This is a genomic window from Alteribacillus bidgolensis, assembly GCF_002886255.1.
In the GTDB taxonomy this organism is placed as follows: Bacteria; Bacillota; Bacilli; order Bacillales; family Marinococcaceae; genus Alteribacillus; species Alteribacillus bidgolensis.
In genome coordinates, this window is record NZ_KZ614149.1 from 2,590,593 (window position 1) to 2,648,263 (window position 57,671).

Consider the following 57,671-nt stretch of genomic DNA (forward strand, 5'->3'; position numbering starts at 1 on the left):
TGGGTTAACAAATTCTTTATATGTGGATGGAACCTGTAAAACGCCACCGCCAGCAAGTTCACGTACGATATGCAGCACATCAGTATATAAGGTACTCTGCAATCCCATAATTCCATATAAAAATCTTGGATTAGGAACAGCTACTCCTTGTTCATTGATATAGCATTCATATTCAGACGAAAGTAAAAATCCTTCAACGGTTCCAGCAAGGGATGCCAAGTCTCCAAGCCTCCCTTGTACAGGAGGGATTTTATCTGTTCCATTCATTTCTGTTATTTTCTTGGCTAGCCCAATAGCGAACTTCACTTTCGTTACAAAGCGTGTTTGAGACTGGTTATTCCCTAAAACGTGAGCCGGAGTTTCAAAGAATTGTGCTTTTGTCAGTTCGATATTCTTGTATACAAATACATGCTCCCAAGGAATAAACACATCATCAAATACGACTAAAGCGTCTGTTTCATCAAAATTAGTAGATAATGGATAATCAAACGTGCTCGGTTTTCCCATCGCATACCCAGGACGCGCATAAAGCTTAAGACCCTGAGCTCTCATTGGAACAACGAAGGATAGTGCATATTTCTCGTCTCCTTCTTTCAATGGGGTAATGCAGCTTACAAACATGTAGTCTGAAACGGCTGCACTTGTTCCAAGCATCTGAGAACCGCGAATAATAATACCGTCTTCTCTTTCTTCATAAACCCCTGTTGCAAGAAACTCATTGTCTAGTTCTGAAGCTGTTTTACTTCTATCGATTTGAGGTGGAATAATAACATAAGATAAGAACTTATCATTATCTCGAGCATATTTATAAAAATTTAGAAGATTTTCTTTATACTGTTCTCCGCCGCGAGCAAAAACATCAGGGTTGCTGGCAAATCCTGCAAAAAAACCTGCTACGTGGTCCGGGCTTCTTCCAACTAGACCATATGTTTCTTCTGTCCACCTTGTGATCGCTTTTCTTCGGCTTTCTAAATCTTCACGACTTCGTGGAATCATGTAAATCTTATTTGCCCGGGTGCCGTCTTCTGTCTCATATGTCATCAATTCAGGTTCATCATTTACGACGTCATACATTCTAGCAACTGTTTGGCTAATCCCTTTGAAAGCTGAATGAGTTGTAACATTATCAACTCTTTCACCATCAATATAAACATTCCTATTGTCTTGCAAAGATTCTAAATATTGTTGACCAGTTCTTGGCATTAATGAGTCACCCCTTCTTTTTTAGTAAAATATAGAATTTTAAAGCTTATTGTATTATGTATACACAATACAAAACACATAATTTTATATACACTATAGACCATTTAAAATTTTCTGTCAATATTCCAATCAATAACATTATTGAAAATAAGCCTGTCATTTCAGGGGAAGGACAAGTTTACAATTCCTTTTTTGGTGCGAATACGTCCAAAATGCTAACGTTTATTATTTGGTCATTGATTCCTCTTTCCAATAAGAGCTTAGCTTGTTTTTAGCTTCCCATTGTATATCTGCCTCAAAAAACTGCTTGAAAATGCGTTGCGACACACCATTCTACTTGTTCACTATCAAATATATCAATCTCTTCATCTACTACGATCACTTGTTTCACATCATAATGTCCTGCAAATGCAGCAAAAAATAACGTGCTTTGCTTCGCCTTCATTTCTCTTTTTCATCGATACTACTAAGTAAAAACGATTTCCGCCTTTTGGTAAGATGAACCTCTTTTACCATAGGAGCTGTATTGCGAAGAGCACGAAGTAAACCAGCTTCCCTCAATAAAAGATTCTCGTCTGACCCAGCCAAGCAAGTCTGAAAAATGGGACGGCTTCTGTGCGTCATTGCATCCACAGTTATGACGTGCTTATCACTATCGGGGTCATAATAACTTGGAAATTCTCCAAAAGGTCCTTCAGATTCACGAACTTTTGGTAATATTTAAGAATCACTTGCCATAAGTACTCCCCTCTTGATTTGTAAGGTTGCTTTATCTATTGAATAAGGTTGGAATGCTAAGACTGGTCCAAGGCATATAGGTTATGATTAAAAGGATGACAAAAGATATAATCAAAAATGGAGCTATACTGCGAATTAAAGTTTCTACCTTAACTTTTGCAGTTGATGAAGCAATAAATAGCACCGTACCTACTGGAGGAGTCATAAGCCCTAATGTTAAGTTAATAACCATAATGACACCGAAATGAATCGGATCTACTCCAAATTGAACGGCAATTGGGAGCAGAATAGGAGTTAGTAATATTAAAGCTGCCAGCCCGTCTATGACCATTCCAATGATTAAGAGAAGAATATTAATCAATAATAAGAAAATAAGTGGATTTTCCGTAAGCCCTAGAAAAACTTCGGCCACCATTTGTGGAACTCTCTGTACACTTAAAACCCAGCCAAAAATATTAGATGTTGCTAACAGAAAAGTTACAGCTGAAGATGTAATGACCGTTTGAAAAAATAGTTTTGGCAAATCCTTTAACTTTAACTGTTTGTAAAAGAAAAAACCGACAAGGAAAGCAATAAATACAGCAACTGCAGCTGATTCTGTTGCAGTAAACGCTCCTGTGGTAATACCTACTAATATGAAAACTGGTATAATTAAGGCTGGAAGAACATTTAATGTAGATTTTAATATATGTGTCCACTCTGATTTTTCAGAGGTTGGTAGATTTTGTTTTTTTGCTATAAAATAAATAGCAATGGAAAAACCTAGCCCAAAGAAAATCCCAGGCACGATTCCCGCTAGAAACAAGCTTCCAATAGATACACCAGCTGTTACACCATAAACAATAAATGGCATGCTTGGCGGAATTAAAGGACCTATGATCGAAGATGACGCCGTTAGAGCCGTACTAAATTCTCTTTTATAGCCTTCCTTCTCCATAGAAGGAACCATAGTTTTACTCATAATGGCTGTTTGAGCATTGGCAGATCCAACAATAGAAGCTAGAGCCATATTAGCTAAAACATTGACGTAAGCTAAACCTCCGCGTAAATGTGCTAGAATCGTTTGGCAGAACTCGATAAGACGTTCTGTTATCCCCCCTCTGTTCATGACTTCTCCTAATAAAATGAACATCGGGATTGCAACAAGACCAAAAGTTTGCAAGCCATTGTACATGCGAGAAGGCATGGACTCAAAAACGGCAATATTCCCTGTAGAAATAACAAAGATTAATGTAGTTAAACCTAATACAAATGCTATGGGAACCCCTAACAGCAGCAATAAGAAAAATGCTATAGCAGCGATCATAATGGAAAGCCTCCCTCCTCATTGAGCTGGGTAGTAAATATTTTGCGGATATTGTCCATCGCGAATACAATAATACAAACCATGCTGATGGGGACAATCAAGTAAATAACCCACATGCTCACTGGAAGGGTAGAAGACATCATATTTACTACACTAGGACTTTTGATCCACAAATAAGAGTAATACCCTAATACCACAGAGAAAATAATTATAAGGATTTGAATCAAACTTGAGAAAATTCTATATGTTCTGTCAGGCAGGCGGCTCAGAAAAAGAGTAACCGCTGCCATCTCAGAACGTTTTACAGCAAGACTCCCACCTAAAAAAGTAAGCCAAGCGAACAAAACGAGAGATAATTCATCAGCCCAAAAAATGGAATCACTTAATATATAACGAAAGAAGACAGCCATAATCATGTTAATGGTTAACAATACAATGAAGATAATACTAACCCATTCGAGAACGCGTTCCAATCCGTTAGCAATTGCTGCAATTATACTTTTCTTTTGAACGTCCTCTTTCATTGTCTCACCTACTTGTTACTCGGATTTTATTTCATCGGCTTTTTCTAAAATTGGCTTAATCTCAGGGCTTTTTTCCATCCAGGCCTCACGGACTTCCTCGGTTACTGGGTCAAATTCAGAATAGTCAAATTCAACAATTGAAACGCCTTGTTCTTCTTCTCCGTTTTCTAATAAGTTATCCTCAAATTCTATTAACGTTTCAGCATTTTCTTTGGTTACTTCATCTACTACTTCTTGTATCAATTGCTGGTCTTCTTCCGAAAAACTGTCCCAGCGGTCTTGATTCATCATGATTCCTGCAGCCCAGTACATGTGCTTAGAAGGTGTCATGTTGGTTGCAATTTCTGTTAAGTTTTCACTTACAAGAGATTGCGTATCAATATCTACACCATCTATCACGTTTGTTTGAAGAGAAGTATAAACTTCAGTAAGAGGCATCGCTGTGGGGCTTGCTCCTAGACCATTCCAAAAATCCATGATGGTTGGGCTTGGTGTAGTCCGAAGTTTGAACCCGTCTAGATCCGATACCGAATCAATGGGATCGACTGATAACATGTATCGAAATCCAGAAGTGGAATATCCCAACCCTTTGACGTTTTGGTTCTCTAATGTATCAAAAAGTGCCATTGACTCCTCACTTGTCCACAATTCATAGGCTTGTTCATGTGTTTCTACAACAAATGGTGTTAACCATACTCCAAAAGCAGGTGAAGAATTACTTAACTGAGCTGTTGTAATATTAGCAATATCAATTGTTCCAGAGTTTAACTGCTGCATCATGTCTTCTTCATTTCCTAATTGACCGCCAGGATGATGTTCTGCAGTAATTCTTCCATCCGTCCGCTCTTCTAATTCATCTCCTATGTTTTGTAATACAACACTTAACGAGTTGTCAGCTTGTGTAATGTTCGCAGTAGAAAGAACAATAGACTCTTCTGAAGCTCCTTCTTCTGTTGATTCAGCAGAACTGTCTTGGCTTCCGCTTTCTTCTCCACAAGCTGCAAGAAACCCCATCGTACTTAACAAAAGAGAACTCAATATTGTTTTTGTCTTTTTCATATTTATCCTCCTAATTTACAAACTTTAATCTACTATGCTAATCCCTCTATTTAATGAAAAACCCTTTCTTAACATAGCTGATAAATGTGCAGTACCCTTGGCCAAAAATTAGCAGCAAGTATAACCTTTAATCACTTTCTTATTTTCTACCAGTATTTTAATCGGTCATATTTTTTTAATGAATGTAATTTCCTCTTACTCATACCCCTTCAATCTTTGTTCATATTTGCTATGTTTTTATTAATTTACTTGAATTATCATTCCTTTCTGAAATTTCCAAATTAATCATTTTTGTTTACCACCCTTTGTACTGTAATCATTAACTATTGATTCTTTAATTTGAAGTACAAATAATATGTTATACTGAGTTCTGTATACATAGAATATCAAAATTTGCAGACTTTTGTCAATACTATGTAAAATCATCTTCCATACTTTTATGAACATAATGATCTGTGCTTATAAAGGCCGGAAATTTACTTACCTTGAGGAATTAACACGCACAGAATCCCAGAAGTATTTGATTTTTTCCAAAAATTTTTATTAGAGTCTCTAAAAGTTTTTGATAGACTTCCAGAAATCTTAAAAGGCACAAATTCTTTATTACTAGCTTAAGCATTTCCTGATTTCTTTTTAAATTTCCATTGCAGCCTCTCCCTCTGCTTTCGTTCTATTTGTTGTTTTCCTTCTATTTTTTAGATCCTAATTTGCTTTAGTTAGACTGCACTTTTTGATCTCTGAACTTGTTTCATCTGAAGCGTCTCATTCACGATGATCACTAAAGGAAATCGATTCTATTATCTAAAAAGAAAGTATAAAAAATTCGAGAATGGTGGATACTAATATAAAAGTTTACTAGAAGGAGGATTAAAAATATGAAATACTCTATTTATCAGCACGTTCTATTCTCAGAAAAAAGGGAAAATTTCGCTAACTCGTTTCAAATATTAGCTGACAAACTTAATGAGCATGGCATTGATATTACGCTCTTAGATGAAGTAGTAGATGCTGTCAAAGAAGTAGAGGAACTTACAGCAGACGCTGCGTTTGAAAAAGGCTACAAAAAAGGCTGGGAAAATGGCAAATTAAGCGTGAACTATGAGCTCCTTCGCGAAGAATTGAAAAAAGATGCAATTGCTTTATAATGATAAACAGGCTGCCCCAAAAGTTACAAACCGTCTTTGAGGGCAGCCCCTTCTTTAAATTACCTCCACTAAATTCTAATGACAAGCCTTCCCTATATTGCTTTTAAAGAAGCTACTCCTTCTTTCTTTGCTCTTATCCACTGAAAAAAGAGAACAATAGCAATGATTGCAAAGCCAATGATATCCTGGAATATATTTGGATTCATAAACATTAAGGCTCCGCCGAATAATAGCAAACGTAAAACAGGGTGCAAAGTGGTCATGAAATAACCTTCCGCGGCTGCACCAAGCATAAGAACACCAAGCACCGAAGTAAAGACAACGATAATCCCTTCTCCAAAGCTATTGTTGGTTAATAACAGAGCGTCATTGTATACGAACAAGTAAGGAACAATAAACCCGGCTATAGCCAATTTCATCGATATAAAACCTGTCTGCATCGCCCGACCGCCTGCTATCCCTGCTGCAGCGAAGGATGCTAAAGCCACTGGTGGAGTGATGTTTGCAAAAATTCCAAAATAGAAAACAAATAAGTGAGAAACCAATGGTTCAATACCAAGCTGAACAAGGGCTGGGGCAGCCATTGTTGCTGTAATAATATACGTTGGAATGCTCGGAAGACCCATACCAAGAACAATACAAGCCACCATCGTAAACATTAAGGTCAGAAGCAAGCTTTCTCCCCCCAGTGTAACAATGGCATTGGCCAGCTTTATGCCAAAACCAGTAAGAGTTGCCACTCCAACAATAATACCGACTGCCGCACAAGCAATCGCTACCCCAAGTGCCGTACGAGCACCATTTTCAAGCGCTTGCAAAATATCTCTGCCAGACATCCTCGTAGTTTTTCGAAGCATCGCCACCACTATCGTAACCAGTATGGTTAGAAACGCTGAAAAAATAATGGTACGCCCGCTTAAAAAAAGCATGTACATAAGAAACAACAACGGAATTAGCAAGTGGCCTCGCTCTTTCATAACTTGTTTTACAGCTGGTAAGTTGTCTTTAGAAATCCCTTTCAGCCCTTCTTTTGAAGCTCTTAAATGGATTTGAACAATCACGCCAATATAAAATAAAAGCGCCGGTAACAGAGCAGCTAATGCAATATCGCTGTAAGGTATACCAAGCATCTCTGCCATGATAAATGCAGAAGCCCCCATAATAGGAGGTAAAATTTGTCCGCCGACAGAGGCAGAAGATTCAACCGCACCTGCAAAATTCTTCTTGTACCCTATTTTCTTCATTAGTGGAATAGTAAAAGAACCGGTCGTTACCACGTTTGCAACCGCCGCTCCGTTTATACTGCCCAAAAACCCGGAAGCAATAACGGATACTTTGGCCGGTCCCCCTTTCGTTTGACCCGCTATGGCAAGGGCCATATCATTAAAAAATTGCCCCATACCCGATTTCTGCAAAAACGCTCCAAATAAAATAAACAAAAAGATATAAGTTGCAGAAACGCCTATGGCTGTACCATATATTCCTTCTGTTGTTACATACATAAAATTCACAATGTCCTGCCATTCATAGCCGCGGTGCCTGAAAATACCGGGAAGTTCCCTTCCAAAAAGACCATAAAGGACAAATAAAACAGCTAGTAAAGGGAGCCCCCAACCCGTCACGCGCCTGGCAGCTTCTAACACTAACACTACTAAAATAAAACCAAAGATAAGATCCCATTGGTTAGGCAGACCGCCGCGGTGAACAATTTGTTCATATTCCATATATATATAAATAAAGGTTGAAAGAGCTGCTATTGCAAATAACCAGTCATACCAGGGCATAAAGTGTCGCTTTGCATGTTTAAAAGGGGGATACAGCATGTAAATCAGCGCTAATACGATAGCCACGTGAATGGAACGGTGTACAAGAGTAACCGGTGTTCCAAAATAAGACGTATATAAATGATAAATGGACAGGGCAATAGCAATGCCGGTTACAAATAAGCCAACGCCTTTGTTCTTAAATATTCTGAATCTAGATTCTGCATCGTATTTTTCTAACGCTGCTCGTTGCTTTGTATCTAAATTTTCCGTCTGTTGTTTTTCCACTATATGTTTATCCTCCATAAATGTCACCTCATTTCAATCCTTAGCTCTATCTTTTCATGGTGGGGCAATTCCTCAGCATCAAAAATAACGTCCCCATTTAATTGAAGAGTAAATTCTGCATTTCTCGAATGAATCCACCGTAACGATTCATGCTCCTCATTAATATCTGTCACGATGACTTCCCCATCTTTCACCATCATATCCCCTTTTTGATGTGGAACACCCGCCCCAAAGGATTGAAACCTCGTTTCCTCCAAAATCAAATAACGGTCTTTTGATACTTTATAGTGTTCCGACCAGGGAGTTTTTTCAACCGAATGGACCCAGGCCAATACCATTTCATCGCCTCGTTCTACAGGTACCTTTTTATAGACCTCGCCATCTTCTTGACTTTGAATAATCAATTCTGTATCGGAATCCGATATATTACCTATACAACCGACAATTAAAATCCCTATTATCGCACCAAAAAAAGGTGTACTAACTAAGCTTCTCATCATTTTAAGTAAAGAGATCTCCCGAAGGGTATCAGAGAGATCTCTCTTCTCCCCTCTATTACAATTTAATCAAGAACATCTTGCTCTTCATAATATCGCTTTGCCCCTGGGTGAAAAGGGATTGGCAGCCCATCTTCAACCGTATCAAGCGAAATATTTTGTGCTGCATTATGGGAATCATGAATCGTTTCAATATTTTCAAAGATCGTGCTTGTTATCTCATAAACCGCATCTTCAGAAAGATCCTTATTGGCAATTAAAAGGTTTTCAATAGTGGCCGTTGGAATGTCTTCTTCATTTTCATACGTTCCTGCTGGAATTGTGCCTTCTGAGAAAAACGGATACAGCTCTTGCAATTGTTCCATCCCTTCACCTTCAATCGGGACAATTTTCGCGTTGTTTGTTGTAGACAAATCAATCACAGTGGCATTAGGAAGGCCGCTTGTTACAAAAGCTGCATCTATCATATCGTTTTTAATTTGGTCGATCGCTTCACTGTAAGAAAGAAAATCTTCATTGATGTCGTCATAAGACATACCATGTGCTTCTAATATCATGCGTGCGTTTAATTCCACCCCGGAGTTAGGAGCACCAACGCCTACATTTTTACCGGCAAGATCTTCAATGGATTCAATTCCTTTATCCTCTGTTGTGACTACTTGCACAAAATTTGGATACAAAGAAGCAATCGCAGTTAAATCTATTGCTCCGTTCTCTTCAAACGGCCCTGTTCCTTCATTTGCTTGAGATACAGCATCTGCCATAACAATGGCAAGTTCTGTACGGTCGGTGTCTATTAAGTTAATATTCTCTACAGAGGCGCCTGTAGATTGAACAGATGCATCAGAACCGATTTCTTCTTCAAGAAGGTTTGAAATCGCTCCTCCAATAGGGTAATACACACCAGAAGTTCCCCCTGTAGCAATCGTAATAAAACTAGCGTCCATATTTCCGTTATCTTTCTCTCCTTCTGTCTGTCCTTCCTTTTCTCCGCACGCTGACAATATCAGCATCGTCAAAAAAATTAAGTACCATAATTTCTTCAAAAAAATCTCCTCCTTCAGATTTTTATGTGAATGAAAAAGCCACTCCATTACTATGCAATTTTAGCGCCAAATATAAATCCCCTAAAAAAGAAGGTAATAAAGATAGAAAGCCCTTTTTTATTCAAACAAAAAACGGCAAAAAATGCCGCACCAGCATAATTTGCCGTTTTCAACCGGAAAAATTGTACTGTTTGATTTTGTCTCTTAGGCTCCTCTCACTTATACCAAGCATATCAGCTGTTTGTTTTCTATGACCTTTATTTTTTTGCAAGGTAGCATGAATAATCTCTTTTTCGACTTCTTTTATAGTCAATCCAACAAAAACAGCAGCAGCATCTTCACGAGAAACAGGGGTTGTTCTATCTTCCTGTAAATAAGAAGGCAAATCACTCATTTCTATCGATTTTCCTTCCGCAATAACCATAGAAGCTTCCATTACATTCGCCAATTCTCGAACATTTCCCGGGAAATTATAACGAATCAGACATTGCTCTGCTTTTTTTGATAAACCTGTTATGTGTGTCCCCAACTCCTTATTATGGATATGTAAAAAATGGCGAATTAAGTGAGGCAGATCTTCTTTTCTTTGACGTAGAGGGGGTAACTTTATTTGAATGACATTTAACCGAAAATAAAGATCCTCTCTGAATTCTCCTTTTTCTACCGCTTTACCTAAATCTCTATTTGTTGCTGCAATAACGCGGACATTCACTTTTTCGATTTTCGTAGATCCAAGAGGAGTTATTTCCTTTAATTGCAGGACTCTTAGTAACTTTGCTTGAAGGGCTAATGACATATCGCCAATCTCATCTAGAAAAATTGTTCCGTTGTTAGCGAGCTGGAACATTCCCTGTTTTTTCGTATCCGCTCCTGTAAACGCACCTTTTACATAACCAAATAATTCACTTTCTAGTAAAGACTCCGGGATCGCCGCACAATTGACGACTACAAAATGTTCCTGTTTTCTTTTCCCTAAATGGTGTATCGCTCTTGCTACCAGCTCCTTTCCCGTTCCGCTTTCCCCCGTAATTAACACACTTGTATCTACTTCTTTCACTTTATCAATCATTTGATAAACTTTTCTCATAGCCTGACTAGTTCCAATCATACCTTCATAGCTATATTTCCGTTCTAACTCCTGGGTAAGATATTCTACTTTCTGGTTAAGTTCGTTATAACGAATAGCTTGTTTTACTACCGACGTAAGTTCCTCCATATTAATCGGCTTTGTTAAATAAGAGTAAGCGCCGATTTGCAATGCTTTAACAGACGATTCTATTGTGCCATAGGCAGTGATCATAATAACAACGATATGTGGATAGCTTTTCTTTATTTCATCTAACACCTCAAGACCATCCTGATTTCCAATCTTTAAATCAAGCAAACAAAGATGTACATCCCCCTCTTTCATCCATCGCAGTCCTTCCTTCGGATTTGTAGTACTTTGCACTTCATAATCGTCTTCTAGTGCAAATTCAAGAGAGGCACAAATGGATGGTTCATCATCTATGATCAATATATTGGCCATGAGGTTCTCCTCCTCTCTTTAATTCCATATCTTTTTGAACTTCCGCAAATGTCAATTCTACACAGGTTCCTTTGCCTTTCTTTCCTTCCAACACCATCTTTCCATCGTTATCTTTTATATATTGGTGAGCAATGGATAACCCTAGTCCAGTCCCTTTTGCTTTTGTGGTAAAAAACGGTTCAAACGCTTTCTTTTTTGTTTCTTCTGATATGCCAGCTCCCTCATCTTCCAGTGAAATACAGACTGTTCCCTGGTCTTTCCATGCTTTTATCGTAAGAGTACGCTGTTTTTTCTTTTGCTGCTCTTCCATTGCGTCTATACCGTTAATGATGAGATTGATCAAAACCTGTTTTAGCTGACTGGTGTCAGCCATTATATATAAGTCGGTGTCCCACTGATGGTCGAGCCTAAATCCTTTATGATTCACGGTCTTTTCAAATAACATTACACAATCGTGAAGGATGGAACAAATGTCTACTATTTCCTTTTTCTGTTTCTTTGGACGCGCATAATCTATTAATCCTTCAATGAGTTGGTTAAGTCGGTCAATTTCCTTAGGAACATAGGTCGTTATCTGGTTTTGGAACTTTTTACTGTTAAATTTTTTAGGCAGCATTTCCACAAAGGTTTTTATTGAAGAAAGAGGATTTCGAATCTCATGAGCAATTCCAGCAACCACTCTGCTTAATGCCTGGTTTTTTTCCTGCTCAAACATTTGCAGCCTCATCATCTGCTCTTTTGTATTGTCTTCTAAAGCAAAAATAATTCCTTTTACTTCTCCATTAAAATCATAGAGGGGGTATACATAATACCGAAAATATAAAAGATCACCTTCGCCTCTTTCCCAAATGGTTTCTTCTCCAAGATATTGTTTACCCTTTCCTTCCATGACGAAGGGAAATTTCTTTTCTAATACATTCTTTAGTAGAGGATGCTTGGTAAAAACTGTTCCTTTGATTTCCTCCCCTATTTTCAGGAATCTCATAGCTTTTGGGTTAATAGAGGATATTTGTTTTTTTTCGTTAATAGTAATAATTCCCCGAGGACTTGAGTTTAAAATCTGCCTTTGAAACTCCGTGCTATTTTTCGTTTTTATCACTTGGTCTTGAAGCGATTGATTTACTCGATGCAGCACGCTCGTTTTTTTCTTTACTTCTTTTTTAAGCTGCCGGTTCCAGCGCACCCCAAGCAAAAATAGGATTACCGTCAGCAGGAAAAGAGCCCCTATGACTTCAATAATCGTCCAAAGAAGCTTAGCCCTTTCTGCATCCTGGTCAATAAACCATTTACCATAAAGATCTGTGTATGATCCATCGCTTTTCACTTCCCGAATCCCACGATTTAGTTGGTGTAATAAGCTATAGTTTTCTTTTTGCACCCCAATCGAATATTCAAGGGGGAGTACATAACGATCAATAAATTCATACTCTTCTTCAAGGTCTTGCTGTTTTAGAAAATGCTCTGCTGTGTTAACGCTTCCAATGAATGCATCAGCCCGGCCTTGCGTGAAAAGTCGCAATGCCGTGATTTGATTACTTGTCACCTGATAGTGGACACGTCTAATGTTTTTTAAAAATGCATACTCTAGTGTTTCTCTCTGTAAGGCTGTGACATGGTTAGAAAGATCTGAGATTCCATTTATAGTTTCCGTATCGGAATCGACCAGCAATCCAATCGATGTTGATAAAATAGATTCACTAAACTCCATTATATCTGCATGACTCTCAGAAAAATTGACACTTAATACCATATCAACCTCACCGGCTTCTACCGCTTTTAATGATTCTTCCTTTAACATCGGAACGTATTCCAGCTGCATCCCGGTCTGATCGGCTATGTTCTCTAACACGTCCACAGAAAAACCACTTAACCTCTCCCCCTCTATATGTAAAGGTGGAAGATTTGGGTCATAGGCAACGACATATGTATCCCTGGTATTTTTTTGTATTTCTTTATTCTCTGCGTATAGAAAAACTGGAAGTAACAGCCAAATTACTGAACATATAACCAATATTGTCAGTGCCCTCAACGATCCCACCTCTCCCTCCTCACCAGCGCTTTCTATATAACATAGTGTAACATGTTATAACTTTTTGCGTCCGACACCATGCTGTTGGTTTCGGTACTGCTGCTGCAGCCTAATAACAAAAAATGAACTAGTATCAACAACTCTATAATGTTGATAATAATATTAAAGATTACCAGAAGGAGGATGACTACATGAAATATTCCATTTTTAGCATATCTCATTTTCAGAAAAAAGAGAAAGATTCGCAAGCGCGTTTCAAATATTAGTAAAATTAGACGAAGTGGTCAACGCGGTGAAAGAGGTAGAGGAATTCACGGCCGATGCCGCGTTTGAAAAAGGGTATAAAAAAGGATGGCAAAATGTTTTGTCCAAACAAGCCAACCTAGACATACAGTCCTGTTTTTTTTCAATAAATGCAAGCAATTATCAGCAGAAGGAGAAGCTCCTGAACACTCAAAAGCTACATCATATGTTCCCTTCATACTTTCTATTTTTTCCCCGTTTTTTATGTCATTGACTATAATTGTCTCTTTCGCTCCTAGTTCAGCCACAAGTTTTAATCTACCTTCATCTTTAGATGTACCAAGCACGACGACACGGCCGCCACTGGCTTGAACAACCTGCAAGGTTAACAATCCAATCGTTTCCAGGATGTTCGCGAATACGTTCAACAGAAGCAGTTGGAACCACAAGCTCCCCATGTCATTACTTTCTTTTCGTAAATGAAAAGAAACAATCTCTTCTTCCTCTTCGTTAAGAACATCAGCAAGCTTTTCCGTATCAACAGTGCGAGTCAAACGGTATTTGTATGACTCCCCAAACATGACCTTTAGAGAAAAAACCATAATTGCTTTCCGTATGTTTAATAACCGCTTCTAAAGGTTTAAAGGATCAACAATCACTGGAAGTCCAGTGGAAACCTTCATGGCCAGCTACTTTTCACAACAAAAGTCAAAATGTTTATCATTCATGTTATTTTCATGTACATTTGTATTAAAAGCGATAAATGAATGGGGGGTTTCAAACATGAACCAATTATTTCGTAACAGAATAGGTATCCCTGCAGAAGAAACCATTACGTTTCAACATTTACCTAATGTTCTTTTGAAAACGGCAAAAGCCATCCCTTTTGAAAATTTACGCATCATAGAAAATAAAACACGTTCGATCACAAAAGAGAATGTAATAGACAAAATGCTAGTCAAACAGGAAGGGGGGCTTTGTTATGAATTAAATGCACTTCTCTATTTTTTCTTCGTAGAAAACGGCTTTAACGCTGAGTTAGTTCGTGGAGTGGTCTACAATAACGATAAGAAAGAATGGTTAACCCTTGGTAGCACCCATGTTGCTGTTCTTTTACGTCACGATGAGCAAACGTATCTTGTTGATACTGGATTTGGCAGCAATTTACCATTAAAACCTGTTCCGTTAAATGGTGAGGTTATCACATCTTCTAATGGAGAATTTCGGATCAAACAATCTGATAACGACCATGGAAACTATGTTCTAGAACTAAAACTTGCCCATAAGGATAAAGACTGGAGAATAGGGTATACGTTCGATTCAAAACGTCCTGTTAAGAATGTAGCAGATTTTAATGAGATACAAACCATTCTTATAGAAGATGATGCCTCTCCTTTTAACAAAAATTCTTTAGTAACTAAATTTACTGACGATGGGACGATCACTCTGACCGACACCTCCCTTACCCAATGGATAAACGGAAAATATAGCAAAGAAAAAATTGATCATAAACAATTCAACGATCTAGCTAAACAGCACTTTGGGTTAGCTGGAATGAAATAAAGGGAAACTCGGATTTAAAAAACGCCTTTCTTTATTTTAAGAATGGCGCTTTTTTTTATCTAAATCAAATTCTAGAATACAGCTGTATTCGTCCATCATCCAAGCCATAATTTGTGAATTTGTAAATACATCTGGTGCTGGAATGTCTTTTTGTTGGACCAACCACTTGACTTATCGCTCGAACATACCCCCGGCTTAACCTTTCAAGTTCACGAAAAGACATGTTTTGAGGTTCACAAATAATTCCGCCTTTTCCAACTCCATAAGGGAGATCGGCAATGCCGCACTTTTAACTCATCCAAAGAGATAATGCTTTCACTTCTTCTTCGTTTACATCCGGGTGGAATCGTACCCCGCCTTTTGTTGGACCCACTGCATCATTGTGTTGTGCACGATAACCCGTAAATATTTTCACTTTTCCATCATCCATACGAACTGGAATATGTACCGTAAGCATTCTTATTGGTTCTTTAAGAAGCTCAAACATATCATCTGAATAGCCTAATTTATTTAGAGCTTCATGAACCACGCTCTGTGTAGATTTAAACAGACTTGATGCTTTTCTATTTTCATTGCTTTGGGATTGAAGGTCATTTAACTCCTTTGTTATACTCATGGTTCATTCCACCCTTATAGTTTTAATCATCAGTACATAAATGTTTAATGATTGTATACAAACGAAATGCCTCAGTTAATTGAAATCATTAAAAACTATTAAAGTCCCACACCTTAGCAAGGTGTTTTAAAAGCTCGACACCTGCAATACTATTGCCATGTTCATCTATAGCAGGTCCATAAATACCAATACCACATCCCATTTGACAAGGTAATTCTTGTGGGTATCTAGCTGGTACTGATGCCATAATTCCACCTGATACTCCGCTTTTTGCTGGTATTCCAACAAATGCTGCAAATTTCCCTGAAGCATTATACATCCCGCAAGTCAGCATTAAACCTTTGATAAGCTTAGCTATTTCTTTAGGAAAGACTTGCCTCTTGCGGATTGGGTCGTATCCATTTTGTGATAGAATTAAACCAATTCGTGCAATATCTTTTGTATTTACTTCGATTGAACATTGTTTTAAGTAAACTTCTAACGCCTCCTCTACCCCTGATTCTAAAAATCCATTTTCTTTCAAATAATAAGCTAAAGCTCTATTTCGATTTGCCGTTTTCCACTCAGACTGAAATACTTTTTCATTAACTGTTGGTCGTTTTCCAACCATTTTTTCTATAATTGCATATATCGATTCTAACTTTTGCTCTGGTGATTCCCCATATTGAAGAGACGCAACTGTAATCGCTCCAGCATTAATCATTGGATTAAATGGTTTACCTGGTGTATGCATTTCTAATCGAACGATAGAGTTAAATGCATCCCCTGTTGGTTCTACATCAACACGTTCTAATACATAAGAAATTCCACGGCCTAAACATGCTGCAATAAAACTAATCACTTTTGAGATACTCTGCAAAGTAAAAGGGATTTCCCAATCTCCTGACTTGATCTCTCCTCCATCCGAACTAATTATGTAAACTCCTAAATCCGATAGATTTGACTCCCCTAAAGCAGGTATATAGTCAGCACATCGGCCTTTCATGCCAAGCAAACGGTATTTCATAACCCATTCGTCAAGGTATTTAGCCTCTCTGGGGTCATTTTTTACATTTATTTTTTTTATCTCCTGCTGATACATTTGCCTCCTCCTCGTAAGCGTTTCCATTTTTTTATCCTATGAAAAGAAACAAACCATCTCTGCCTATTGATGTTTTTACTAAACTCAAAAAAACGTCTTTTTATGAACGGTTCAAATGATCATTATAGAATGGGTGTGTGCTTTCTTTTACGCTTCTTTACGCTTCTTTATCTTTTCTTCTTTCCAGCATTCTACATTTTTGAGTCCTTTAATGTTACTAGCATAAAAAACAGGCTCTTTTCCCTGTTTTTTCTGTTTCAAGTAATCTTTTAATACGGCTATTGCGATTTTCCCAATTAAAGCAAGTGCGATTAAGTTGGTAATTGCCATAAGTGCCATAAATAAGTCTGCTACATTCCAAACCATGCTCATGCTTGATACTGAACCAAAAAGAAGCATCCCTAACACAGCTAGACGGAAAACAAAGATCAATGCTTTGTTTTTGTTAATAAATCCGATGTTGGATTCGCCGTAGTAATAATTTCCAATGATCGAGCTAAAACAAAATAATAGGATCGCGATGGCGACAAAAATATTTGCCCATGGACCGACGTGGCTGGCTAGTGCACTCTGAGTAAGCTGTATACCGCCTATTCCTTCTCCAGGAATTCCAGACAATAAAATAATAAACGCTGTTGCACTACAAATTAATAATGTATCAACAAAAGCACCTAACGTTTGAACAAATCCCTGTTTAGCTGGGTGACTTACATCCGCTGTTGCAGCTGCAACAGGTGCACTACCCATACCAGCTTCATTAGAGAATAATCCACGTTTTACACCATTCATGATTGCTACACCAATCCCGCCAGCAACCGCTTCATTTAAACCAAATGCGCTGGTTACGATAAGACCAATGACCCTTGGAAGTTCACCAATGTTTACAATTACTATAAATGCAACCAATATTAAATATAATAAAGCTAAGACAGGTACAATTACCTGAGACACTTTAGCAATACGTTTAACACCGCCAAAAATAACGAATCCCACAAATGCAGTTAAAACCATACCGATTACAAGACGATTCGTACCTAATGCTTCCTCAAATGCGACAGTAATGGTATTTGCTTGAACGGAATTGAAAGCCAGTCCAAAACAGAAAGTGATAAAAAGTGCAAACATAACGCCCATCCACCTTGCACCAATCGCTTTTTCCATATAGTATGCCGGCCCACCTTTGAATCCGTTTGTCTCTTTCACTTTATAGACTTGAGCTAACGTACTTTCAATAAAACATAATACTGCACTGAAGATTGCGACAACCCACATCCAGAATACAGCACCTGGCCCACCTAATGTAATCGCAATGGCTACACCAGCTAGATTGCCTGTACCGATTCTTGATGCTGCACTAATACAAAAAGCTCCAAATGATGAGATTTGTTTATTTCCATTACTAGTAGCAGGACTCTCCTTCATTAAACGAAACATTTCTATTAGATTCGTCACCTGAACAAATTTTGTTCGAAAAGTAAAATAAATTCCTAAACCAACAAGTAAAGCGATTAAAACATAGGACCATAGAATTGTATTACCCCAATCAATCAAACTTTCTACCACAATGATCACCTCTTTATTTTTTTAATAAGCGAAACCAGCATCTTTATAACGTGTACACCTTACGCATAACTTTTTCTTGTCGGTATACCCCCTATTTGATGCTGTTATGAGCCCTATCCTTCATTCGCAAATTGGCGCACAATCATATTTGAAAACGCTGCCATTAGTGTGCCTAACAACATAATTTAGTTTATAATCTAAGCTACAAAAAGAAACAGAAAACTACACACAAATCATAAAAATAGTTCGAAAATTTTGTTCAATATTTTAAATAGTCTATAGTCATTGAATAAAAATAACCTATTATATAAACTAACCTTAATATTTGTAAATTGGAGTGGCACTGTTGAACATTAATCCTTTAAGAAAAGACCGAACTATTATTATATTCATGATATTTTTTGTTCCATTAGCAGGTGAAATAAGCTTTTACCCTGTTAATGAAACATTTCGAGTTAGCTTAGGACCACCAGCTCTTTTCTTATTCCTGCTATTTTTAAGAAAAACTACAATTATTCCAGGTTTTTTAATAGCTGTACTTGTTGTATTTTTTCGTGTTCTATTAGATTTCTTTATGCACGCTGAATTTAGCTGGTTACATTCGTTCGAAACACATTTTCCAACTTTTTTCTTTTACTTCACCTATACTTGCCTTTTTTATTTGGCAAAGGTTAATCGTTTCCATCATCGATTCTTAATCATTGGCTTACTTGGAATAATTATTGAAATATTGTCCGACTGTGCAGAGTTGCTTATACAATATATAATATTTGGATTCTCCATTACCTCAATCTCGTTGTCTAAATTGGTTCTCATTGCTCTTTCTCACAGTTTTATAGTATTAGGTGTCTTTAGTATGATGAAACTATATGAAGTACAATCACGGGAAATAGAAGTTCGGAAGCGAAATGAACATATGTTATTACACGTCTCTAATTTATATGAAGAAACGATTCACTTGAAAAAGACACTTCAAAATTCTGAAGCCATCACAAAAAAAGCTTACGAACTATATAGAGGATTAAATCAGAATCATAATGCAAACAGCAGACTCCTTAAAAAAGTCCGTCCACAATTGCTAGAAATTGCTGGTGAAGTACACGACATTAAAAAAGATAATCAAAGAATTTTTGCCGGATTGTTAACACTTATTTCAAATGAAGGCTTTACAGACTACATAAATATTACCGAACTAATTAAAATAATTGTTCAAGCTAATGAAAAGTATGCTCGTTTATTAAAAAAAGATATTCATTTTAGCTATACCATTAAAGGGGAGCATCCACACTACCATATTAATATCATTCTATCGATTATCAATAATTTAGTCGCAAACGCTGTGGAAGCTATTCAAGATAGGGGAACGATCAAAATAGAGGTAAGTTATCAGCAGAATTCTGTTGACTTTCGGATTGAAGATGACGGACCTGGTATTCCAGAAAAATATAGGGAATTAATATTCAAACCTGGTTTCACTTCTAAATTTGATAGTATGGGTGTTCCCTCGACAGGTATTGGTTTAACCTTTGTAAAAGATATGATCACAAAACTCAATGGAATTGTTACCTTCCAAAGTGACTCAAGTAAAAAAAGGACAGTTTTTACAATTTGTTTGCCAGTTAAGAATTTAGTTGAAAAGGGGGATTTTCATGAATTTTTATATAACAGATGATGATGAAACGGTTCGTTCCATACTAGCTCAAATTATTGAGGATGAAAGTTTAGGGCAAGTTGTTGGGGAATCTGATGATGGAGCATCATTAGATGGAGAAACATTAAATTTGAATAAGGTCGATATTTTATTGATTGATTTATTAATGCCTAATCGTGATGGACTTGAAACAATTCAAACGATTAAACCTACTTTTAAGGGTAAAATTATTATGATTTCTCAAATAGAATCAAAAGAGCTTATTAGTGAAGCTTATTTGCTTGAGGTTGAACACTACATAATAAAACCAATAAATAAAATCGAAGTTTTAGCAGTTATCCAAAAAGTAATGAAACATACTAGCTTAGAAAAATCTATAAGTGACATTCAAAAATCATTAAATAATGTACTTCAAATGGATACTGGATTAAATCAAAAGAAGACGTCTTTTAATGAATATAATATCAAGTATTATGGGGAGTTCCTGATATCAGAATTAGGTATTTCCGGAGAAAATGGCAGCAAAGATTTAATGGAGATATTAGTTTTCTTATTTAACTATGAGAAGAAGTATACGTTTGAACACGGATTCCCCTCTCTTAATAACATTTATGATTATTTGGCAAATAAAAAGCTTGGAGCTGCAGCAGACGAAGCGGATGCAAGAAGGGAAGCAAAAGCTTCTAAACAACGTGTTCGAAGAACTGTTTATCAGTCATTGACGCACTTAGCCTCTCTAGGACTTACGGACTTTTCAAATATAAAATTTGAAAAGTATGCTTCCCATTTTTTTGACTTTACTATTGTTCGTAAAAAGATGACCGAGTTAAAAAATGAATCAAAACCATTGTACACTTCAACACGAATTAATATTAAAAAATTTATTCAAGCCTTATATTTTGAAGCAAAACGAATGATGTTAGAGTGATAAAATCAAGAAAAATCATTATCATTAATATTTTCTTTTTATTGATGTGTTCCAATCGTCTTCATCGCCGGACAAAGTAATAACATTTCCCTGAGCTAAAGGACTGCTATCCTCTAACAAACCATTTAAATAAAGCATTTGTTTTCAGCCCCCTTAATTGGCGTTACCGTACGAGTGGCACTTATATAAACGGAGTGATCGAGCACGCTAGAGCCCTCCTTCAATCTGCTTGCCGTACATGCTTTCTGCAAGTTAGAAAGCTCCATGAAGTGAATGTAATCTTTTACACCAGGAATGCACTTATAAAAGAGTTAAAAAATTGATTCCTAAATGCTGTTCCGCTTGGAACAGCATATTTTGATACATATCTTGTAAACGATCTTCGTTTCAACTCTTCTTCATCTGCTTAGGAAACAGAAAAATCATTTAATGATGTATGACTGTTTAATACATATATTCCTTAATATATATAAATTGACATAAATTACATGATCCTAATAAAGATTAAACTCTCCTTTATGCCCCCTTCATATTCCTTCGTTAGAGTAATAACTGAACGTAAAAAACAAAAGTTATTCCGCTTTCTAGTCGATTGAAAGGAAATCTGACAAAAACATCGCCGATAAAGGAAATTATCTGGAAAATTATCTAACAACATTGCGGAAATATTTTTTTCCCTTTTATATACTAACCTTACAAAAGATAAATGGAATGTTTACCTTGTAGAGGTGGTTAGTATTCCATGCTCGAAAAGATTACACAATGGTTGATTCTTTTAGGTATTTACTTTATTGGATCCAGTCTTTCCAACATCTTTCATCTTCCATTGCCAGGAAGCATCATTGGAATGATGCTGCTCTTTGTTCTTCTGTTAAGCGGCCTTTTTAAACTGCAATGGGTAGAAAAAGTGGCACAACTTCATTTAAAACATATGACTCTTTTGTTTATCCCCTTTATCGTCGGTGTATTTCTTTCTCTGGATATTTTTCGAGTACAGGGATGGAAATTGTTGTTCGTGTTAGTAATTACAAGCTTAATTGTACTGCTTGGTACCGCGTATACCTGTTCAAGGCTATGAATGGTTAAAAACAAGGAGGAAGAAAGAAGATGGTGACTAACCTGGTGTTTAGCACTTTGTTGACTGTGACCAGTTATGCAGTCGGTTTAAAAGTGTTTCGACGGTATCATAAACCTTGGCTGAATCCTCTTTACACTGCAACCATCTTTTTAGTGCTAGTTCTTGTCTTCGTCCCTTCCGTAAACTACGAGTCTTATTTACAAATAACGGATGTGTTCTCCTTTTTGCTCGGTATTGCTACGATATCACTAGCTGTTCCTTTATATAAACAAATATTGGTATTGAAAAAACATGCAAAAAAAATCTGTTTGGGGGTGATGTTAGGCAGTGCCGGCGGTATTTTATCCGGATTGGTGTTGGCGAAATGGCTGTTGTTCCAGGATAAAATTCTCCTTTCTCTCATTTCAAAATCTGTAACCATACCTGTTGCTTTATCAGTTACCGACATGTTGGGAGGTATCCCTTCTTTAACCGTGTTATTTGCGCTGAGCTCAGCTCTGTTTTCCTTAATGCTTGGTCCGAAAATCTTACAAATGGCTGGAATTAAAAGCAAGGTTGCAAAGGGGATGGCATTAGGAGCATCTGCTCAAGCACTGGGTGTTAACCGAGCCCTGCAATGGGGCGAAGAAGAAGGGTCCATGGGAAGTGTAGCGATGTGTACATCTGCTGTGTTTCTTTCAATTTTAGTTCCTTTTCTTGGTTTGGTGGTACATTAATTTTAATTTGGAAAGGAGAATGTGAAAATGGAAGTCAAAGAATCTTTTCACATCGACCGAAACGGATCTCATCAAATGATTAATCTTGTGCAGCAAGCCAATCAATTTCAAAGCTACATTGTGCTTGAAACAAACAACAAAGTAGTCAACTGCAAGAGCTTAATCAGCATCAGTGCCTTTTTAGTGCCTTCTGAAAATATAACGTTAAAAGCTGTTGGTGATGATGCAAAAGAAGCCGTAACAACTCTGCAGCGTCTGTTTAAATAAAGCATCCTCCCTCTCTTACTCTTATGTATCCCTCGGGCCGTTATAGATAACGCTCGAGGTTTTTTGTATTTTGTCATCTCCTGGTTACATTTTGGCAGCTCTTCTTGGTTTATGTACATGTTTGCAACGTAAATGGTCTGATTTTAGTTATTTATGTTTCATTTTTAGTAACATATAAACAATATAGGGCGTTATATTTGCATTTACTTTTGGGGTCTGGCCCCGTATAGCTTTTCTGCCTTTTCTCATACCTTCGACTATGTTTATAACCTGTTCTATTTTTTCGCCCCTCTGTTCCGATGATCCCACCATGAATCACGTTTCTTTCCTTTTTGTTGATTTACGTTTATCTATTTTAAGACTTTGCTTTCCTTTGTTGTCTTTATGAGCCACTTTGCAAGTATTATGAGCTCTTCTCGTTGATTTATGCCCTCTTCGCTTGTTTCAACTAAAGTCTGCTTGGTGCCTGACCCCACATCTTTCTCTTAGGCTTTTTCAAATTTTTTATGAGCGAGGATCCCAATTATCCGCCAATCCGATTTAATTAAATTCAGCTCTGTCCCTCTCTAATTCAAAAAAATTAGCCTTGGTATCATTTCTGACGACCAAGGGCTTAATTCCTCGTTTTATTTCTTGTTCTGTGCTAAAAACCAAGGATTTTTCAATTCTTTTTTATTATAAACAAGCGGCTTTTTTTCTTCCACATTTGTGACAATTCCACCAGCTGCTTCAACAATGGCGTGGCCGGCTCCTGTATCCCATTCCATGGTTGGTGCATAACGGGGATAAAAGTCTGCTTTTCCTTCTGCCACTAAACAAAGCTTCAGCGAACTTCCGGCAGAAATGGTCTCGACCTCATCATATTCCTTCTCCAGCTTTTGTATAAATTGCTTCGTTTCTTCGGACATATGAGAGCGGCTGGCAACGACGCTTACTTTTTGATCTTTCTGCGTTGAAAGCGGTAAAGCTGTACCATGCTCAAAAAGCGTATCCCAATTTTTATTCTGGCTTGCTTTTTCTATTTTTACAGCACCTTTTTCTTTGTCCCCTGCATATAACACATCCATTGCTGGGGCATATATCACACCAAATATAGGGGTTTCTCCTTCAATAAGAGCAATATTCACAGTAAATTCTCCGTTTTTCTTTATAAATTCCTTCGTTCCATCGAGCGGATCGACGAGCCAGAATGTTTTCCAGGAAGCTCGTTTATCATACGAAAGGTGATTGCCTTCTTCGCTTAAAATGGGGACGTGAGGATCTTTTTGCTCGAGTTTTGTTTTTATTATGTAGTGGGCACGTTCATCCGCTATTGTAAGCGGAGACTCATCTTCTTTGTACGCTACGTTAAAATCTGTTTGATAAATCTTCATGATTTCTTTTCCTGCTTCTATGGCAGCATTAATGGCGGTTTGCATGTGTTATACTCCTCCTGCATCAGTATCTATTCAAAAACGGCTCTATATTCCAGCATAGCATCTTTTTCGCATATTGTGTAAGGGAACAGAACTCTTAATCAAACGTTTGATTACTTCTTTCGCGCCGTTCGCTTTCTGGCTTACAGACAAAAAGTATAAAAGCAAAAGGAGACGGGGATTTGCCCCATCTCCCATCACCATTAATCTGCCTGGTTTCTGAAGTTGGAATCATCTGGTGTTAATTCTTCAGAAAATGCTGTTTCGGTATTAGGCATCGCGCGCTGCGCGTTAGAAAGCATGTTTCTAACAGGCTGTCTTCCATTATTATTATTTTGAGCAATACCAGCCCATGCAGCACCTGCCCCAATTCCGAGTAACGTCAATAACATGCCCATGCCCATTCCACCGCGGTTGTTTCTTCGGTTCCAGCCCGTAAATCTTCGCCTTCGCCCCATAAAAGGTGCTAACCAACGAAAATTATTCATCCCATATTCCCCTTCTCTTCATAAAAGTGTGGGATAAGAAATAATCCCGCATCTATATTTTTAACCGATTTTGTTTACTTTATCAGTAAGAATTTTTCCCCTCTTATTACCATAAATATTATTAGATGAAATTTGTACACTATGTAGTGTCATATTAATTGAGGGAATGAAACTCCAATGAGAAAATTTTTAGTGTATACTTGGACTGTTTTGGATCCATATTATTTTAAATTAACCCGTCTCACCAACCTTTATGATTCCAATGATCTGTTTAAAAACATCTTCAGGGTAAGGCTCACTTCTTATAAGGGTTCTGCTGTTACCCTATCGGATGGGACGATTATCAATAAAAACGATACCCTTTTAAAAATTCACTTGCATAATATTCGTTTAATTAATGAAATGGACACGCTGCAAACCGACATCCATAAGGCTTTTTTTGTTTATAAAATGGTTCAACAATCGCTTCCCGGCCTTGCCGCTTATATCCAAAAACTTGAAAAGAAGGAACAAATAAAAGGAATTATGGGTATTACTATTTTAAATAAAGGCTGTACCAGGCTTGGTTTTGATTCGATTGATATAACTAATCCATTTTATAAATGGTTTAAGTTTCTGCCGTCTTTATCGATAAGCATGTTATCTTCGCCAACAGCAACGTTTTCTTCCATAAAAAAGAAACAACCTAAATATATTTTTATGTCGAAAGAAAAGCTTTTGGCAATCTGTATAAAAACGCAGTCTCGGCAAGTCATCCAGCAAAGCCTCTCTACTAGTACTGCACATGGTAAAAGATAAGAAAAAAGAGCTGCCCAAAACGGAGCGGCTCTTTTAGCTTATTTTCGCATTTGCCATTTCCTTACCGACAGACAAGGTATGAAGCGTAATTTCAGGACGCGATCCGATTCGGGCATTCAACCCTGTTTGTCCTAAACCTTCACTAATATAAAAAGACTTGTCCTCGTAACAGTGAAGCCCTTTAATCATTTTCATTCGAGCAAGCTTACCCATCTTAACAAGATGATAAGGTTTCGGGTACAAAAATTGTCCTCCGTGAAAATGGCCGGAAAGAAGGTAGTCAAAACTGCAATGCTTCATGTCTAAAACAACATTGGGATCATGTGTTAACACTAGATTGTAACCCGATTTTACATACTGATAAGAAGATTCAAGGTCACTTCGGTTCGTACTGTAATCATCAATCCCTATAATGTTGACGGGATGTCCTTCTATATTAAGCAAACACTGCTCATTTTGCAGGGTCTTACAACCATTCTGTTCTAATATATTCTTTAAAGCAGCAAAATCATTATCTTTTAGGACATAATCATGATTTCCAAAAACGGCATACATGCCATAACGGGGGTTCAGTTTATTTAGAGCGTCCAAATATGGGACAAGCTTCGGTATCGTACGTTTTCGATCTAGAAAATCCCCAGTTATCGCAATAATATCAATTGATTCCTGTTTTAATTTTTCATAAAGCTGTTCCGGTGTGATGGAGATGTTTTCCAAGTGCATATCAGAAAGATGGAGTACAGTAACGGAGGAATCCGCAGTCTTTTCATCCTGATTTAATTCTACTTTATTGATTACCACTTGCTTTGTATTTTCATAAGCTTTATATCCAATAATAACAAGGACCATAATAATAAATAACCAAATCATTTATAGCACCTCCATTGCTTTATTATACATGAAAAAGATTGGATTTTGCCTAGTAATACTTGGTGGTATTGCCATCGTTATATTAACGAACCGGAGGGTATGATAATGATTTACCAAGCAAAGAAAGGACAAGTAAACTATGGTGAGACAATAGGCATACTTATGCTCGACAGCCACATCCCGTTTATCCCCGGCGATATGGGAAATGCCTTCACTTTTTCTTTTCCTGTTCAATATAAAAAAGTGAACGGCTTAACCGTAAAGCAAATGTATGAAGAAAAAGAAGCTGTGCTTCCAAAAGTAATCACAGCAGGAAAAGAACTTATTGCAAAGAGCGGGGTTAAAGCAATTACAGGAAACTGCGGATACTTATTACTTTTTCAGCAAGAACTGGCAAAGTCTCTGAAAGTTCCCGTATTTATGTCGAGTTTGCTGCAGCTTTCTATGCTGGAAAAAATAATAGACACTTCTAGTCAAAAAATCGGCATTATCACGGCTGAATCATATCGTTTAAACACCAACCTGCTGCAAGCTGCAGGTACAAATCCAAAAAGTGTATATATTAAGGGATTAGAAAATACATCCCATTTTGCAGAAGTTGCAATTCAGGAAACAGGCATTTTGGACACGCAACAAATAGAACAAGAAGTCGTGGATGCTGCTGCAGAAATGATGAAAGACCATCCCGAAATATCCATCCTGTTATTAGAATGCAGCCTCCTCTCCCCTTATTCCAAAGCAATACAAGAAAAAATACAGCGTCCTGTATTTGACTACGTGACGCTGATACAGTTTGTGTTTGAGTCGTTTATTAGAGAAAGAGTTTACTGATTACACATTCGATTAATGGTTTATACTCAGTATTTTTTTCCTATTTCCTTTCAAATATTGAAATACATTGATTGATTTTGATTATTTTTGAACTAATTTGATATTTTATGATTGCTATCGATCATTTATATTTTTACAATACTAATTGAAACCGTTTTCCAATTTACACTTTGATCGTTAAGGAGGGAATAGTTGTTCCAGATTAAACTTTAAATTTTTAATAAGGGGGAATAAAAATTGAAATGTAATTATAAAGGAGTTCTCGTTTCAACTGTGTCATTAATGGCTGGTTTATTCATGCATACTGCAGATGTAGGAGCTGAAGATTCTGAAGAGTCAGAAAAAAATAGTCAATTGCAAGAAGTGGATAATAATTATTACGAGGAATTGTACCGCCCTCAATTTCACTTTACTCCAGAGGAAAATTGGATGAACGATCCTAACGGTTTGGTTTATTACCAGGGAGAATACCATATGTTTTATCAATATAACCCTAAAGGTAATACATGGGGGAACATGAGCTGGGGCCATGCTGTCAGCAAGGATCTTGTTCACTGGGAGCATCTAGATGTAGCGATGGAACCCGATGAATTAGGGATGATTTTTTCTGGAAGTGCTGTAGTGGACAAACATAATACAAGCGGTCTGTTTAAAGGCGGCTCTGGGGGATTAGTCGCCATTTTCACTCATGCAGGTGATACACAGAAACAAAGTATTGCTTACAGCGAAGACAAAGGAAGAACATGGCAAAAATACGAAGGCAATCCGGTCCTTGAAAACCAAGGCATAGAAGATTTTCGTGATCCAAAGGTTTTTTGGCATGAAGATACGGAGAAATGGATAATGGCGGTCGCTGCCGATGACCGCGTTCAATTTTACTCTTCACCTGACCTCCTTGACTGGGAATTTATGAGCGAGTTTGGTGAAGGAATGGGGGCCCAAGAAGGAGTTTGGGAATGCCCTGATCTGTTCGAAATTCCTGTCGATGGAGATCCAAACAACACAAAATGGGTACTGCAGGTCGATATTAACCCAGGAGCAATTGCAGGAGGTTCTGGGGGACAATACTTTATCGGTGACTTTGATGGCGAAACCTTTACAACTGATCAAAAAGCAGAGGAAATAAATTGGGTAGATTACGGAAAAGATTTCTACGCCAGCCAATCTTGGGATAACACAAAAGAGCGGCGTATTTGGACAGCTTGGATGAGCAATTGGAATTATGCAGAAGATATTCCTACATCACCTTGGAGAAGTGCTATGACAATCCCTAGAGAAGTCGGATTGAAAACTTCTGAAAATGGTGACATTCTTCTTACGCAAAAACCTATACGGGAAATGAAAAAAGTTAGAAACAAGAAACATCATTTAAAAAGTCAAAACATTGATTCAGATCATCTCCCCGTTTCAGAAGTACAAGGACAGACCCAGGAAATTATCGCTGAGTTTGAAATAGGTTCAGCAGAAGAGTTCGGTTTTCATATTCGAAAAGGAGAGGAAGAATATACGAAAGTAGGATATGATACAGAAAACCAAGAATTATTTGTAGATCGAACAAAGTCTGGTGACACCGACTTTAATGACGATTTTCCTGGCATCTACGCAGCACCATTAGCTTCAGAAGAAAACAAAATTAAAATGCATATATTTGTAGATCGTTCCTCTGTAGAAGTTTTTGGAAATGATGGAGAAAGAGTTCTGACAAACCAAATCTTTCCTAAACCTGAAAGCAATGAGCTAGAGATCTATGCTGAAGACGGTGATGTAAACGTAACTTCTTTAGATGTATTTGAATTAGACAGCACGTGGAAAAATAAGATAAATCAGTAAGAGCTGAAAAGATTTTATTTGGGGGCTTTCCCATAAGTAACTTTAAAGGGGGCCCTCTCCAGTATTTGATACTTTAATTGTTCATCCCTGCAAAGTATTCCGATTTCAATATGCAATAAAAAACAATTCATTATAAAAAAGGCACTTACTGTATCTTTTTAATACCTTGCATTGAAAACCTTCACTTAAAAAGAAATTTAAATAACCTTGTTCATATTGGATATATTTCCCATTATCGTTTTTATGCATAAATCTATTACTGATCGGAGTGTTTTCAAAAAAACATGGCTCCATCACAACTATCCTGCCGCCATTCGGATTTAGAGCTTTTCCAAATTCTTTAACATAAGAGGATACCTTCTTTGGAGGAATATGATGCAGAACAGCAACAATCATAATAATATCAAAAGATTGTTCTATAACAGAAAGGGGTCCATTAATAACGTCAAAACGATAATTCGGATAGTTGCGTTTTGCCAATTCGATTCTTTTTTTATTTAGATCTACTCCCAGGTAGCCAGAAGGTTCGCATATTACGGAATTAGCTCCCGTTCCAGTTCCAAAATCCAAAACAGATTTGTTAGAAAAATGAACATGCTCTGTCAGTACATTATGTACATATTTTTTTGTAATCCACTTAGGTCGAATCAACCAATGATAAAGATGGGGAGTTAGTTCCATAAAAAACGTTCTCCTTTTAGTGTTCTAACTTGTACTTAAACGTCGTATATAACATTTGCTTGTTCTTCTTGTATAATTCCCCGCATATTTCTCTTTATTCCTAGGTAAAAAAACGTTTTATACCTGTTCCAGCCTTTAAGCACTATCTCTTTAGATTTCATTCATTTTTATATTTGTTGATGTGAATGGAGGTTTACGGTATTCCAATTCATTCCAATGCTTTTTATCCGGACAAGCCATTGTCTTAGCAAGGGACGGCTGATAAAGTGAAAGTGAGATTAAATATGTCAATGGATTGTAAGTAAGGAGTGCTATATATTGTTGCAAAATGAGGTTAAAAAAGAACTGGTTGAACTAGGAAGAGCAATGTATGATTCAAGAAGCAAAATAGCAGCAAACATCCAAAAACCTTTGAAAGAATACGGCCGCGAGCAAACAATTAGAGAAGAGACGGTCCTCGACTTTCAAGAAAATTTTATTGTTATTATCTCTGAAGCATTTACGGTAAACCAAGAAGAAATGAGTCAAAAAATAGCTCAATGGGCGGAAGAAACTTCTAATTATGCTATGCAGATAGGAGTTACGCTTGACCAGCCGATAGAAACGGTCAAGGATTACCGCTCAGCCATATGGAATTTTATTCAACAAGAGACCAAAGAACAAGGATTTTCCATAGACACGGTATTTGAAACTCAAAAAATAGTAGACCCTATGATTGATAAGACCGTCTCTTTGTTGTGTCAAAAGTATGTTTCCCATCATCAGGAAGAACTTAAGTTAGCACAAGACACCTTTTTAGAACTTTCTGCTCCTGTTGTCCCTATTACTGAAACGGTTGCGGTTCTTCCTATTATTGGTAAAATAGATACAAAAAGAGGCTACAAATTAATGGATACAGCGTTGCAGCAATCAGACATGTATAATCTTGACTATCTTTTGCTTGACCTTTCAGGTGTGTCCACTGTGGATACCCCCTCCATTAACAAAATTCATGAAACGGTTCAATCTCTCCATCTGCTAGGAGTCAAAGCTATCATATGCGGCGTAAGGCCAGACTTATCCCAAACGATGTGTTCTTTAGATATTGGGTTCGATAATATCGAAGTTCACGGCAACCTTCGAAAATCGCTCTCTACATTAGGGATTTTCCAATAAATACTTCTTAATTGCGCGCCGCTTCTATGCCAGGAGGGCGAAAAGCATTCTTTCTGATCATTTAACCATCTCTTACATACTATCCCCAACTGATTTCTGGTTAAGTTTGCAATCAATAGAAACTATCTTTTGCTTCTTGGAATGGTATATTAACAGGCACAGCAGCAGGTACTATGGCAGGTGCAGCAGTTATTTCTGTTATTATTTCATTAGCAGAATACTTCTTTCATTTTTATATTCCTAAGAAAAATATCGGTGCAAACAATGAATTAAACACTTCCACCTCTCATTAATAACAGAGGAGCTGCCCCAAACGAAGCAGCTCCTTTTCATGTTGATGTGAACCTTCCTCTTATATTCTTTTACCCTGTTTCCGCATAGAAAGGATAAAGTAAAACAATTACGAATAAAATGTTAAAACATGATCAATTTCCATATATTAACACTTTCCTTACACAGTTTAAACTGTGGCTTTATATTCCCTTCATAGTTTTTCGCTAGAGTGAAGGTAAATAAACAAAGGGAGAGTGACAAATGAAAAAGTATTTATCAAGCATTTTAACGGCCGCTTTGTTCTTTACAGTATTTCTTCCAGGGGGAATGGCATTGGCTGACGGAGAGATATCAACCAAGACAAAAAAGCAAACCCTCAATATTGCGCATCGAGGTGCCTCTGGTTATGCCCCTGAAAATACATTAGCAGCCTTTGAAAAAGCAGTGGACATGAAAGCCGAAATGATTGAACTGGATGTACAAATGAGCAAAGACGGAGAGCTTGTTGTTATCCACGATACGACAGTAGACAGAACGACAGATGGCACAGGTGCTGTTAAAGATTTAACATATGAAGAAATAGCAGAACTGGATGCAGGAAGCTTCTTCAGTGAGGAATTTGTCGGTGAAAAAATACCTACACTTGGCGAAGTGCTTGACCAATTTAGAGGAAGAACTGGTATTCTTATTGAAATAAAATCACCTTATCTATACCCGGAAATCGAACAGAAAGTAGCTGATGAGCTAATTTCTCGTAATATGGATAAACCAAATAACAATAAAATTATTGTTCAATCTTTTGATCATCAGTCCATGAAAACATTCCAGTCGATTCTCCCCTCTGTGCCAGTCGGTGTACTATTAAGCTACAGCCCGGATGGCATCTCTGATGCACAGCTTGCTGATTTCGCTCGTTATGCTGAGTATGTCAATCCTAATAAGGATATGATGGACGCTGATCTGCTTGAACGTATTCATGAGTTTGGCATGAAATCACATCCATGGACGGTTAGAGACCAAGAATCCGCAGATTTCCTATTGGAATTAGAAGTAGACGGTATCATTACGGATTACCCTGATTATGTGGACCCCCATAAATAATATTTCTCATATTTAATTGGAGCAGAAGGTTCCCCCGCCTTCTGCTCCTTCTTATATCATTACATTTTTGCTTTTGCAATTTTTCTTTCAATCCTTGGCAGGACTTCCTCTTTCATTAGCCGCATTGATTTTTTCCATACTTCGGGGTTATCGCTGTAATCATACCCGGTGATAAGCAAATGCCCAAGCCCGCCTACTTTTTCATAGAGATTGGCTAACCTATTCGCAACTGTCTTCGGTGACCCCACAAACCAGTTATATTTTGCTACATATTCCGTAGTGACTTCCTCATCGTCCACAGCTTCTTCTTGTTTAAATACAGAAATAGCACCAATTTTTTAAAGAGAGGAAGCCAATATTCACGATGCTGCCTGCCCATCATAGAATACAGGGAACCTTCAAGCGCTTCTTCATCTGTATCTGCTGCAAACACATCCCGGGTAATTCTCCAGATATCCCGCTGTGGATTTTTGCCGCTTCTTTTAGCTCCTTCTTCCACAGAATCCCAATGACTTGTAATATAATCGAGGTTCGCTCCCAGGCTCATTGGAACTTTTTTCTCCAGCCATTTTCAGTGTTTCTGATCCTGGACTAAGTCCGGTTACGCCAATAGGCGGGTATGGTTTCTGATATGGCTCAATATGCGGCCTTAAATATTCATCACCCTCTATTTTATTCGCATTCCAATACGTTCCTTTATATTGAAAAGGCTCTTTTTCCTTCCAAAACTTCAATATAATTTCTAATGCTTCTGCTGTCATTGTTCTATTTGCGCCATTGGCTTCGTCTACACCATATGTTTCATGATCACTAGGAAGACCCCCTGCCCCAATGCCAAGCATTAAGCGACCTAGTGATAAATGATCAAGAAACGCCGTACGATGAGCTAATTCTACTGGATAATGGTAAGGCAGGCTGTTAAACTATCATCCCGGTCTACTACTCGTTTCTTTCTAGAAAGTTTCTAACCTTCCAGAAAAGCTATTGTGAAAACGCTCACTTAAAAAGGTCCAAAACGAGATTCTTTTAACAAGAAAAAGGTGATGGTTTTGTGAAACTAGGACTGTTCTTAATGCCGACACATCCTCCGGAAAAAAGTCTTTACGACACGACCGAATGGGACTTAGAGATGATTCAATATGCATATGAGTTAGGTTATGGTGAGGCTTGGATTTGGGAACATTTTACTTCCCCGTGGGAACCAATTCCAGCCCCAGATTTAATGATTGCGCAGGCTTTGAAAGCAACAAAGCAATTAAAGCTTGCACCTGGTGCTCCTCAAACTAAAGATTCCTAGCCTTTGCTACAATTACTTCAAAAATTATAAATATATTTTCATTGACAATCTCTTAAAATATCATTAAACTTATAGTTGAAAGCGCTTACAATTAAAGGAGCGGGTATTATGAATATGTGTACTTTAATCGATGAAAAGAATAAAGACCAACTCATTGCTGCCCTTTTAGATCTTGATATTTATAAAATGCCGGATGGTCGTCAGTTTTATGAAGCTACGGAATCAGAATTGAAAAATCAGTTTTTACTAAGAACCAACTATATTTCCTGACAAGCTCCCTTTTATATCATGTATTATAAATAATTTTCCACACATAGCCATCAGTCTCACTGTCGAGATGATGGTTTTTTGTATCCTTTCGTTTATGATCAGCTCCCCCAAAATTTTAGGATTATTGACATATAATAGACACATAAGAATGATAGAATTGGACAAACTTGCTTGCCGCAAAGTCCAAATGGCGAAAGCAAAAGTTTTCCTATACTGTTTACCATTCTTAACAGTACAAGGAAAGAAGGGAGACTATAGAAATGAGTGCATATAGAGAACTTGCTGATAGTGTACGCATGACTGGCAAGGGCTCATGTCCATGGTTTGGTGAGAAAGATGACAAGCTTGAACTCATTGGAAAAGGCCGAAGTGCTTACGTTTTTAAGATTCTTTCAACTGAAAAAGTACTGAAGGTGTTCTTTCCTGACTTTACACATATAGCAAAAGAAGAAGCGGCGATTTACCATGATCTTGAAGGATTAGAATTTTTCCCGACATTATATGAGGCTGGTTCCAACTACCTCGTGCTTGATTATATAGAGGGGTACACTTTGTTTGAATGTCTGCAGCAAGGCATTCCGGTTTCAGAGCAGAATATGAACGAGGTTGATCAGGCTTTAGACCTAGCACGAAAAAAAGGACTGAATCCGTCAGATATTCATTTACGAAATATTATTATCACTCCGCATGGCGGGATAAAAATTATTGATGTCGCTCGCTATCGGCAAACAAAACAGTGTACGCAATGGGACGATTTAAAACGAGCCTTTTATCGTTTTTATAGGAAGCCTTATTTCCCTAAAAGACTTCCCATATTTATTCTAAATACCATTGCCGCGTTATATAAAAGAAAATGGCTGCCTGAATTTTAGGCTGACTACTGGATCTATTCCTATCAGCTGCCTTCCCCGATACCAACTGCTGAATACTCTTTCCTAATGTATTAAAAAACTTGGCTTACCGCCCAGCCCAAATGGCGGAAGTCTTAGTTTTGCTTATACTTTGATCCTTTAACAAAGTTAAACATTCCTAAAATACAAAGAAGACTGAACTTGGTCCAACTTCCAAGTCCAGTCTTTTTCAATATAATCTATTTCCAAGCTGCCTTAATAAAAATCAGAAATAAAAGGGGTATTCTCCATCATGATCGTCGCCACAGAAGATGAATCAATAGCAGTTTGCACCGACTCAACCGGGAAGAATGAAACACCTATCAAGAGAATTAAAATCACCACATAAGTTTTAACTACGCCAAATACACCGCCAAGTCCTTTGTTGATCGTACGAAGGATAGGCAAAGATGCAAAGACTTGCAGGATCCTGCCAAGCCAAAGGACGATTAGATTTGTCACGATTAAAACAGTGAAAAAGCCAATAAGTGTATAGAAAATCCCTCCCAAGCCGGCTCCAAGAAACTCAGGATAAGGAACCCATGTATGAAGCCAAGATGCAGCCGAGCTATAAAAGAAAAAACCCGCAGCAATGGCAAGTAAAAAACTCGAAAGTCTTACAAATTTAGAAACAAAGCCTTGACGAAGTCCAATAAAAAAACTTCCAATAAGTAACAAAATGATGATAATATTTACGAGCACAAGCAGTACCTCCTTCACGGTGAGAAAATGAGATGCTCGTTGAATTGAATATATCATGTTTGATTATAAAAAAGAAACCATCTTCCGTACTGTTCCGTTAGAAATTAATGGAACTAAAAAAGCGCAAGCGCCTTGCAGGTCCTAAAAATAGAATACGTCCGTTTCGTTTATACTGTTTACCAATAAATTTGGAAAAATAAAAAAGCTGCGCTAATCACAGCTTTTTCACATTCATGGGCATTTACTTTTTTGCTAAAGCATCTTCGTCCATATATAAGACCTCCCATAAATGGCCGTCTCTATCCTGAAAACTCCCCCCATACATAAAACCTGCCTCGACAGGATCATTGGATGGTTTTCCTCCTGCTTCAAGAGCTTTATTGACCAATTCATCCACCTCTTCCTTACTGTCAGCAGATAAGGCAACGATCACTTCCGTGTTTTTGGTCGCATCCGTTATTTCTTTTTTGGTAAAGGTTTGAAAAAAATCTTCCTTTAAGAGCATAGCAAACATGTTTTCTCCTATAATCAAACAAGCTGCGTTTTCATCTGTAAATTGATCATTAAACTCAAATCCTAACCGTGTAAAAAAATCAATCGATTGATTTAAATCTTTTACCGGTAAATTAACATATATTTGTTTAGCTTGAGTTCCCATATGACTCACCTTTCTTTTATTTAGTTTTCATCTGCACTCGAACCATACACCGCAGGTACTGAGACATCGAGCAGACGGAGATAAACAGTAAGCTGGCCGCGATGGTGGTACCAATGATTAAACATGAGAGAGCGCAGCATGAAAAAACGCGGCGCTGTCATTATCGTTTCTTCTCCTTGTTTCATCTGCCATTCTGACATCAGGTCCACTTCATTCCATGCTGCCAGCTTTTGCTCGGCCGTCTCGATACTGCTATCGAAGGCTGACAAAATCTCCTTGCGAGTAGCTGCTTCAGGGAGAAGAACTTGCGGAACTTCCCTGTTTGATTCACTAAAATATTCGGCCAGTTCCCCAGGTATAACTGCAGTATGCAAAGCAATCTGGCCAAGGGACATAGACTTTGGATGCGGAGACCAGGAAAGCTTATCTTCCGGAATTCGTTCAAGGACTTGTCTAGTGGCATGCACCTCATCTGTGAATTCTTTTATCAGTAAGTCGGAAACGGCAATACGTTTTGACATCACCTTTTCTCCTTTCCATTCGATATAGCCTGGTAAAAAAGGTGAATGACACCAGGTGAGTCGATTAACTTTCAGCTTCTAGATTCAACAAGATGGTCATTTAATTGATCAAATAGTCTTATTCCATCACCGAGCAGTACAGGCACCACATGAAGATGGATTTCATCAATTAGACCTGGATAAAGGCATTGGCGTGATGCACTTGCTCCCGCAACACCAACATAATTTGCACCTGCTGCAGCTTTCGCTTTTTTTATTGCACTTTCAATTCCATCGGTGACAAAGGTGAAAGAGCTGTGGATCCTTTTGGTACCTTTTCTGGATCATGATCTGTTAAAAAAATCCGGGATTCCATGGATAACCCCATCCTCCGACCACATCAAACGTACGCCAACCCATCACTATTGCTCCTGTTCTTTCAAAAGATGTATCAACACCTCTGTGCTGTTGCTTGAAATCTTGAAAAAATGATTATATGTGCTGGGTTTGCTGCCGCTAAATCAGTCATGAAAAACGTCTCCTCCCTCTCCAAACGGCTGTTCCGTGCTATTGTTAGGACCAGTTATGAAGCCATCAAGTGACATGGACATATCTACAATCCCTTTTCCCATCATTCAAACTCTCTTTTGTTTCGATTGGGATTAAATGTTTTTCTAGTTGTCGAAATGGATCACGATCGCTCCTATCACCTCTCCTTTACATGTTTTCACCTTGCAGTTCTTTGCATTTCTTTATTTCTAACGCTTTTATTTTAGCACGCAGCCTTCTCCCATATTTCTTATGAATTGCTATGTTGATGAATTCTTTGAAGGAATTTATTCATTAATAGCGGTAATGAGATAAGGATCGGCGGATCATCAACACGCGGAGGATAAAGGTGCACTTCTTGATGTGGAATGGGGGAAAACGGCTCGACAATAATTGGCTTTCTCGATCGTGTTCTTAATGTTTTGTGCGGAAGGAGAAAATCCTCTGCTTTCATTTTCCAAGAAACCGAAGTGGCCATTATGTAATAGATACCCGGTTTGACATCTGGTATACAAAAATCCCCTAAGGAAGAAATAAGTGTTCCGTGCAGGGGGAAGCCTTCAGGTATTGGTTTTGCAAATAATCCAATCAAAATAACACCTTCAAAAGGGACTGCTGCTTGAATGGTTCCTGTTATGTTTGTATGTTTACCCGTAGAATTAGAGGCAGCAGTCCAGTCACGAAGCTTTTGTAAAGAGTGAAAGTGGTTATTTGCTTGTGGGATGGAATTTCGGAATTGGGACGGTGTCATGCCGATTCGTTTCGTGAATTGAGTAGTAAACGTTCCTAAACTTTGCTGGCCGATTTCAAGCCCAACATCTCGAACGCTCAAATTCGTATGCAATAATAAATCTTTCGCTTTTTGCATGCGCAGAGCAGAAACATAGTAAAGCGGGGGAATGCCCATTTTTTCTTTAAATATGCGATTGAAATGGTATGGACTATAAGCAGCTTGAGCAGCTAACGCAGAAAGCTCAAGAGGTTCGTGTATATGTTGATGAATATAGACAACCACTTCACCTATTTCGGGATACTGATCGGTCACAAATTCTTTCTCCCCTTCCTAATCAATTTAACTTCTCCTTATAATTTTATCCATCGATGTTCTATTTCCTCCCTCTTCTGCCATTTTTTAAAATTAGTTTGCCGACATAAATAAAGGAATCGCCTAGGCAAAGGAATTTTTACTAAAAACGCACACGTACTGTGCAACGTAGAAGTCCGCGTCGTGCGAGAGTACGTCTTCGGCAGTGGAAACCTTATTCTTTTCCTATACTTTATTCCCTTAGCCAAGTTAAACCTTCCTAAGTACAAGTAAACCAGCCCTAAACCCTGGTCTACTTGATTTTCTTCTTTATTGAGTTGGAGAACCAGGCAGGTAGTAATATGGCGGAACTTTGAGCCAACCCCGTTTATGCATTAATGTTTTTAATGTGTTTCCAAATGTCACCCATTCCGTATAAAATGGAAACCACATCATGCCGGTATCGTTTCGGATTGCACCCGCTTAAGCTTTAGCACAGGCTTGCATACATGTAACCAGCTTAAAAGCAATACCATTTGAAATTTCGTCATCGGTTAATTTTACCCCTAATGGAATATCTTTAGAATCGGAATTTTGGTTTAACAGAGGTCACATAAGGTAAAGGAATTCCTTCTTTTTTCATAAATTGGCTTAAACCACTTGTTCTTCACACAGTTTAATGACATCCGTCAGCATTTCTTTGACTTCATCATCTGTTGTTTTATTCAGCCCAGTTTCCTCATAACGAATGAATTCTTCCATCAGGGTAATGTACTTCCAGCAGTCTCCCACTTCTATGACATGCAATGGAGCCGTTGGTTCATTTGTATTATCAAAAATTTTAACTTTGCTAATGAGTTATCTTATTCCTTGTCATTTTTTATAATTACACCAGAAAAATCTCCTCGGATTACTTCTTTTTCCTTCTGATTACGACAGGAAAAAATGGCGGAAATAGTCCCCTCCTTTTTGTTGGCAGGGTAGCTGTAAACAGTCCTTGGATAATGAGGCGTCCGTTTTCATCTGGTACCAAGTGATGGGTGCCTTCATCTCCTGAAACTTTTGTAAACATCTCTACATCTTCGACCGTATACGTTCGTTTAAAGGTTATAATATCTCCAACTTGTAATGACATATTTACTTCCTTTCGTGTTTCATGGTTTTATTCATTTCTTTTCTCGTTGCTGCTGTGATTTCCTTCTCTTTTCTCTATAAAAAGCAGCCTCGTTTTTTTACATAAATTTGTTGGCAGGTGTTAAAAATATTTGTGTATTGGTATTTTACAGAAAGGAGCGATAATCCTTTGGGTAAACGTTCAAAATCAAAACGTAATATCATAAAAGGCAAAGATGCCGTGCAACCTAGTACGGGAGAAGAGAGAATTACTATTTCAAAGGTGAGCAGGGAGTTAGGAGAAAAAAGAAAGTAATACAGCGAAAAGGAGAGAAGGCAAATGGACGCCCAACGAGCACAAGAGATTTCTTCATCGCCTGATATGGCTAATGTAGTCTTTAACGGAGAAAGTGTCTATATTGAACATGTTGATCAACAAGTTGGAATAGCTACGATCCATCCCATGAATGATCCAAATAAAAAACAAAGCGTTTCCATCACCAGCTTAGAAGAACAATAACTTTAATCCCCCTATGCAAAAAGGCAGCAACGGAAAAGGGATATTGAATTGCTGATAGAAGGTCCTCGCTCTATTAACAAATATTCATTCTGCAAATGAGATAAGGAGCCAACTCCGGCTCCTTCACCCCATTACTTATCCTGCAAAAGAATTGCTTGTTGACTTTATTTCTTGTTAACAGTATAATTAAATTTTTCCTCACTTATCCCTTCTATGGTACACAAAAACCTCACCTCATTCATTTCCAACATGCTGGATAACCCTCATTAATGAATGAATCTTTATTTGAATATAGTTTTAGATCAAATCACACTGGAGCGGTCATCGGAGCCGCAAGGACGAAAGAGCAGGAAGGGCTTTTGTTGTTTTATGTATCACTACTATGTTTGTTTTAAGAAAAGCAAAAGTATCGGTATAGGTAAAGGAATTTCTGCAGTATTCATTCCTAACAGCTGAGCGTTGAAGCTAACAGCAGCGTGCAAAGGTTATACTTGGGAAAAGGTAAAAATAAGAATCCGCTTCCTCCAAAGAAGTGGAATGCTAAAGACCAGCAGATCAACATTTGCTGGTTTTTTACTTTTTAGAAAGAATATATGAAGTACCATCCATCTCTTTGAATGATACTTCTATATATATTCCGACCTGTTTTTCCCGTTTTGCCTTTGGAATTAACACATAAAAAACATTTGCAGTCTCATGTAGTTGTATAGAAAACGAGCATGTCTTCCTTCAGGAGTATGAGGATTTTGAAGATGATATAATCGTTGAAGAAAAAGCTGATCACATTTACATGAAGGTCCGCCAAACACTCTGTAACATTCGTCATGTGCTTTACATGCAGCATCAACGGCATTTACAGGAGCTCCAGGTCCGCTGCACCCCGGTCCGCACCAATTATACCCAGGAAAAATACAAAAACGCGGGAAATTTATTCTATGGTTTCTTTTATCATAAGACATGATAGTCCCTCCCTGTTTATTTAACATTTTTCCTTAGTACACGATATGGCGGAGGGTGGGTTTTTGGTTGTTTAAATCACCTCTATACTAAAAAATTCCCGTGCTCAAAGGTACACCGGAATCTTCATCGCTTTTTTTGTGCAGCTGCAGCCGCTAAAAAATACGCAAACTGGACGGGGCGTTTATAAACAAGGTCGTTGCAAGAGAAAGAGACATTACCTTTGTTATAAAGGTTTTTTTGAAGTTTACCGTTCACTTCTATAATCTTTATCTTTCTGTTTTCATCAATGACCATATCAATGCCGATTTCTCCTAATAACCCAAGGTGTTTTTCCAAAAGCTCCCCTGCTATTAAACTCGTGTTTCTCATTTCCTCGTATAGAGCTGTTCTCTCTTTGTTATTACTAGCTAATGTTTGAAGTATTTCGTCTGCTTCACAAATTCGGTGACTGCAATTTGTTACATAATAATCTTTTTGAGCAATTCTGCTTATTCCATTGGTGACATTCCATTTGCCGTTTTGATTTTTTTGCAGCAACATTCTAACATCTGTAATTCTGCCCGCTGCTCTTGTTGTGTTTATAAGTTCTTGAATGATAAATTTTTTACTTCCAACCAGTTCATCTATTTTTTTATAAAAGGAGGCCGAATCTTGGCAGCTGTATTTTGGCCGTTTTAATGTATCTTGATAGATTTTATATGGTTCATTGGGTGAATTGGTGTCAACTAAATACACACGTCTGCCTAAAAATCCATAACTTGGCTTTAAAATTAAATGTTTGCGGCTCTCCAGCAGCTTTTTAAAACGTTTCCTCTTGTAGAACCAAGTCTTTGGCAGATAGGTGTTCAACTCTGACTTGGATAAAATTTTATAAACAACCCATTTGTTAAAAAAAGTAATCGTATTAAAGCATTTATTTTTTCCGATATATTTCTCTAAACGTTTAATAGTATTTCCCTTTCTTTGATAACAGCGGTTATAAACTGCGCGAGGGAAACGAAAAGTCTTTGTTTCCCACTTACCATTAATGTAACAGCCCCCTTGTATACGTTTGGTTTTCCAATTAATATCTTTTGGAGTAAATGAAAAAAGCTGTACAGGAGTATTTTCTTTATATTGATGATACAATCTTAACGTTCTTTTTCGCTTGCTCCTCTTATTTACCATGATCCCAATCAAAGGTTTACGGCTCATTTATTCTCACTTCATCTTATAAATCGATTTCAATTTCTCAATCAATTCTTTTTTAGAAATTTCTCCATTGTCCTTTTTCCTCAGAGCTTCGATGACTTTTTGATTGTCCTTCTCACTTAACTTTTTCACTGCACAGTTTCCTCCCTTCAGGTTTAATAGGTCACTGCTGGTTTGTTTTACATGCGATCCCATTGAGACCTCTTGGACCGATTGAGATAAGATTACCTTCCCCCTGGGAGATATGACAAAGTTAAAAGTCTTAGTACCTGGTGCAGGAGGTTCTACAATCCATCTGATACTAACCGCCCCATCCCACGTGTTTATTTGTGTGGAGGTAGGGAGTATCAGTCTCTGCTGAGCTAAAGGGGGAGTTCCGGCATCTGAACCTGATAACTGTCCAAATAAAAAGGTGTCCGTTATAGGCTGGGTCAAACTATTAATTTCAGCACTTGCAAACATATCCAGCTTCACGGCTTCTCCTTCTTCTACATCCAGTTCAACTTGTAATCTTCATTAAACAAACCAACGACTCTTTGAAAATCATTACTTTGGTCATAATCCGGTTTTAATAAAGTTTCGTCTCGTTCCCATATAATTTTTCTTATTATCAGTTAATGAAAAAATTTAGAAGCAGACACGGCATCCGTCTTAGACAAGTAAGCTTTGTACGCAGCCCCAATTAAAAAAAGCGACTTCCTTAACGATCAAAAGAAGAGCGCCATTCTATATCTTACAGTTTTTATCCATGACTATCCCGGCGGTTATTAACCGATAAAACCGGCAGCCAATAACACAATCGTTATCATGGTTAATATGGACACCTTCATAAGATCCATATCCTCCACTGGAATCTGCGGAATATGAGCATAAGGAGACAGATTACCTACCCAGTCTTCGAATTGAAACAGCCCTCCTAAATAAACAACAATAAAGGAATAGCCCAAGTATAACCATGTCAGCCCAGAGGCGTTTGGTGCAAAACCGACCAATAAAACAGCGATACCAGTCATTATCCCTATTGCAGGCAGATAAACCATGGCTGCACTGTAAAATGCGCCAAATGACATGCCGTCGTCCATGACTGTAACAGCTGTCAAACCCAGGCTTCCTGCTGCAATGGAAATCATCACAAAACCAACAATAAGAGCGATAAGAAGATAGCTTGCCAACAGCCGTGTACGAGATACGGTTCGAGCTAATACATGCTCTGTGTGCGCCTTTTTCTCCTCACTTTTAAGTTTAAAAATGACCATAAGCGCAGGAATCGTACTAATCATAGATATTACGGACATAAGTTTTGCCGCGAATTGCTCCGTTAAAGATACTCCAGTTACAGAGCCGATCAAATCTTCCATCACATCTATTTCATTAAAAAATGATTCTAAGTCACCAAACACCGATACGTAAGAAGAACCAATCACTAACATTCCAATCGCCCAAGCAATAATACCTGTACGCTGAAGCCTAAATGCAAGACCAAAAGGATTTCGTAAAAAGGAAGTTGTATTCCTTCTGCCTGGCTTTGACGGTAAAAATCCAGATCCTGCTTCTCGAATCGCATTCAAATACAGGACCAAAATAACTAGCATCATAGAAACTGCCGCTGTTAATATTACCGGCTGCCAGTAATTGTTCACATACACTTCCGAAATCATCACCAATGGCACGTATAAGATAGGAAACGCCAAGCACCGTGAAAGATAAGCCAATCGTGCCCCACAAGCTTTCCGAAAGTTGCGCAAATAACGCAGTAACGCCTGTGAAAAAAATCCAACCGCCCCTAATCCAGCACCATATAGCAGCGAGCCATTCAGATCCATACTTTCGATTTCTAATGCATATAAACCAAAACCTACACTTAATGCTAACAAGACATTCGTTCCAAACAGAACGATAATTGCGGCGAGTAAATTAGATAATCGGCCAACAGGCAGAGCACGCACCATTTCGATGTGTCCATCCTCTTCTTCTGCTCGTGTATGACGGGCAAAGAGTAAAATATTCATAATTCCAACTGTTATAGCAGTAAAGAGCAGCATTTGATGGGCCATCATAGCCACCAAAGGTATAATTCTCTAAACCATAACCTGGTCCGACCATGGCCGTCATGGCAGGGTTCAGCATCGTTTCATCAGCGCCTGCCTATCTCGTTCTGCCGGATATAAACTTGTAAAAGATTGCGCAATTAAAAAAGTAAAAACAGATAACGAAAGCAGCCAAACCGTAAAACGAACGCGGTCTTGCCGTAATAAAAACCGGGAGAGTATCCCTGTTTTATTGTATAAATGATTGGACATTAAGACGCACCTCCGTCTCCTGATTCATAATGGCGCATAAATAAATCTTCTAAGGTAGGCGGTGCACTTTCAAGCTTAACGATCGAATATTGATTTATATGTTTTATCACGCCGTCAAGCTCTTCTGAATCTACTTGAAATGAATATTGCTGTTCTGTTTCTTTGACGTCATGAACTCTCTTTAATTCTTGTAAGGATGGAATAGGTTGTTTCGTCTCTACGAGTAAATTCGTTCTTGTTAAATGACGAAGTCCTTCAATGTTCCCGTTTCAATCATCTGTCCCTGCCGAATAATCCCTACTCTGTCACACAACTTTTCAACTTCAGATAAAATGTGGCTCGAAAGAAGAATACTTTTTCCTTCCCTTTTTATACAACCACACTTTCTTGAAACACTCTTTCCATCAGAGGATCTAGCCCGGAAGTCGGTTCATCGAGTATATAAAGATCGGCATCTGAAGAAAATGCTGCTATGAGAGCTACCTTTTGCCGGTTTCCTTTTGAGTACGTCCGGCATTTTTTCGTTGGATCGAAATCAAACTTTTCGATCAGCTCTTCCCTCCGGCTTTTATAATGTGAGCCTCGCAGTTTGACAAAAAGATCAATGACTTCTCCGCCAGTTAAATTAGGCCAAAGGTTCACATCTCCCGGCACGTATGCAATGCGTTTGTGTATTTCGACGGCATTTTTCCAGGCATCCATACCAAAAATTTTTGCTTCACCTTCCGTTGCTTTTAATACACCAAGCAAAATACGTATGGTTGTAGATTTCCCAGCTCCATTCGGACCAATAAAGCCATACACTTCTCCTTTGTTCACTTCAATGTTGACTCCGTTTAAAGCTGTAAATTTCCCAAACGTTTTCATTAAATGCCGAGTGCTTAAAACAGTCATTTTCCATCCTCCTGCTCATAAAAACACGTTTTTAAAACATCTAGATATTCATAAAATTCTTCCCAGTATGTCTCTAAATTGATAGAGGAGAGCTTTTTCCCTTTTAAAGTGTTTTTTAAGTGGTTCTGGTACCCTTCTATGGACCAGCTGATAAGCTGGAATGCTTTATCTGCATCCACCTCTTTTTTAAATAAACTTTTATCAATATTATCGTACAGCTTTGAATTGCCAAGCTCTTGTACTTCTTGAAGGCGCTTTTGCAATTCTGCAGGTATCTCTGTTTCCTCTGTAAGCACGGCTGTCCCTAAAAAATTAAAAATATTCGGGTTCTTTGCCTGCGCTGCAAACTTAGCCTTGGCTGCCTGCTTCATTCGTTCAATAAAATCCGTTTCCTCTGTCACAATGAGATTTAAATACTCATTAATAATGAAAGTGATGCTGTAATCAATTAGGTATTTATAAAGCTCTTTTTTATTATGAAAATAATAAAAAATCATCCCCTTTCCAATTCGAGCATTTTTAACAATTCGATTAGTAGAAGCTTGCTTAAATCCTTTTTCTGCAAATTCTTCAAGGGCAGCATTTAATATCCGCTGTTGTTTATCGTGATCTAAGTTTATAAATGACTGTGTAATCTCCATTCATTCCTTTTGGTTTATTATATTTTTCATTCATCTTAATTAAACCACATTGGTCGATCAAATCATAACCGAATTAGACCAAACTGGTCAACAATTGTTTTTCATCCACATGAGAAAGGATGAACGTCTAGAACGTTCATCCTCGCTGCATATCTAACTTATTCGTAATGTTTCATTTGATTTTTTCAAAGTCTCTTTTCTAAACATAGTTTGGTATATCTTACTAACAAGACGTATGATTTGAGAATAAGTTAAAATGTATCGTCTTTTTCTAATTAAAAAACATTCCATTATTCAAGGTATTACCTAACTTTGTATAATCTCATCCAATCGATTTTACTTTGTTGAGCACCTTCCCCATAATGAGGAATTCATAAGGTACATTTGGATAAAAACCATCACGAATAACTACCCACCCTTGCTTTTTGTAAAAAGAAACCGCATTATGGTTATCTCTACGAACCGTTAATAAAGCTGTTTTTTCCCGTCTATTTTGAAGTAAAATATGAATGAGCTGTTTAGCAATGCCCCTCCTTCTGTATCTAGGATGAACACCCAGCTCCGCAAGTACCAAACAATTTTTCAGCCATCCATCATTGGACAGTAAATGATTTGCCAATAAATGATGGTAATACTGGCCTCTCCGGGATGTGTAGCCATATATATATCCTGCAACTTGATTATTAATAACAGCTAAATATCCTTCAAAATTTGGATACCTGTAATGCTGCTGAAATTGTTTTTTCATAACTTTTGGGTCAGCTTTAAAAATAGCGGCATATAACTCAATCATTTTAATAAAATAATATCCTTCTACGGTAAACGGAATGATTTTCATGCTCTTCACTATCCTTAAAAAATTATTTTTCACAAAGGAAATTATTTCCTTTTTTATAGTGTTAAATAAAGTAAAAACTAATTATTTTATTTATATGACTCCATACAAAAAACGCGACTTATTAAAAAAGCGCGAATTGTAAAAGAAAATGGCCATGTTAGGAATGGATAAATTTTTCTGTACGAACATTCATTGTTCCCTTGTTTTTTCACACATGTTTTTGTAGGCAGAGCTTTATTATTAGATGCCGTTTTGTGCTGCATCTAAACCTCTCTAATTGCTTCTTTCTTCTTTTTCAATAAACTCCACGTATTTTCTGAAAAGTAAATCAATCGCAATGTGAAACGGGATAAAAGAGTTCACTTCTGTACCATCCCTCGTGATCGTTGTGGAACTTGTTGCGTATATGTTGTGAGGTGACATTTGTGCCAACTTGTTGTTCTTCAAATTGGTGATGGATATAAAATCAATGCCTCTTGCGGTTAGCTGCTTGATTTGCGGTATCAACGCAGGGGTCTCACCTGAATAAGAAAGGATGATAATTACGTCATTTTCTTGGATTCCTGGAAGCATCACTTCAAATTCGGTTTGATCGTGAATAACTGTAATAAATGGAACAACAAGTCGCCGTCGAAAAACTCGTTGTCGAAGCATGGAACGAAAAATCTTATCAAAAACTCTGGCAAGCCCTTACCCTGTCGAAAATTGTTCCAAGTGCTAAAGTTGCTAAAGATATCCTTGACGACCTCATCGAAGCCAATAAAAAGAGTACTGGCCGGAACTGTCATAAACGAATTTAACCTCCCCGTCAGCTTTTTTTCGGGGAGGTATTTTTAGAATTCCCATAGCCAGCCTTATTAGTTTTTTTATCAAGCTTTCGAACAGTAAATTCTTCGAAATCATCATCAAGTATTGTAAACTGCGATTGATTAGCAAAAAGGCTTTTCCCAGTTTCTACAATTAATTCATTTGATAAAACATCGCGTTTTAAAAAGTTATTCTGATAAAATTTTAACTTCTTCCGCATATCGTATTGGCGGGGCGGAGAAATGAACAGCTCCTTCTTGTTTTTCAAGTACCATTACGTTATTTCCAACTTCTATTTGTTCAAATGTTTTTTTACTTACATTGAAATAGGTTGGTCCGTTTGAATTCCCCGGGTGTACTAAGATTTGATGAAAAGAACTAAAAGGTCTTTTTTCTTTGACCAATCCTTTAAATTCCTTCCTGTCTCGTTCTGTCGTCTTCTTATTAAATTCTCTTTCTATCGATTGGTGAGCGCCGTAATTCAATGGAGTTACTCCTTCGACTTGACTAGATGCAGAACAACCAGCCGCTAACGATGATATTAAAATCATAACCATTACTATTTTTTTCACATGGCCCCCCTTAAGTAGGTTATTTTCAGGGATAAAATAAAACTTTAGACCTGTTTAAACAAAAAAGCGTCCTTTTATTAGAAACACATAAATCTGTTATTCGTTTAAAATTTCTTCCTCTTTACTTGTACATACGCATTTATACAAACCAATGTTAGTTATGGATTCTAGTTCGAATCACACTTTAAAGCTTCCTCAATCTTGAGTTTGCGTTTCACGCCTAGATTCGAACTATCGAACGAAATGTAATGTAAGGGATTTCTGAAAATGAAATGGTTTATATCTCCTATTCCTTTGTATACCATTTTAATTCTTCTATAACCCTTTTATTTAAAGTATTACTCATTTCAGATTGCGTATCTAGTTCTTCGATGGGGACTTGTCGTTGGTTGTTCTTCATGGTTGATCCCCTGCAGCCAATACAGCAATACCTATAGACTTTTTATCAAATGCCCTCTTTTTAGTCATAGGTATGTCCATATTACTTTACATATTCAAAGAAACAGCCTTTTTCGTCTCTTTTCATTTGAGCAGCACACGAATACTTTTCTGATACGTTTCATTTCTTTTCCTTTAAAATATTTTTCACCTATTTTTCCATTGTTCATAAAGTCAAAGCAGCGCCTAAAACATCCAGCATAAATGTAGGAAGTTCGTAATTGTTGTTTTCTACATCCGAAGACAGTTTTCCACAAAATCTACAATATAGGCATTAATTTAACGTATGGATAATATTTATAAAGGTAGGTCAATAATTAATGGAGGTGAATACATGGCTGTTATAAAGGCTCCAAGTAAAGATATCAACCTTTTAGCAAGGCTGCTTCGAGCAGAAGCCGTGGGAGAAGGAAAATTAGGCATGCTTCATGTTGGAGCTGTTACAGTTAATCGAGTTAGAGTTAGGTGTTCCGATTTTGAAGATTTGCGTACCTTGCCGGAAGTCATTCATCAACCAACGGCTTATGAAGCAGTGCAGCATGGTATGTTTTATCAAAGAGCCAGAGAAAGTGAAAAACGTTTAGCACGCCGATCTGTAAATGGGGAAAGACGCTGGCCTGCTAAGTACAGTTTATGGTACTTTAGGCCGCCAGGTGATTGTCCGCCTACTTGGTACGGTCAATCGCTTGTGGGCCGATATAAACTACACTGTTTTTATGAGCCTGTTGCGGGAGAATGTGACGAAATTTATGGCGTGTTTTAATAAGACATAGGCAAGCTGATTGTATAAAAGGGATGTTAGGGACGTCCCTATTTTCCATTTTTATTTTCTTTTCGTTGGTTTATTCATCTTTCCACATTATCTTTTCTTGCAGAAGACCAAAAAAGCACGAGCAATAAAAGGAAATTTTTGCTTGTGCTTTTTTTGCATGATTTAATTCTTTTAGGAAATATTAACACTAACTACAAGAAAAAGGAGGGTCGCATGATGGTACAACAAAACAGAAGTAACAATTCCAATCAACTTCTCGTTCCAGGAATGCAGCAAGCCCTTGATCAAATGAAAACGGAAATTGCTCAAGAGTTTGGCGTTCAGCTAGGAGCAGATTCCACGTCAAGATCTAATGGTTCTGTTGGAGGCGAGATCACCAAACGCCTTGTCCAAATGGCAGAACAGCAAATGAGCGGTAGACAGTAAGAATAGAAGAGGGGGGATATTCCTCCTCTTCTTTCTCGCTATGTATACTTATTTTCATATGTATACATGTATTCAGCAAATGATAATGCTGGCAGCAGTCTCCGTGTAATCATTGCAAATGATGGCAATAGAACCACTCCCATTATATTTTAACTTCTGCCGGAGTTGAAAATTCCTTTTTACATCCCTCCTGCAAAATATCCGTTTCCTAAAGATTAAAAGAACTTTGATAAGCAGCTAAGTCATTATTCGGCTGGCCATGCTCTTTAATAATGGAAGATATTTTTCTTTCATATGTCTCCCGCTCACTCTGCCTGCATTGGCAGAAGAGTTCACAGCAGTATAGACTTCATGTCGATTATTATAAATCGGCCCACTGCAATAGAACGAACACCTTCTTCTAACTCTTCATCTGCAAACGACCAGCCCTGTTCTTTAATTTACATATAGTGCTTCACGTAATTCCTCCGGCTCCACTTTTGTGTTTGCTGTTAATTTCTCTGCTGATAAATCGTGTAAATATGCCTCTTTTTCTGCTTCTGGTAAATAAGCAAGCAATACTTTCCCCATTGAGGTAGCATAAGCAGGCAGACGCGAACCTACATTCAAGGAAATAGTCATAATACGTTCAGTAGGTACATGGGCAACGTACACGACATCATCGTGATCAAGAACAGATATAGAGGAAGATTCTTGTGTTTAGGAAATGCTTCTGGTGTAAATGACGGGGCTTCTGCCTTATTAATTATGAGTGCTGTCCGTGCCAAAGAACTCGGCTTAAAACCATAGTACAGTTCAAAGCTTCTGCAGCAACCGGCGTAGAGCCATCTGTTATGGGGATCGGTCCGATTGCCTCTACCCAGAAATTAATGAAACGAAATCACTTGAAAAGCATTGACTTTGACCTGATAGAACTAAATGAATCCTTCGCTTCTCAATCTCTCGAATGTCTAAAACAACTCGAATTAAATCGGGAAAAAGTAAACGTCATCGGCGGGCCATTGCCCTTGGGCATCCATTAGGAGCCAGTGGTGCGAGAATATTAACGACCTTAATTCATGAAATGAAAAAGCAAGATGCTGGATTAGGCCTGGCTACAATGTGTATCGGCGTAGGCCAAGGTATATCTGCAGAAGTAGAAAATATGTCATGAAAAGAAACTTGGACGGCTTGATCTGCTCCGAAAGAGGTATAACAGAAATAAACCAAGCAGAAGTGAGAGGGGAGCTGCCAACATAGCAGCTCCTATTTTGGAGATACAAATATTTCAATTGTTTTTACCGGCACGTTGTTATAATTTTTTATTAGAATTCCGCGGTACTTTTTTTCAACCATCGATACATCGCTTCGATGTCTTTATAAAACATTCTATCTGCTGTGATGAACGGTACGACAGCTCTTCCTTTTTCTAAAAATGTTCTCGTCTTAGGAGCCATTTTATCTTTTCCCTGGTATTCAGCTGCTTGCATGCTGCAAATGGCTTCAATAGCTAGCACACGCGTAGCATTTTCAATAATTTTTGCTGCATGTCTTGCCGCAATCGTGCCCATGCTGACATGATCTTCCTGGTTCGCCGAGGATGGAATCGAATCGACACTGGCCGGGTGTGCCAGCGTTTTATTTTCCGACACGAGAGAAGCTGCTGTATACTGCATAATCATCGCTCCAGATTGCAGGCCTGGTTCTGGACTTAAAAATGGGGGTAAATCATTCAATTGCGGGTTAACGAGCCGTTCAATACGGCGTTCTGACATATTAGCGAGTTCTTCTGCAGCAATCCCTAAAAAATCCAGTGCCAATGCGATCGGCTGTCCGTGAAAATTTCCGCCGGAAATCACTTTTCTCCCATTATCAAAAATAAGCGGATTATCTGTGGCGGCATTCATTTCTATTTCTAGCTTATCTTTTACATAATGAAGCGTCTGCCATGTTGCTCCGTGAACTTGTGGAATGCACCGGAGAGAATAAGCATCCTGTACCCGCAGTTCTCCTTGTCTTGTCGTTAAATGACTGCCTTTTAAATAATGACGGATCCGTTTTGCCACCTCTATTTGCTCTGAATAGCCTCGTGCCAAATGAATATCTTCATCAAACGCATCAATGATTCCGCGCAGTCCTTCCATCGTGAGTGCAGCTATGATCTCCGATTGATAGGCCAGCTTTTCTGCTTTCAAATAAGCAATAATACCCATTGCTGTCATCGCCTGGGTTCCGTTTATAAGAGCCAGCCCTTCTTTTGCTGTTAATATAATCGGTAAAATCCCTTCTTTTTTTAAGGCAGTATCAGCTGGGATTGTTTGTTTTTTATAAAACACGTCTCCTTCACCAAGAAGGACTAATGCTAAGTGGGATAGCGGCGCCAAATCACCGCTTGCTCCAAGCGATCCTTGCTGAGGTATCACCGGGTGAATACGTTTATTTAGTAATTCAATCAAACGATTGATTAAAAGAGGACGCACCCCGGAATATCCTTTTAAAAGTGCATTTGTCCTCAATAGCAGCATAGCCCGTGAAACGATTTCAGGAAACGGATCCCCCACCCCGCATGCATGCGAATATATTAAGTTTTTTTGAAGCTTTTTAACATCTTCTTTTTGAATAAGAACATCGCTGAATTTTCCAAAGCCTGTGGTAATGCCGTAAATAACCCTCTCTTTTTCTACGATATCTTCCACGGCTTTACGGCTTCTTTTTACATCATCCATACTTTTGTCGGAAGCAATGACTGTCTCACCTTCAAATAGTACTTTCCTTATCTCTGAAAAACGAAGGGAATCACCTGTTAATACCACCATTTATTCCACTTCCCCACTCTTACCTGTTAAAAAGGACAGCATGGTATGGACCACTTTTCACGGATTGTTCCGCGACATCTTTTCTCAGGCTCCACAAACAGTATCGTGGCTTTTACTTTCGGATGCTGACCTGCTAATTGGACAGCTTTAAATACTACTTCGGTGTACATCCCCCTGGATCTGCTGCATGAGGTGCGGGGTTGTGTACGATATCGAGCACATCCATACCTCCGTAAACGACCAGTTTCTCTGGATTTTCGGTAATGTCTGGATCCAATTTATTGTTTAACATACACTGCTTCTTGTCCCCGTGTATTATTTTACTTGCTTGCAGCTTGGGTCTGTCACTTTATTCACCCTTTCCTATGGTGGTCACTTTACTTATAGGTATGCTTATTGATGACGCAAAAAAACTCCGAAACTTTTATATCCCGGAGTTTTTTGAAAGATTTTTAGAAATATGAAAATTAAATAAGTGCAAAATAGCCTAACGCTTTTAGCGACTCTTTCGTTTGCTTGCTTTCTTCTTTTTCTTTTGTTTATTTTTCATTCCTTTATTAAGACCTAATGCTCCCTTGCAGCCGCTTCCCTACTTGGGTAGCTGCTGATTGAGTGCCCTTTGTTCGATTCTTTTGATTATTAATAGCTATTACAATTTCATTTTGTTTCTTTCGGTTTTTTCTTTTTAGCCCTTGCGCTCCCACACTTTGCTGCTGCTCTGTGTTCGATGAGTTAAGAGCAGCATTATTTCCAGCTGCACTGCTTTTCCCAGCCCCGCTGGCGATCTGCGTTGTATTTGGTGAGTCCGTAAACTGATTGTTAATAACCGCTGTCACTCTAAAATTTTTTGGCATCGGGTAAACTACTTTGCTTTTTATTCTATTTGCTTTGACAATAATCGTGACCTTTTGAAAGGAGGACAACGTGCATAAACCAATCCCCTGTTAATGGTGAAAATTCTGCGATCTTAAAAAAAGAAGGAAGTGCCTGCGTAAAGAACCGTAGCAATGCAAGCTGCTATTAATGCTGGTTTTAATTTGTAATGCGCATAATCGACCACGGTTAAATTTAAAATTCTTGCAATCGTATTAGTATCATCGCTTAACGGGGAAGCAAAGGCTCCAAACGAACCGCTCGCAAATACAGCTCCTATAATCAAAGGCAAAGAGATATCGGCTGCTGTCGACAGCGACACTCCAAGCGGCATTAAAATCCCCCACGTCCCCCAGGCGGAACCAATAAAATAAGAAACCGCTGCACCAAACACAAACATAAGCGGCGTAATAAACATTTCAGGAATCCAGCCGCTATGTTCCGTAACAAAATCAGAAAAGCCGAGCTCTTCGGTGACCGAAGATAATCCCCATACGACTGACAACAGCACAATCACCGACATCAATTCATTTCCGCCGACGACAAAGCTGTTAATAATATCTTTTAATTTAAACTTTTGAAATAAGAAAAAAACGACTGTAAGAAGCGTTGTAATTAAAAGCGCAATCACCATGGCTTCTAACACATCTGCTTCAATAAAAGCTTGCGGGAAAGCATAGCCTTGAACGTTTCCATCCCACCACGTCAAAAATAATGTCAAGCTGATAACAACAGCAACAGGAAGAATCAAGTTCCACGGCTTGGTAGGCAGTTCTCTTGCAACCGCCGGGTGGCAATCATGCCAATCATCCTCATCTTCTTCCTTTTCCTTGTTGTCTTCTATTTGAGTCGGAGCATCAGAGCTGGAGTGATGAAAAAAGCTTAAGTATATCCCCAGTAAAATAATAACGATGGCAAAAAAATTGAAAGGAATGCTCTGCAGAAACAAATCGTACGGATCTCCTGTGCCTGCTTGATTTTTTACAGAAATTTGCACGACCGATACCATATACCCTACAAAAGCGGTAGCCACGGGTATTAACACAATAATGGGAGTAGAAGTGGTCTCAATCACAAATCCAAGTTCTTTCGTGCTCATTTTCACTTTTTTAAGTAGTGCTTTCATAATCGGTGCAATCGTAACGAAGCGGAACGTCGGCGCACTGAATGTTCCAATCGTTGAAATGTAAGTAAGAAACAAGGCCTCTTTTTTTGAAGTTATTTTTTCAGATGCTGTTTCGACAAACCCTTTAATCCCGCCGCAAAATTTAATCATCCCGATCAGACCAGAAAAAGCATATAAAAACACAATAATTTTTATGTTGTTTTCATCAATTAATGCTTCCACCACATATCCAAGCATCGTTTGCATCCCGCCGATGACAGAAGGGGAGACAATGTAAGAACCAACGAGCAAGCCTAATATCAGTCCAGGAAGCACTTGTCTTGTAAAAATTGCGATGGGCATCACTACTAAAAAAGGGATAATTGACATCCAATTAGAATCCATATGCACATTCACCTAACTTTATCGTTTACGACCCTGTTTAGTTTGTGGAGTGCAGGCGAAAAAGTGCACTCTAATAAAGACTTAAAGACTTATGATACTTTGTTTTAAAAGGGCAAATTATGTGATTTTATCGTTTTAGCATGTGACAAGGAACTGCCCCTACATCATCAATAGACTATGTTTTATTAGATATAACGAATGTCCTTATAAGATTTGGCTCCTGGCTTTTAACGTCACCACTGCGTGTTCAATTTCACTCAATATTGTTATTCGTGTTAACCGTTGACGAGCTAGGTGAAGCGTTCCTGCATTTTTCATAAATTCTTTTTCTATTATTTTTTTGCCAACTCATTTCGATCTGGAGCTTGTGGTGGATTTTCCATCCATCCGTTCTCAATCATAATATTTGCTCCATCCTCGGCATACTTGCCAAGTTCCATTGTTAAACGAGAATAATGCACTTGAATGTCACGCCTCATCGTTGTTGCCATACTTGTTCCGTAGTAGCCCATACCAATAGCAATAAGTGCAGTTGTGTGAAACATCATCAGTTTATCTGAAAACGGAGCCGTTGTAGATGTTGTCACCTCCGAATCCCATGAAACGGGGACTGGTATATCACCTTCACGTAATATCGAACCGAATATTTCAGTATGTTTTGCTGCAATTTCCTTCCCTCTTACCATGTACTGGGAAACATTTTTTGACGTTGCAACTTGACTGAATCCCATAACCATCGCTGTCCCTAAAGAGTTCCTCTGGATATTATCATGAAGATTCGAGATTTCTAAAGAAACCAAAGGCCTGCGTTTACCAAACCATCCCGAAAGAAACCTTTGCTTTGTCACAAAATCAACTTTGTCAGGATACGGCATGTAAGGCGGACGTACATAGAGTCCTTTAGCTAGTAATATGTCATTCGCCATTCCATGGAGATTACCGTATTCATTCAAACATTCCATAAAATATTGGTGGAGATCTGGACGCGCTGATAAAGCAGTTGATACGCTATGCGCATTCAACCCTAGTTTCCCGATCTGCTGCAAATAAAACAGCACGAACGCATCTGAATATAAGCGCGGGGCATTTACATTGACATCATTCTCCGTAAAACCTACAGGAATAGGAAAGTTTTCGTCGCTAAAAATAGAAGTTAACGTTTTTACATGGGATTGTGATATTTCCAAAGCATATTTTAATACGGTACGGATATCGTTATCTTCCACGTGTTCCAGAAAATAGCGAAGGACACAAACAGCCAAGGTATCGTTCTGGTAAGACCCCCAGAGCTGGGAAATTTCTGCTGATGTTAATGATGCGTCGTGATTGGTTTGCATTTATGTCAACCTCCATCAAAGTTTAACTGCACTATTTAATAACACCTATAAGTATTATCTGGTCATCTATTTGTCCCCCCACTATTTATTAAGTATTCGCTAACCCATCGCGGTCACTAGCACGGGGAGGCTCTTCCATCCAGCCGTTTTCAATAAGAATATTCGCACCATCCTCTGAATATTTGAGTATTTCTTGTAAGAGACGATCATAGTGTACCGTTAAATCACGTCTTAGACATGTAGAAATGCTTGTTCCGTAATATCCAACTCCTAATGCAATTAAAGAAGTAACGATAAACATCATCAGCCTGTCGGAAAATGGAGGGATTCTAGACTCCGTTACATACGTATCAGAAGGCATCGAAACAGGAAGATCATCTTCACGCAATAAAGAGCTGAATATTTCATTATGCTTGGATGCAAGCCGTTTACCTCGTACAAAGTATTGGGCAATATTATTTGAATTTGCTACTTGACTGAAACCAACTAAGGTCGCTATTCCTAACGCATTTCGTTGAAAATTAGCGTAAATATTTGTCATCTCCAATGATAGTAATGGCCTTCTTTCACCTAACCAACCCGTAAGAAAGTTTTGCTTTTTGACAAAATCCACTTTTTCAGGATACGGAATATACGGTGATCGAATATAAAGCCCTTTCGATAACAATGTGTTTTTTACCATGGTATCTAGTTGAATCGCTTCCGTTAGACATTGTGAATAAAACTCATCAATATCCGATCGAACGGCTAAAGATTTTGATACACTATATCCATTTAAGGAAATTTGCGCCATCTGGTTCATGAACTGCAGCATAAAATGGTCAGAAAACAATCGCGGAACTTTTAATTGTAAATCTTCATTTACCGAAAATCCTTTTGGGAGCGGGTAGTTTTCTTCGGTAAAAATGGCTGTTATTTTTTCGATATGTGTTTTCGACAAATGTAAAGCGTGCTCTAAAATGGGACGAATCTCGTTGTCTTCAACAGTTGCCAAAAAATGTTCTAACAGACATATGGAACCGCTGTCATTTTGATAAGAAGTCCAAAGCTGTGAAAGTTCCGCAGCTGTTAGTTTTATGTTCTGTTCCATCACATTGCCTCCTATAAGACATTATTTATACTTGTCCTCTATTCTTTGACATTATGTATAAACTATTCTGTTTCTATATGCTTTTTATTATTTTTATTGGTTTGATAATGAGAAACTGATCTTTCTTCATCCAACAATATTGACTAATGAAAAGAAATCACAACAACAGTAGCATTTTTAACAGTTTCAATGACGTTTTTTTAAAACAGCAAGAAGCAGCAGCAAAACAGGAATAATGATTTGAAGAGGTAAATGCAATAGCAGCGGTATTAACCGCATCCCTTCATAGTTATGTTCCGAGATACTGCTTGCAACAATCATGGAAAAAAACAAGACGACAATTCCAAGCGGATAGACAAGCTTCACCTTCTCTTTCACGTTAAACAAGATAGATGTTCCGATCACGCCTGCATAAAAAAAGATACTTACT

General features: G+C 38.0%; 60 protein-coding genes and 5 pseudogenes (2 of these 65 cut by a window edge). 20 read left to right on the plus strand and 45 right to left on the minus strand.

Annotated features, from left to right (window positions below; translation table 11 throughout):
• From CEF16_RS12920 to CEF16_RS12940, 6 genes are all read right to left on the minus strand, one after another.
• A protein-coding gene (locus CEF16_RS12920) for a 4-hydroxyphenylacetate 3-hydroxylase family protein (RefSeq protein ID WP_091583827.1) crosses the window boundary here: on the minus strand, positions 1–1,203 show its 5' portion. Its footprint begins 267 nt before the window's first position; the window shows 1,203 of its 1,470 coding nt (coding positions 1–1,203); the start codon lies at positions 1,201–1,203; its stop codon lies off the left edge, out of view.
• 295 nt (positions 1,204–1,498) lie between these two features.
• Positions 1,499–1,648, minus strand: a complete 150-nt coding sequence (locus CEF16_RS24885) for a UbiD family decarboxylase domain-containing protein (RefSeq protein ID WP_211295854.1) — start codon at positions 1,646–1,648, stop codon at positions 1,499–1,501.
• Positions 1,645–1,923 carry a UbiD family decarboxylase domain-containing protein gene (locus CEF16_RS25325; protein WP_211295879.1) on the minus strand — a complete coding sequence of 93 codons (279 nt, stop codon included), beginning with the start codon at positions 1,921–1,923 and terminating at the stop codon, positions 1,645–1,647. Before CEF16_RS25325 ends, CEF16_RS24885 begins: the two co-directional genes overlap by 4 nt.
• 49 nt (positions 1,924–1,972) lie before the next feature.
• A complete protein-coding gene (locus CEF16_RS12930; RefSeq protein ID WP_091583824.1) occupies positions 1,973–3,247 on the minus strand; it encodes a TRAP transporter large permease in 1,275 nt (424 codons plus the stop codon).
• Positions 3,244–3,771 (minus strand): TRAP transporter small permease, encoded by a 528-nt coding sequence (locus CEF16_RS12935; protein ID WP_091583822.1) that lies wholly within the window; start codon positions 3,769–3,771, stop codon positions 3,244–3,246. Before CEF16_RS12935 ends, CEF16_RS12930 begins: the two co-directional genes overlap by 4 nt.
• 15 nt (positions 3,772–3,786) lie before the next feature.
• Complete coding sequence (locus CEF16_RS12940; RefSeq protein ID WP_091583819.1) at positions 3,787–4,830, minus strand: TRAP transporter substrate-binding protein; 1,044 nt, start codon at positions 4,828–4,830, stop codon at positions 3,787–3,789.
• Positions 4,831–5,705: 875 nt separating this feature from the next.
• On the opposite strand from CEF16_RS12940, the gene CEF16_RS12945 reads away from it, so the two are divergent.
• Positions 5,706–5,975, plus strand: a complete 270-nt coding sequence (locus CEF16_RS12945) for a hypothetical protein (RefSeq protein ID WP_091583815.1) — start codon at positions 5,706–5,708, stop codon at positions 5,973–5,975.
• A 92-nt stretch (positions 5,976–6,067) separates the two neighbouring features.
• Here CEF16_RS12945 and CEF16_RS12950 read toward each other — a convergent pair whose 3' ends face one another.
• The 6 genes from CEF16_RS12950 to CEF16_RS12975 form a co-directional block, all read right to left on the minus strand.
• Positions 6,068–8,044 (minus strand): TRAP transporter permease, encoded by a 1,977-nt coding sequence (locus CEF16_RS12950; RefSeq protein ID WP_091583813.1) that lies wholly within the window; start codon positions 8,042–8,044, stop codon positions 6,068–6,070.
• A 5-nt stretch (positions 8,045–8,049) separates the two neighbouring features.
• The gene (locus CEF16_RS12955; protein WP_091583810.1) at positions 8,050–8,526 is read right to left on the minus strand and encodes a DUF1850 domain-containing protein; all 477 of its coding nucleotides are present in this window, start codon (positions 8,524–8,526) and stop codon (positions 8,050–8,052) included.
• A gap of 62 nt (positions 8,527–8,588) precedes the next feature.
• On the minus strand, positions 8,589–9,569 hold the full coding sequence (locus tag CEF16_RS12960) for a TAXI family TRAP transporter solute-binding subunit (RefSeq protein WP_211295855.1): 981 nt from the start codon (positions 9,567–9,569) through the stop codon (positions 8,589–8,591).
• Positions 9,570–9,738: 169 nt separating this feature from the next.
• Complete coding sequence (locus CEF16_RS12965; RefSeq protein WP_091583805.1) at positions 9,739–11,097, minus strand: sigma-54-dependent transcriptional regulator; 1,359 nt, start codon at positions 11,095–11,097, stop codon at positions 9,739–9,741.
• Positions 11,072–13,135, minus strand: coding sequence for a transporter substrate-binding domain-containing protein (locus tag CEF16_RS12970; protein WP_091583802.1), 2,064 nt, complete (start codon positions 13,133–13,135; stop codon positions 11,072–11,074). Before CEF16_RS12970 ends, CEF16_RS12965 begins: the two co-directional genes overlap by 26 nt.
• A gap of 302 nt (positions 13,136–13,437) precedes the next feature.
• Positions 13,438–13,923: a zinc-binding dehydrogenase gene (locus CEF16_RS12975; RefSeq protein ID WP_170031918.1), complete on the minus strand. Its 486-nt coding sequence runs from the start codon at positions 13,921–13,923 to the stop codon at positions 13,438–13,440.
• A 229-nt stretch (positions 13,924–14,152) separates the two neighbouring features.
• Between CEF16_RS12975 and CEF16_RS12980 the strand changes: the two genes are divergently transcribed.
• Positions 14,153–14,932 carry an arylamine N-acetyltransferase family protein gene (locus tag CEF16_RS12980; RefSeq protein WP_245917859.1) on the plus strand — a complete coding sequence of 260 codons (780 nt, stop codon included), beginning with the start codon at positions 14,153–14,155 and terminating at the stop codon, positions 14,930–14,932.
• Between the two features lie 63 nt (positions 14,933–14,995).
• Here CEF16_RS12980 and CEF16_RS12985 read toward each other — a convergent pair.
• The 3 genes and pseudogenes from CEF16_RS12985 to CEF16_RS12995 form a co-directional block, all read right to left on the minus strand.
• A pseudogene (locus tag CEF16_RS12985) lies at positions 14,996–15,548 on the minus strand (Glu/Leu/Phe/Val family dehydrogenase); the annotation flags it as partial.
• An 88-nt stretch (positions 15,549–15,636) separates the two neighbouring features.
• The gene (locus CEF16_RS12990; RefSeq protein WP_091583795.1) at positions 15,637–16,629 is read right to left on the minus strand and encodes a glutaminase; all 993 of its coding nucleotides are present in this window, start codon (positions 16,627–16,629) and stop codon (positions 15,637–15,639) included.
• A gap of 147 nt (positions 16,630–16,776) precedes the next feature.
• The gene (locus tag CEF16_RS12995) at positions 16,777–18,198 is read right to left on the minus strand and encodes an alanine/glycine:cation symporter family protein (RefSeq protein WP_091584080.1); all 1,422 of its coding nucleotides are present in this window, start codon (positions 18,196–18,198) and stop codon (positions 16,777–16,779) included.
• A gap of 331 nt (positions 18,199–18,529) precedes the next feature.
• On the opposite strand from CEF16_RS12995, the gene CEF16_RS13000 reads away from it, so the two are divergent.
• The 5 genes from CEF16_RS13000 to CEF16_RS13020 all read left to right on the plus strand — a co-directional run bounded on the left by CEF16_RS13000 (position 18,530) and on the right by CEF16_RS13020 (position 22,832).
• Entirely contained in the window at positions 18,530–19,864 is a 1,335-nt protein-coding gene (locus CEF16_RS13000) for a sensor histidine kinase (RefSeq protein ID WP_175488347.1), read from the plus strand.
• Positions 19,842–20,771: a response regulator gene (locus CEF16_RS13005; RefSeq protein ID WP_091583792.1), complete on the plus strand. Its 930-nt coding sequence runs from the start codon at positions 19,842–19,844 to the stop codon at positions 20,769–20,771. Before CEF16_RS13000 ends, CEF16_RS13005 begins: the two co-directional genes overlap by 23 nt.
• A gap of 742 nt (positions 20,772–21,513) precedes the next feature.
• Complete coding sequence (locus CEF16_RS13010) at positions 21,514–21,849, plus strand: CidA/LrgA family protein (RefSeq protein WP_102776563.1); 336 nt, start codon at positions 21,514–21,516, stop codon at positions 21,847–21,849.
• Positions 21,850–21,878: 29 nt separating this feature from the next.
• Positions 21,879–22,565: an LrgB family protein gene (locus tag CEF16_RS13015; protein ID WP_091583790.1), complete on the plus strand. Its 687-nt coding sequence runs from the start codon at positions 21,879–21,881 to the stop codon at positions 22,563–22,565.
• A 27-nt stretch (positions 22,566–22,592) separates the two neighbouring features.
• Positions 22,593–22,832 (plus strand): HPr family phosphocarrier protein, encoded by a 240-nt coding sequence (locus CEF16_RS13020; RefSeq protein WP_091583787.1) that lies wholly within the window; start codon positions 22,593–22,595, stop codon positions 22,830–22,832.
• A 626-nt stretch (positions 22,833–23,458) separates the two neighbouring features.
• On the opposite strand, the gene cysQ is transcribed toward CEF16_RS13020, so the two are convergent.
• Entirely contained in the window at positions 23,459–24,250 is a 792-nt protein-coding gene (cysQ, locus tag CEF16_RS13025; protein ID WP_091583786.1) for a 3'(2'),5'-bisphosphate nucleotidase CysQ, read from the minus strand.
• 200 nt (positions 24,251–24,450) lie between these two features.
• A complete protein-coding gene (locus tag CEF16_RS13030) occupies positions 24,451–24,735 on the minus strand; it encodes a hypothetical protein (protein WP_091583783.1) in 285 nt (94 codons plus the stop codon).
• Between the two features lie 177 nt (positions 24,736–24,912).
• On the opposite strand from CEF16_RS13030, the gene CEF16_RS13035 reads away from it, so the two are divergent.
• Positions 24,913–25,533, plus strand: a complete 621-nt coding sequence (locus CEF16_RS13035) for a YkoP family protein (RefSeq protein WP_091583781.1) — start codon at positions 24,913–24,915, stop codon at positions 25,531–25,533.
• Between the two features lie 33 nt (positions 25,534–25,566).
• Here the strand turns inward: CEF16_RS13035 and CEF16_RS13040 are convergent, their stop codons facing one another.
• Positions 25,567–26,403 carry a metallophosphoesterase gene (locus CEF16_RS13040; RefSeq protein ID WP_091583778.1) on the minus strand — a complete coding sequence of 279 codons (837 nt, stop codon included), beginning with the start codon at positions 26,401–26,403 and terminating at the stop codon, positions 25,567–25,569.
• A gap of 105 nt (positions 26,404–26,508) precedes the next feature.
• Here CEF16_RS13040 and CEF16_RS13045 point away from each other — a divergent pair, with 105 nt between their 5' ends.
• Both CEF16_RS13045 and CEF16_RS13050 read left to right on the plus strand, forming a co-directional pair.
• The gene (locus CEF16_RS13045) at positions 26,509–27,234 is read left to right on the plus strand and encodes an aspartate/glutamate racemase family protein (RefSeq protein ID WP_091583775.1); all 726 of its coding nucleotides are present in this window, start codon (positions 26,509–26,511) and stop codon (positions 27,232–27,234) included.
• 237 nt (positions 27,235–27,471) lie between these two features.
• Positions 27,472–29,064, plus strand: a complete 1,593-nt coding sequence (locus CEF16_RS13050) for a glycoside hydrolase family 32 protein (RefSeq protein ID WP_091583774.1) — start codon at positions 27,472–27,474, stop codon at positions 29,062–29,064.
• A 105-nt stretch (positions 29,065–29,169) separates the two neighbouring features.
• Here the strand turns inward: CEF16_RS13050 and CEF16_RS13055 are convergent, their stop codons facing one another.
• Positions 29,170–29,745, minus strand: a complete 576-nt coding sequence (locus tag CEF16_RS13055) for a class I SAM-dependent methyltransferase (RefSeq protein ID WP_091583770.1) — start codon at positions 29,743–29,745, stop codon at positions 29,170–29,172.
• A 318-nt stretch (positions 29,746–30,063) separates the two neighbouring features.
• Between CEF16_RS13055 and CEF16_RS13060 the strand changes: the two genes are divergently transcribed.
• Both CEF16_RS13060 and CEF16_RS13065 read left to right on the plus strand, forming a co-directional pair.
• Positions 30,064–30,900, plus strand: coding sequence for an STAS domain-containing protein (locus CEF16_RS13060; RefSeq protein ID WP_091583767.1), 837 nt, complete (start codon positions 30,064–30,066; stop codon positions 30,898–30,900).
• 534 nt (positions 30,901–31,434) lie between these two features.
• Positions 31,435–32,274: a glycerophosphodiester phosphodiesterase gene (locus tag CEF16_RS13065; protein WP_091583764.1), complete on the plus strand. Its 840-nt coding sequence runs from the start codon at positions 31,435–31,437 to the stop codon at positions 32,272–32,274.
• Positions 32,275–32,333: 59 nt separating this feature from the next.
• Here the strand turns inward: CEF16_RS13065 and CEF16_RS23305 are convergent, their stop codons facing one another.
• Together CEF16_RS23305 and CEF16_RS13075 are read right to left on the minus strand one after the other, a co-directional pair.
• Positions 32,334–32,573 carry a hypothetical protein gene (locus tag CEF16_RS23305; RefSeq protein ID WP_139185931.1) on the minus strand — a complete coding sequence of 80 codons (240 nt, stop codon included), beginning with the start codon at positions 32,571–32,573 and terminating at the stop codon, positions 32,334–32,336.
• 183 nt (positions 32,574–32,756) lie between these two features.
• Positions 32,757–33,188, minus strand: a complete 432-nt coding sequence (locus CEF16_RS13075; protein ID WP_091583758.1) for an LLM class flavin-dependent oxidoreductase — start codon at positions 33,186–33,188, stop codon at positions 32,757–32,759.
• 137 nt (positions 33,189–33,325) lie between these two features.
• Between CEF16_RS13075 and CEF16_RS13080 the strand changes: the two genes are divergently transcribed.
• The 3 genes from CEF16_RS13080 (at position 33,326) to CEF16_RS13090 (ending at position 34,713) form a co-directional block, all read left to right on the plus strand.
• Entirely contained in the window at positions 33,326–33,571 is a 246-nt protein-coding gene (locus CEF16_RS13080; RefSeq protein WP_211295856.1) for an LLM class flavin-dependent oxidoreductase, read from the plus strand.
• Between the two features lie 108 nt (positions 33,572–33,679).
• Positions 33,680–33,841 carry a Fur-regulated basic protein FbpA gene (fbpA, locus tag CEF16_RS13085; RefSeq protein ID WP_091583756.1) on the plus strand — a complete coding sequence of 54 codons (162 nt, stop codon included), beginning with the start codon at positions 33,680–33,682 and terminating at the stop codon, positions 33,839–33,841.
• A 260-nt stretch (positions 33,842–34,101) separates the two neighbouring features.
• Complete coding sequence (locus CEF16_RS13090) at positions 34,102–34,713, plus strand: protein kinase family protein (protein WP_091583753.1); 612 nt, start codon at positions 34,102–34,104, stop codon at positions 34,711–34,713.
• A gap of 234 nt (positions 34,714–34,947) precedes the next feature.
• On the opposite strand, the gene CEF16_RS13095 is transcribed toward CEF16_RS13090, so the two are convergent.
• The 6 genes and pseudogenes from CEF16_RS13095 to CEF16_RS13125 form a co-directional block, all read right to left on the minus strand.
• Positions 34,948–35,433: a CvpA family protein gene (locus CEF16_RS13095; protein ID WP_170031921.1), complete on the minus strand. Its 486-nt coding sequence runs from the start codon at positions 35,431–35,433 to the stop codon at positions 34,948–34,950.
• Positions 35,434–35,674: 241 nt separating this feature from the next.
• A complete protein-coding gene (locus CEF16_RS13100; protein ID WP_091583749.1) occupies positions 35,675–36,091 on the minus strand; it encodes a VOC family protein in 417 nt (138 codons plus the stop codon).
• Between the two features lie 20 nt (positions 36,092–36,111).
• The gene (locus CEF16_RS13105; RefSeq protein WP_091583746.1) at positions 36,112–36,612 is read right to left on the minus strand and encodes a DinB family protein; all 501 of its coding nucleotides are present in this window, start codon (positions 36,610–36,612) and stop codon (positions 36,112–36,114) included.
• 71 nt (positions 36,613–36,683) lie between these two features.
• Complete coding sequence (locus tag CEF16_RS25330) at positions 36,684–36,881, minus strand: dihydrofolate reductase family protein (RefSeq protein ID WP_425428025.1); 198 nt, start codon at positions 36,879–36,881, stop codon at positions 36,684–36,686.
• A 509-nt stretch (positions 36,882–37,390) separates the two neighbouring features.
• Positions 37,391–38,185: a helix-turn-helix domain-containing protein gene (locus CEF16_RS13115; protein ID WP_091583743.1), complete on the minus strand. Its 795-nt coding sequence runs from the start codon at positions 38,183–38,185 to the stop codon at positions 37,391–37,393.
• 842 nt (positions 38,186–39,027) lie between these two features.
• Positions 39,028–39,299 (minus strand): annotated as a pseudogene (locus CEF16_RS13125) (hotdog family protein).
• Between the two features lie 318 nt (positions 39,300–39,617).
• Between CEF16_RS13125 and CEF16_RS13130 the strand changes: the two are divergent.
• Positions 39,618–39,797, plus strand: coding sequence for a small acid-soluble spore protein H (locus CEF16_RS13130; RefSeq protein ID WP_091583740.1), 180 nt, complete (start codon positions 39,618–39,620; stop codon positions 39,795–39,797).
• 668 nt (positions 39,798–40,465) lie between these two features.
• Here CEF16_RS13130 and CEF16_RS13135 read toward each other — a convergent pair.
• From CEF16_RS13135 to CEF16_RS13170, 9 genes and pseudogenes are all read right to left on the minus strand, one after another.
• A complete protein-coding gene (locus CEF16_RS13135) occupies positions 40,466–40,756 on the minus strand; it encodes a phospholipase (RefSeq protein ID WP_091583737.1) in 291 nt (96 codons plus the stop codon).
• A 124-nt stretch (positions 40,757–40,880) separates the two neighbouring features.
• Positions 40,881–41,951, minus strand: coding sequence for a YheC/YheD family endospore coat-associated protein (locus CEF16_RS13140; RefSeq protein WP_091583735.1), 1,071 nt, complete (start codon positions 41,949–41,951; stop codon positions 40,881–40,883).
• Positions 41,952–41,957: 6 nt separating this feature from the next.
• Positions 41,958–42,422 (minus strand): hypothetical protein, encoded by a 465-nt coding sequence (locus CEF16_RS13145; protein ID WP_091583732.1) that lies wholly within the window; start codon positions 42,420–42,422, stop codon positions 41,958–41,960.
• Between the two features lie 293 nt (positions 42,423–42,715).
• Positions 42,716–44,005 (minus strand): ABC transporter permease, encoded by a 1,290-nt coding sequence (locus CEF16_RS13150; RefSeq protein ID WP_342750475.1) that lies wholly within the window; start codon positions 44,003–44,005, stop codon positions 42,716–42,718.
• Positions 44,006–44,068: 63 nt separating this feature from the next.
• Positions 44,069–44,248, minus strand: coding sequence for a hypothetical protein (locus CEF16_RS25115; protein ID WP_342750476.1), 180 nt, complete (start codon positions 44,246–44,248; stop codon positions 44,069–44,071).
• Positions 44,248–45,142 (minus strand): annotated as a pseudogene (locus CEF16_RS13155) (ABC transporter ATP-binding protein). The gene CEF16_RS25115 and the pseudogene CEF16_RS13155 overlap by 1 nt, the downstream one beginning before the upstream one ends.
• Positions 45,139–45,783: a TetR/AcrR family transcriptional regulator gene (locus tag CEF16_RS13160; protein WP_091583730.1), complete on the minus strand. Its 645-nt coding sequence runs from the start codon at positions 45,781–45,783 to the stop codon at positions 45,139–45,141. The pseudogene CEF16_RS13155 and the gene CEF16_RS13160 overlap by 4 nt, the downstream one beginning before the upstream one ends.
• Positions 45,784–46,105: 322 nt before the next feature.
• Positions 46,106–46,621, minus strand: coding sequence for a GNAT family N-acetyltransferase (locus CEF16_RS13165; protein WP_091583727.1), 516 nt, complete (start codon positions 46,619–46,621; stop codon positions 46,106–46,108).
• Between the two features lie 273 nt (positions 46,622–46,894).
• Positions 46,895–47,275 carry an SIS domain-containing protein gene (locus CEF16_RS13170; RefSeq protein WP_091583724.1) on the minus strand — a complete coding sequence of 127 codons (381 nt, stop codon included), beginning with the start codon at positions 47,273–47,275 and terminating at the stop codon, positions 46,895–46,897.
• Here CEF16_RS13170 and CEF16_RS13175 point away from each other — a divergent pair.
• Positions 47,233–47,411 (plus strand): annotated as a pseudogene (locus tag CEF16_RS13175) (family 4 glycosyl hydrolase); the annotation flags it as partial. The gene CEF16_RS13170 and the pseudogene CEF16_RS13175 sit on opposite strands and share 43 nt — an antisense overlap.
• Before the next feature lie 205 nt (positions 47,412–47,616).
• On the opposite strand, the gene CEF16_RS13185 reads toward CEF16_RS13175, so the two are convergent.
• Positions 47,617–48,000, minus strand: coding sequence for a hypothetical protein (locus tag CEF16_RS13185; RefSeq protein WP_091583719.1), 384 nt, complete (start codon positions 47,998–48,000; stop codon positions 47,617–47,619).
• A gap of 772 nt (positions 48,001–48,772) precedes the next feature.
• Between CEF16_RS13185 and CEF16_RS13190 the strand changes: the two genes are divergently transcribed.
• Together CEF16_RS13190 and CEF16_RS13195 are read left to right on the plus strand one after the other, a co-directional pair.
• A complete protein-coding gene (locus tag CEF16_RS13190) occupies positions 48,773–49,201 on the plus strand; it encodes a cell wall hydrolase (RefSeq protein ID WP_091583716.1) in 429 nt (142 codons plus the stop codon).
• 222 nt (positions 49,202–49,423) lie between these two features.
• Entirely contained in the window at positions 49,424–49,636 is a 213-nt protein-coding gene (locus CEF16_RS13195; RefSeq protein ID WP_281259173.1) for an alpha/beta-type small acid-soluble spore protein, read from the plus strand.
• A 435-nt stretch (positions 49,637–50,071) separates the two neighbouring features.
• Here CEF16_RS13195 and CEF16_RS13200 read toward each other — a convergent pair whose 3' ends face one another.
• The gene (locus tag CEF16_RS13200) at positions 50,072–50,290 is read right to left on the minus strand and encodes an IclR family transcriptional regulator domain-containing protein (protein ID WP_096241752.1); all 219 of its coding nucleotides are present in this window, start codon (positions 50,288–50,290) and stop codon (positions 50,072–50,074) included.
• A gap of 48 nt (positions 50,291–50,338) precedes the next feature.
• Between CEF16_RS13200 and CEF16_RS13205 the strand changes: the two are divergent.
• A pseudogene (locus tag CEF16_RS13205) lies at positions 50,339–50,789 on the plus strand (3-oxoadipyl-CoA thiolase); the annotation flags it as partial.
• A gap of 151 nt (positions 50,790–50,940) precedes the next feature.
• Here the strand turns inward: CEF16_RS13205 and hutH are convergent.
• The 7 genes from hutH to CEF16_RS13235 all read right to left on the minus strand — a co-directional run.
• Positions 50,941–52,431: a histidine ammonia-lyase gene (gene hutH, locus CEF16_RS13210; RefSeq protein ID WP_091583706.1), complete on the minus strand. Its 1,491-nt coding sequence runs from the start codon at positions 52,429–52,431 to the stop codon at positions 50,941–50,943.
• Positions 52,432–52,585: 154 nt separating this feature from the next.
• A complete protein-coding gene (locus CEF16_RS23795) occupies positions 52,586–52,765 on the minus strand; it encodes a hypothetical protein (RefSeq protein ID WP_342750501.1) in 180 nt (59 codons plus the stop codon).
• 223 nt (positions 52,766–52,988) lie between these two features.
• On the minus strand, positions 52,989–53,285 hold the full coding sequence (locus CEF16_RS13215) for a hypothetical protein (protein ID WP_139185930.1): 297 nt from the start codon (positions 53,283–53,285) through the stop codon (positions 52,989–52,991).
• Positions 53,286–53,398: 113 nt separating this feature from the next.
• A complete protein-coding gene (locus CEF16_RS13220; protein WP_091583701.1) occupies positions 53,399–54,814 on the minus strand; it encodes a Na+/H+ antiporter NhaC family protein in 1,416 nt (471 codons plus the stop codon).
• Between the two features lie 332 nt (positions 54,815–55,146).
• Positions 55,147–56,151, minus strand: a complete 1,005-nt coding sequence (locus tag CEF16_RS13225) for a DUF3231 family protein (protein WP_091583698.1) — start codon at positions 56,149–56,151, stop codon at positions 55,147–55,149.
• A gap of 88 nt (positions 56,152–56,239) precedes the next feature.
• Entirely contained in the window at positions 56,240–57,241 is a 1,002-nt protein-coding gene (locus CEF16_RS13230) for a DUF3231 family protein (RefSeq protein ID WP_091583695.1), read from the minus strand.
• Between the two features lie 186 nt (positions 57,242–57,427).
• A protein-coding gene (locus tag CEF16_RS13235; protein ID WP_245917861.1) for a GerAB/ArcD/ProY family transporter crosses the window boundary here: on the minus strand, positions 57,428–57,671 show its end. 803 nt of this gene lie beyond the right edge of the window; 244 of the gene's 1,047 nt are visible here — the last part of the coding sequence; its start codon lies off the right edge, out of view — the gene reads right to left on this strand; it ends in the stop codon at positions 57,428–57,430.

Bases quoted from the DNA above. Each gene is read 5' to 3' on its own strand.
- CEF16_RS13220 (WP_091583701.1), bottom strand. From the start codon at position 54,814: ATGGATTCTAATTGGATGTCAATTATCCCTTTTTTAGTAGTGATGCCC.
- CEF16_RS13165 (WP_091583727.1), bottom strand. From the start codon at position 46,621: ATGAAAATCATTCCGTTTACCGTAGAAGGATATTATTTTATTAAAATG.
- CEF16_RS13140 (WP_091583735.1), bottom strand. From the start codon at position 41,951: ATGAGCCGTAAACCTTTGATTGGGATCATGGTAAATAAGAGGAGCAAG.
- cysQ (WP_091583786.1), bottom strand. From the start codon at position 24,250: ATGCAAACCGCCATTAATGCTGCCATAGAAGCAGGAAAAGAAATCATG.
- CEF16_RS13045 (WP_091583775.1), top strand. From the start codon at position 26,509: ATGATTTACCAAGCAAAGAAAGGACAAGTAAACTATGGTGAGACAATA.
- CEF16_RS13130 (WP_091583740.1), top strand. From the start codon at position 39,618: ATGGACGCCCAACGAGCACAAGAGATTTCTTCATCGCCTGATATGGCT.
- CEF16_RS13195 (WP_281259173.1), top strand. From the start codon at position 49,424: ATGATGGTACAACAAAACAGAAGTAACAATTCCAATCAACTTCTCGTT.
- CEF16_RS13170 (WP_091583724.1), bottom strand. From the start codon at position 47,275: ATGCTTCGACAACGAGTTTTTCGACGGCGACTTGTTGTTCCATTTATT.
- CEF16_RS12955 (WP_091583810.1), bottom strand. From the start codon at position 8,526: ATGATGAGAAGCTTAGTTAGTACACCTTTTTTTGGTGCGATAATAGGG.
- CEF16_RS13135 (WP_091583737.1), bottom strand. From the start codon at position 40,756: ATGTCTTATGATAAAAGAAACCATAGAATAAATTTCCCGCGTTTTTGT.
- CEF16_RS13150 (WP_342750475.1), bottom strand. From the start codon at position 44,005: ATGATGGCCCATCAAATGCTGCTCTTTACTGCTATAACAGTTGGAATT.
- CEF16_RS13160 (WP_091583730.1), bottom strand. From the start codon at position 45,783: ATGGAGATTACACAGTCATTTATAAACTTAGATCACGATAAACAACAG.
- CEF16_RS13020 (WP_091583787.1), top strand. From the start codon at position 22,593: ATGGAAGTCAAAGAATCTTTTCACATCGACCGAAACGGATCTCATCAA.
- CEF16_RS13030 (WP_091583783.1), bottom strand. From the start codon at position 24,735: ATGAATAATTTTCGTTGGTTAGCACCTTTTATGGGGCGAAGGCGAAGA.
- CEF16_RS13100 (WP_091583749.1), bottom strand. From the start codon at position 36,091: ATGGGAACTCAAGCTAAACAAATATATGTTAATTTACCGGTAAAAGAT.
- CEF16_RS13065 (WP_091583764.1), top strand. From the start codon at position 31,435: ATGAAAAAGTATTTATCAAGCATTTTAACGGCCGCTTTGTTCTTTACA.
- CEF16_RS13055 (WP_091583770.1), bottom strand. From the start codon at position 29,745: ATGGAACTAACTCCCCATCTTTATCATTGGTTGATTCGACCTAAGTGG.
- CEF16_RS12990 (WP_091583795.1), bottom strand. From the start codon at position 16,629: ATGTATCAGCAGGAGATAAAAAAAATAAATGTAAAAAATGACCCCAGA.
- CEF16_RS13010 (WP_102776563.1), top strand. From the start codon at position 21,514: ATGCTCGAAAAGATTACACAATGGTTGATTCTTTTAGGTATTTACTTT.
- CEF16_RS13190 (WP_091583716.1), top strand. From the start codon at position 48,773: ATGGCTGTTATAAAGGCTCCAAGTAAAGATATCAACCTTTTAGCAAGG.
- CEF16_RS13230 (WP_091583695.1), bottom strand. From the start codon at position 57,241: ATGGAACAGAACATAAAACTAACAGCTGCGGAACTTTCACAGCTTTGG.
- CEF16_RS25115 (WP_342750476.1), bottom strand. From the start codon at position 44,248: ATGTCCAATCATTTATACAATAAAACAGGGATACTCTCCCGGTTTTTA.
- CEF16_RS12930 (WP_091583824.1), bottom strand. From the start codon at position 3,247: ATGATCGCTGCTATAGCATTTTTCTTATTGCTGCTGTTAGGGGTTCCC.
- CEF16_RS13105 (WP_091583746.1), bottom strand. From the start codon at position 36,612: ATGTCAAAACGTATTGCCGTTTCCGACTTACTGATAAAAGAATTCACA.
- CEF16_RS24885 (WP_211295854.1), bottom strand. From the start codon at position 1,648: ATGAAGGCGAAGCAAAGCACGTTATTTTTTGCTGCATTTGCAGGACAT.
- CEF16_RS13215 (WP_139185930.1), bottom strand. From the start codon at position 53,285: ATGCCAAAAAATTTTAGAGTGACAGCGGTTATTAACAATCAGTTTACG.
- CEF16_RS13040 (WP_091583778.1), bottom strand. From the start codon at position 26,403: ATGATTTGGTTATTTATTATTATGGTCCTTGTTATTATTGGATATAAA.
- CEF16_RS13090 (WP_091583753.1), top strand. From the start codon at position 34,102: ATGAGTGCATATAGAGAACTTGCTGATAGTGTACGCATGACTGGCAAG.
- CEF16_RS12950 (WP_091583813.1), bottom strand. From the start codon at position 8,044: ATGGAGGATAAACATATAGTGGAAAAACAACAGACGGAAAATTTAGAT.
- hutH (WP_091583706.1), bottom strand. From the start codon at position 52,431: ATGGTGGTATTAACAGGTGATTCCCTTCGTTTTTCAGAGATAAGGAAA.
- CEF16_RS13005 (WP_091583792.1), top strand. From the start codon at position 19,842: ATGAATTTTTATATAACAGATGATGATGAAACGGTTCGTTCCATACTA.
- CEF16_RS13225 (WP_091583698.1), bottom strand. From the start codon at position 56,151: ATGCAAACCAATCACGACGCATCATTAACATCAGCAGAAATTTCCCAG.
- CEF16_RS12965 (WP_091583805.1), bottom strand. From the start codon at position 11,097: ATGGCCAATATATTGATCATAGATGATGAACCATCCATTTGTGCCTCT.
- CEF16_RS13015 (WP_091583790.1), top strand. From the start codon at position 21,879: ATGGTGACTAACCTGGTGTTTAGCACTTTGTTGACTGTGACCAGTTAT.
- CEF16_RS12935 (WP_091583822.1), bottom strand. From the start codon at position 3,771: ATGAAAGAGGACGTTCAAAAGAAAAGTATAATTGCAGCAATTGCTAAC.
- fbpA (WP_091583756.1), top strand. From the start codon at position 33,680: ATGAATATGTGTACTTTAATCGATGAAAAGAATAAAGACCAACTCATT.
- CEF16_RS12945 (WP_091583815.1), top strand. From the start codon at position 5,706: ATGAAATACTCTATTTATCAGCACGTTCTATTCTCAGAAAAAAGGGAA.
- CEF16_RS12980 (WP_245917859.1), top strand. From the start codon at position 14,153: ATGAACCAATTATTTCGTAACAGAATAGGTATCCCTGCAGAAGAAACC.
- CEF16_RS12940 (WP_091583819.1), bottom strand. From the start codon at position 4,830: ATGAAAAAGACAAAAACAATATTGAGTTCTCTTTTGTTAAGTACGATG.
- CEF16_RS13035 (WP_091583781.1), top strand. From the start codon at position 24,913: ATGAGAAAATTTTTAGTGTATACTTGGACTGTTTTGGATCCATATTAT.